We start from the raw sequence: 57,115 nt of genomic DNA on the forward strand, positions 1-57,115 counted from the left end.
CGGCCAGACCGAAAAGCTCACCCGGTAGGTGGCCGTCACAAGATGATCGCGCGTCTTGTACCGCAGCGTCACCCCGTCAACCGCCAGAAGTGGCGCTCCCGTATCCATCCATCCTCCCCGGGCGCCGCGGATCTCGCCGCGTGTCGCTGGCGGCCGGCTCGGGGCCGGCCTTCACGGGAAAGTGTAGGGTCGCCCGGCGGGGGCTGTAAAGAACCGTATTCACGCAGATATAGGATAAAAATCCCGGTTTTCGATCCAACAGATCGGCCAATGAGTCTTATAGTATTGGTATAGTACATTTTTACAGAGGAAAAATCATCCGGATATTTATATATTCAATCCGCAATGTCTATTCCGACCCGGAGGCGCTGTTCAGATCTCCAATCACGAAGATTTGTCCTGCCGGAATCTTGGCGGGCGCAATCTCGTTAAGCCGGAACCGGCAAGGATGTCGGCGGCCGGATTGCGTATGGGACATCATCCACCGGCTGTCTTCCCGACTTCCGGAGCTGTCGAAATGCGGTTGCACCTCTCCATCAAGGCGGCCTTGATCGGTGCGTTCGGCTGCCTCGCCCTGATCGCCGCCGGCCAGGGTGTTCTCTCCATCGCCAAGCTGTCGGGCATCCGCTATTCGGTGGATCAGGTGGCCACGAACTGGCTCCCCTCCGTGGTGATCCTGGACACGCTCCAGGGCGACGTGGCCGAGATCTGCCTCAAGCAGTTCCGCCTGGTCACGCTCTCGGCCACGCCGGAGCAGCGCGCCGAGAACGAGCGGCTCTATGCCGACGCCCGCGCCAGGCTCGCCGAGCACCGGAAGGTCTACGAGCCGATGATCGCCTCGCCGGAGGAACAGGGGCTCTATGACGCCTTCGGCAAGCTCTGGACCACCTACGAGGCGGCCAGCCACGAGGCCGGCGCGCTGGTCGCGGCCGGCAGGACGGCGGACGCCCTCGCGATGATCGGCAACCCCGACGCGCTCATGCTCTACAATCATCTGCGCGACGCCCTGGCCCGCGACGCGGATCTGAACAACCGCTCCGCGCAGAAGGAGGCCGAGTCCACGCAGGCGCTGACGGGCGCGGCCGTGGTGACCAGCTACGCGGCGGTGACCCTGGCGGTCGCGGCGGCGCTGGCGGCCTCCGTGTTCGGGCTCCTGCGGATCTCGCGCCCGATCCAGCAGATGACCACCGCGATGACGGTCCTGGCCGGCGGCGATACCGCGGCCGACGTGCCGTTCCGCCAGCGCCGCGACGAGATCGGCGCGATGGCCGCCGCCGTCCAGGTGTTCAAGGACAACCTGATCCGCAGCCGGGCCCTGGAGGCGGAGACGGCCGCCGCCCGGGCCTCGGCCGAGGCGCAGCGCCGGGCCGGCATGCTCCAGATGGCCGACCGGTTCGAGGCTGCGGTCGGCGGCATCGTCGGGCAGGTCTCGGCCTCCGCCACCGAATTGCAGGCCACCGCGGGCTCCCTGTCGGCCATGGCCGGCCAGACCTCCGCCCAGTCCACCGCGGTGGCGGCGGCCGCCGAGGAGGCGGGCTCCAACGTCAACACCGTGGCGGCGGCCGCCGAGGAGCTGGGCTCGTCGGTGCAGGAGATCGGCCGGCAGGTGGATGGCTCGGCCCAGCTCGCCCAGTTGGCCGTCAACGAGGCCGACCAGACCGGCGCGCTGGTGCAGGAGCTGAGCGGCGCGGTCGCACGCATCGGCGACGTCGTCGGGATGATCTCGACCATCGCCGGCCAGACCAACCTGCTGGCGCTCAACGCCACGATCGAGGCGGCCCGGGCCGGCGCGTCGGGCCGGGGCTTCGCGGTGGTCGCCTCGGAGGTCAAGGCGCTCGCCGAGCAGACCGCCAAGGCCACGGAGGAGATCAGCCAGCAGATCGCCCGGGTGCAGGGGGTGACCGGACAGGCGGTCGGGGCGATCGGCACGATCACGGCGCGCATCCGCGAGATCAACGGGGTGGCGACCTCGATCGCCGCCGCCGTGGAGCAGCAGGGCGCGGCGACCCAGGAGATCGTGCGCAACGTCGGCCAGGCGGCGCAGGGGACCGCCGAGGTGACCAGCAACATCACCGGCGTGGCGGGGGCGGCCGAGGAGACCGGTGCGGCGGCGGGCCAGGTGCTCGGCGCCGCGACCGAGCTATCGCGCCAGTCCGAGCACCTCACCGCCGAGATCGGGCGCTTCCTGGCGACCGTCCGGGCCGCTTAGGCAGGGGCCTGCGGGTCACCGGTAGGCGACCCCGGCTCAGGCCGGGTGCCACCACCGGCCCCGCAGCACCACGCCCTCGGCGGTGATCCGCTGGGCGCCCTGCATGTGCTCGCCCCTTGTGTCGACGTAGTCGAAGTCTCCGTCCCGGACCGCCAGCACGGTGGCATCCCCCAGGGACCCGACCTTCAGGCTGCCGTACTCCATGCGCCTCACCGCCACCGCGGCATTCACCGTGGAGGCCGCGATGACGTCGCGGAGGCTCATGCCGAGGCAGAGCATCTTCGACATCGTGGTGACCTGATCGAAGGCCGGCCCGTCGATGCAGAGCTGGTGCACGTCCGACGAGATCGTGTCCGACAAGAAGCCGCCCGCCAGCATGGCCCGGGCGGTCTTGAACGCGAACGAGCCCTTACCGTGGCCGATGTCGAACAGCACGCCCCGGGCCCGGGCCTCGCGGAGCGCCGGCTTCACCGCGCCTTGAGCGGTCACGGGGGAATTCGGGAACGGCCGGAACGCGTGGGTCAGCACGTCGCCGGGGCGCAGCATGGCGAGCACCTCCTCGTAGCTCGGCGGCGGCTCGTCGATATGGGCCATCAGCGGCAGGCCGGTCTCCTCCGCGACCTGCAGGGCGATGCCCAGCGGCGCGGTGCCCTGGTCCCCGGAGGAGTTGCGCCCGACCCGGACCTTGATGCCGATGATCACGTCCCGGTTGGCCTCGGCGACCTCCACGGCCTCGCGGGGCGCCATGAGCCGCGGATCCTGGCTCTCGCCGACCATGATCGTCTTCGAGAAGGCGAAGATGCCGGCGAACGACACGTGCAGGTAGGCGAGGATCCGCGCCTCCGAACGGTCGATCACGTGCTTGCGAAATCCGGAAAAATTGCCGGGTCCCGCGCTGCCGGTATCCACCGAGGTCGTCACCCCGGAGGTCCGGCAGAAATCGTCGGCGTCGATCCCGATCGAGGTGCCGCCCCAGTAGACGTGGGTGTGCAGGTCGATCAGGCCCGGGGTGACGATCGCCCCGGCCATGGCGCGCACCTGCGTGCCCGGCCCGGCCGGCAGGTCGCGGCCGAAGCCCGAGACCCGTCCGTCCGCGAAGGCGACATCGCAGATCCCGTCATGGTCCTGCGACGGGTCGATGACCCGCGCGCCCTTCAGGATGAGGTCGTGCTGCAAGGCTGTCTCCGGAATCGGTGTCAGGCCGCCTGGGCCGGTGCGGCGGCGTCGTTGAGGTGGCAGGCGGCGAAGTGGCCGGCGCCCACGGAGTCCAGGCCCGGCACCTCGACCCGGCAGCGGTCGAAGACGTACGGGCAGCGGGTGTGGAAGCGGCAGCCCGCCGGCGGGTCGATCGGGCTCGGCACGTCGCCCTTGAGCACGATCCGGGTGCGCCCGGCCCCGGGCTCGGGGATCGGCACCGCCGAGAGCAGCGCCTGGGTGTAGGGGTGCTTGGGCGCCAGGAACAGGTCGCGGCGGGGCCCGATCTCGACGATCTTGCCGAGATACATCACCGCCACCCGGTGGGTCATGTGCTCGACGATGGCGAGGTCGTGCGAGATGAACAGCATCGCGAGGTCGAGCTCGCGCTGGAGGTCCCGCAGCAGGTTGACGATCTGCGCCTTCACCGAGACGTCCAGCGCCGAGACCGCCTCGTCGCAGATGATCAGGTCCGGCTCGGCGGCCAGCGCCCGGGCGATGCCGATGCGCTGGCGCTGGCCCCCCGAGAACTCGTGCGGGAAGCGCCCCAGCGCCTCGCGCGGCAGGCCGACCCGGTCCATCAGGGAGGCGAGCTTCGCGTCGAGATCGGCCGCGTTCCGGGCCAGCCCGAAATTGCGGATCGGCTCGGCCAGGATCCCCCGCACCCGCATCCTCGGGTTGAGCGACGAGAACGGGTCCTGGAACACCATCTGGATGTGGCGCCGCAGGGGCCGGAGCGTGCCGGCCGAGAGGTCGTCGATGCGCCGCCCGTCGAGCACCACCTGGCCGGCGGTGGGGGCGTAGAGGCGCATCAGCGCCTTGGCGACGGTGGACTTGCCGCAGCCGGACTCGCCGACGAGCGACAGGGTCTCGCCCCGGGCCACCGTGAAGGACAGGCCGTCCACCGCCTTGAGCACGCGGGTCGACCGGCCGAACAGGCCGCCGCCGAGGGGAAAGTGCTTCTTGAGGTCGTTGACCTCCAGCAGGGTGCGGGGGGTCACGGGCGGATCTCCCTGTGAGAATGAGACGCGACGGCGCCCGCTTCGTCCCTCCCCCCTCCGCGGGGGAGGGTGGCCCCTGCGTCAGCAGGGGTCGGGAGAGGGGAGCACGGCTTCCGGACTTGGCAAAGCAGACGTGAAGGCCGCAGCCTTGTTCTGCACCGTCGCTCCCCTCTCCCCCCCTGCTGCGCAGGGCACCCTCCCCCGCAGAGGGGGGAGGGAAGGCGCGCGCGGAGGCTGATCTGTCCAAAAAAAATCATGCCGCCAGCGCGTCCTTGGGCGCGTAGTGGCAGGCGGCGAGGTGGCCCGGCGCCTTCGGCTCCAGGGCCGGGGCGTAGGCGCGGCACAGGTCGGTGACGTCCGGGCAGCGCCCGGCGAAGACGCAGCCCTCGATCCGGCCCTTCAGGCTCGGCACCATGCCGGGGATCTCGGCGAGGCGCGCGTCGGCCCCGTGCTCCACGGCGCCGAGCTTGGGCACCGCTCCCATCAGGCCCCGCGTGTAGGGATGGCGGGGCGCCCGGAACAGGTCGCGGACCGACGCCTCCTCGACCTTGCGGCCGGCATACATCACCACCACCCGGTCGGCGACCTCGGCCACCACCCCGAGATCGTGGGTGATCAGCATGATCGCGGCGCCGACCCGGGCCTTCAGGTCGCGCATCAGGTCGAGGATCTGGGCCTGGATGGTCACGTCCAGCGCCGTGGTCGGCTCGTCGGCGATCAGGAGCTTGGGCGAGCAGGCGAGCGCGATGGCGATCATCACCCGCTGGCGCATGCCGCCCGAGAGCTGGTGCGGGTATTCCCGCACCCGGCGCCGGGGCTCGGGGATGCCGACCAGCGTCAGCATCTCCACGGCCCGCTCCTCGGCCTCCCGCCGGCTCAGGCCCTGGTGCAGCCGCAGGGTCTCGCCGATCTGGCGGCCGACCGTCAGGACGGGGTTCAGGGACGTCATCGGCTCCTGGAAGATCACGCTGATGTCGTTGCCGCGGATCTTGCGCATGGCGCTGTTCGGCAGGTCGAGGAGGTTCCTGCCCTCGAACTTGATGGCGCCGGCGATGCGGGCCGGCGGCTCGGGCAGGAGCCGCAGGATCGACATCGAGGTCACCGACTTGCCGCAGCCGGACTCGCCCACGATCGCCAGGGTCTCGCCCGACTGGATCGCGAACGAGACCCCGTCCACCGCCCGGTTCACCCCGTCGGGGGTGCGGAAATGGACCTGCAGGTTCTCGATCGACAGGAGGGGTACGCCGCTCATCACACGTCCCATCTCAGACATCTTTGGCCATGCGGGGGTCGAGGGCGTCGCGCAGGCCGTCGCCGACGAGGTTCACCGCGAGCACGGTGGTCGACAGGAAGATCGCCGGGAACAGGATGATGTAGAACTTCACCTGCCAGAGGGCCCGGCCCTCGGCCATGATGTTGCCCCAGGAGGGCGTCGAGGGCGGCACGCCCGCGCCGATGAACGACAGGATCGCCTCGGTGATCATCGCCGACGCGCAGATGTAGGTCGCCTGCACGGTCATGGGCGCCAGCGTGTTGGGCAGGATGTGGCGCCAGATGATCGCGGGCATCCGCGTGCCGGTGGTCACCGCCGCCTCGACGTAGGGCTGCTCGCGCAGGGACAGCACGACGCCGCGCACGAGGCGGGCGACCCGGGGGATCTCCGCGATGGTGATCGCCACGATGACGTTCTGGATCGAGCCGCGGGTGAGCGCCATCAGCGCGATGGCCAGCAGGATCGGCGGGATCGACATCATGCCGTCGACGATCCGCATGACGATCCCGTCGAGCCAGCGCACCATGCCGGAGACGAGGCCGACCGCGAGCCCGACGATCGAGGCGAGGAACGCCACCGTGAAGCCCACCAGCAGGGAGACCCGGGCGCCGTAGACCACCCGCGAGTAGACGTCGCGGCCGAGCATGTCGGTGCCGAACCAGTAGAGGGCGGAGGGCACCCGGGTGCGCTTGGCCGGCGCCAGGGCGGTGGGGTCGACGGTGCCGAGCCAGGGCGCCAGCACCGCCATCAGGAACACGACGAGGAGCAGGAGGCCGCCGATCACGATGGTCGGATTGCGGCGCGCGTAGGTCCAGACGGGACCCCGGCGCTTGCGCACCGGGATCACGTCCGGCAGCGGCGCCGCTATGGCGAGGCCGGGCGGCGGGGGCGCCTTGGGGGCGGTGCCGTCGGGCGGGGCACCGGCGGGCGGGGCGCGGTCGGGGAAGGGCGCGACGGTCGCGGTCAATAGCGGATCCTCGGGTCGAGCACGGTGTAGAACAGGTCGATGGCGAGGTTCACCAGCACGTAGACGAAGCTGAACAGCAGCACGACGCCCTGGATGACCGGATAGTCGCGCCGCAGGATCGCATCGACGGTGAGGCGCCCGAGGCCCGGGATCGCGAACACCGTCTCGGTCACCACGGCGCCGCCGATCAGCAGGGCGATGCCGATGCCGATGACGGTGACGATCGGCACCGCGGCGTTCTTGAGGGCGTGGACGAACAGGACCGGCCCCTGCGACAGGCCCTTGGCCCGGGCGGTGCGCACGTAATCCTGGCTCAGCACGTCGAGCATGGTCGCCCGGGTCACCCGGGCGATCAGCGCGATGTAGACGAGGCCCAGCGTCACCGCGGGCAGGATCAGGTTGGACAGCCAGGGCCAGAGCCCCTGCTCGATCGGCGTGTAGCCCTGCACGGGCAGCCAGCCGAGTTCGAGGGCGAAGACGTAGGCCAGCACGTAGCCGACCACGAAGACCGGCACCGAGAAGCCCATCACGGCGAGGCCCATGACGAGGCGGTCGATCAGGCTGCCGGCCTTCCAGGCCGCGACGACGCCCAGCGGCACCGCCACCACGATGGCGAAGACCAGGGTGACGAGCATCAGCGAGACGGTGGGCTGCACCCGCTGGCCGATCATCGTGGTGACCGGCAGGTTGGTGAAGATCGAGGTGCCGAGGTCCCCGTGCAGGATCTGCCAGGACCATTCGCCGAACCGCACTAGGAACGGCCGATCGAGGCCGAGCGTGGCGCGGATCCGGGCGACGTCGTCGGGGGTCGCCTGGTCGCCCGCGATGATCGCCGCCGGATCGCCCGGGGCGAAGTAGAGCAGGCTGAAGACGAACAGGCCGACCACCGCCATGACCGGGATGGTGGCCAGGATGCGTCTGCCGATATAGCCGAGCATGGATCCTCCGCTATCGTGCCGGGCCGCGGGCGCGGCGAGCGCCGCTACACCCCCTCCCCCCTTTGCGGGGGAGAGAGGCCCCTGCGTCAGCAGGGGTCGGGAGAGGGGAGCAACGGTGCAGAACGAGGCTTTGGCCTTCATGAAGGCTGCGCCCCTTCCCGAAGCCGCGCTCCCCTCTCCCGACCCGCTTCGCGGGCCACCCTCCCCCTCAGAGGGGGGAGGGAAGGCGCGCGGCTGTTACCGTCATAACCACCCGCCCCCTCACGCCTTCGAAACCCCCCAGGTGAACGGGATCGGCCCCTTCACGATGCCCGAGACACTCTTCCGCCACGCCTGGTAGCCGAGGAAGAACCCGGTCGGCACGTAGACCACGCCCTCGCAGGCGGCGGCGTTGACCTTGTCGATGGCGGCCTTCTCGGCGGCCGGGTCGGCGGCGTCGAACCACTCGGCGATGGCGGTCTCCACCGGCGGGACGTTGGGCCAGCCGAACCACGCCTTGTCGCCGCTCGCCCGCACCGCCGGGTAGCCCGCCGGGTTGATGCAGTCGGCGCCCGCGTGCCAGGTGTGGAACATGTTCCAGCCGCCCTGGGCGGGGGGCGCCTTGGAGGCCCGGCGGGTGCCGGTGGTGCCCCAGTCGGTGGCGACGAAGTCGACGTTGAAGCCCATCTGCTTCAGAAGGTCGGCGGTGATGTCGCCCTGCGCCTTGGTGATCCCCTGGTCCTGGGCGACGATGCACACCACAGGCTCGCCCTTGTAGCCGGCTTCCTTGAGCAGCTTCTGGCCGAGCTTGATGTCGCCCTTGCCGACATTGCCCCCGCCGGCCTCGCTGTAGAGCGGCGTCCCCGGCGTGAAGAAGCCCGGGAGCTTCTTCCACAGGCTGTCGTCGTCGCCGACGATCGAGCGCATGTAATCCTCCTGGCTCATCGCGGTCAGGACGGCCTGGCGGATCTTCGGGTTGTCGAAGGGCGGATACAGGTGGTTCATCCGGAACGACCCGATATTGCCCAGCGGGTCGGCGATATCGACGTTGAGGTTGGCGTTCTTGCGCAGCAGCGGCACGAGGTCGGAGATCGGGTTCTCCCACCAGTCGACCTCGCCGTTCTGCAGGGCCGCCGAGGCGGTGGCGGCGTCCGGCATGATCACCCACTCGACGCGGTCGACCAGCATGCGCTTGCCCCCCGCCAGCCAGGAATTCGGCTCGTCGCGGGGCGTGTAGCCGGCGAATTTCTCGAACACCGCCCGGGCGCCCGGCACCCACTCGTTGCGGACGAAGGTCATCGGGCCCGAGCCGACATACTCGGTGATCTGCGTGAACGGGTCGGTCTTGGCGATCCGCTCCGGCATGATCAGCGCCATCGGGGCGTTGGTCTTGCCGAGCGCGTAGAGCAGCTTCGGGAACGGCCTCTTCAGGCGCCAGCGGAAGGTCTTGTCGTCGGTGGCGGCGAGGTCGTCCTGGATCCCGCGGATCATCAGGCCGATCGGGTCCCGGGCCATCCAGCGGGTGAGGCTCGCCACCACGTCCTTGGCCAGCACCGGCTCGCCGTCGTGGAACTTGAGGCCGGGGCGCAGCCGGAAGGTCCAGGTCAGCTTGTCGCCCGAGATCTCCTCAGACTCGACCATCTGGCGCTGCGGCTTCAGCTCCGCATCGACGCCGTAGAGCATGTCCCAGACCAGGGTGCCGGCGTTGCGCACCACGTACTGGGTGCCCCAGATCGGATCGAAATTGGCGAGGTTGGCCTGGGGCACGAAGCGCAACACCTTGGCGCCCTGCGCCAGGGCCGGCATCGCGACCTGCGGAGCGGCCAGCCCGAGGGCGGCCGAGCCCTTGAGGAAGGTCCTGCGGTCCATGGTGATCTCCCTGGTGGTGCGGGTCTCAGGCCCGGTTCGCCGGCCCACACCTTGTGGGCGAATTTGAACGGTTCTGAAGCAGGGGCGCAATGGCCCGGCGTGACAGTGCGGCTCGAGCAAGCGCCCGCGCGACCGCCGGCTTGAGGGCGGCGGAGGCGGGGCGGACGCGGGCAGGGTCGGCACGGGTCGGGTTCACGGACGCCGTCTCGCAAACCCCGCGCCAGCTGGTCCGATGCTGCGTAATGTATTCAGACGCGGCGGGCGCGACGTGCGCCGTCCGGTGCGGCGCTGCGGTGTCCGCGGGGGCGATCCGGCACGTCCGCCTCCGATCGGGCCCAGGCCCCTACGGATCCGCTCCGGTCTCCGTTCGCGTCGCGGGCCCGGCGGCGGGCCGGCGGCTCACACCCAGCCGATCCGCGCGAAGAACCCGCCGACCGCCGCCGCTGCCGCATCGGGATCCTCCCGGTGCGGGAAGTGCCCGACGCCCGGGAACGGCGCGAGATCCAGATCGGAAAACGTCTCGCCCAGGCGGTCGGTCCAGGCGTAGGGGAAGATCGGGTCGTGCTCGGCCCAGCGCACGCAGGTCGGCACGGCGATCGGCGGCAGGGCCGGGGCCTCGCCCTTGAGCATCGCGATCCGGCCGGCATGGGCGGCCCGGTAATGCGCGAAGCCGCCCGCGAGGTTCCCGGGCTTCAGGAAGGCGTCCACGAAGGCGTCGAGCACCGGGTCGAAGGCGTCCTTGCGGTGCGACCAGTGCCGCAGGAAGTGGCCGATATAGGCGGCGCAGCTCTCCCGGCCGGCGCCGACCAGCGTCACCGCCAGGTTTATCTGGTTGAACGACTGGTACCAGATCTCGGCGAGCCGGTCCGGTGCGCCGAGACGGGGGCCGATGCCGGGATAGACGAAGTCGAACAGGAACAGGCCGGCGCAGCGCTCCGGGTTCGCCCGGGCGAGGGCCTGGATCACCGCCCCGCCGACATCGTGTCCGACGATGCCGGCGCGGTCGATCCCCAGCGCATCCAGCAGGGCGACCATGTCGGCCGCCTGATCCGCGGGCCCGAACGGGCCTTCGGGCTTGTCGCTGTCGCCGAAGCCGCGCAGGTCCGGGGCGATCAGGGTGTGGCGATCCGCGAGCCGCGCCATCACGGGCTCCCAGGTCAGCCAGAATTCCGGCCAGCCGTGGAGCAGCAGCAGCGGCGCGCCCGTGCCGCACCGGGCGACGTGCAGGTCCGCGCCGTTCACGCGGACCGTCAGGTGCTCGAGGCCGTCCATCGTCCCTCCATCTCGGCGCGGCGCGCCAGCATCTTCGCCTGCAGGCGGCTGCGGCGGGCGGCGATCACCGTGCCGTTGATCTCGCCGCCGAACAGGAACATGGCGGCGAGCCAGTAGAGGAACACCAGGAACACCATCGCGGTGGCCAGCCCCCCGTAGGTCGACGCGTAGGCGTTGGAGAACCGGTCGAGGTAATAGCCGAAGCCGAGGCCGGCGAAGAACCACAGCACCAGCGTCACCCCGATCCCCGGCAGCACCGACAGGATCGAGCGCCGCCCGGCCGCGACGAACTTGTGGGCGATCACCAGGACGACGGCGAGCAGCAGCGCCGTGACGGCGATCCGCCCGATCGCCACCGTGAGGCTCAGGGGCTCGAGCCCCGGCGCCACCAGGAGGAGGTTGCGCCAGATCAGCGGGCCCAGCACCACGAGCAGCGCGAAGGCCAGCATGGCGAAGGCGCCGCACACCACGTAGCCGATCGATTCGAGCCGGGTCAGCCACCAGGGCCGGCTCTCCCGCAGGCCGTAGGCCCGGTTGAGCCCGACCCGCAGGCTCTCGACCCCCGAGGACGAGAAGTACAGGGCGAACAGCGCGCCGAGCGTCAGCACGCCGCTGCGCTGCTCGGTGAGCACCCGGTGGACCTCGCCGACGATCGGCTTGGCGATCTCCCGGGGCCACGCGTCGAAGATCAGCACCCCGGCCTCGTCGGCGAGCGACTGGGTGCCGAACAGGCCGGCGAGCGCGGCGAGCAGGATCAGGAACGGGAACAGCGACGTCAGGGTCGAGAGGGCGATGTGGCTCGCGATCGCCCAGCCGTCATGGGCGACGAAGCGCTGCGCGGCGAGGCCCGCGACCTGGAAGCCACTGCGGAGGGGGGTCACGTGTGTCCAACGATCCTCGGAGAGTGCCGCCGCCGATGAAGGGCGCCGGGATGCGCCGGTCAACGCCGCGGGGCCGCCGGGGCTGCGTTCCGCCGCCCGGTGAGGCGCCCGGGCCACGCCGGGCGTCCGCGGGGCGGACGACCGGGCCGGCGACGGAAACGACGTTGCGACTCGCCGACGGGATGCGCCTTAGATACAGCCATGCTGCCGCCCGCACGACCCTCGAGACTCGCGTCCGCCGCCCTCCCGGCGCTGTTCGTCCCGATCTGGGCGACGGGCTTCGTCTCGGCCCGCGCGGTGGTGCCGCACGTGGACCCGCTGGCCTTCACGGCCGTCCGCTTCACCGCCGTCGCCGTGGTGCTGAGCCTGATCGCGGCGGCCTCCCGCGCGCGCTGGCCGGGCAGCCCGGCCGGCTGGCGCGACCCCGTCGTCGCGGGCTTCCTGATGCAGGGGGTCTACCTGTCGGGGGTCTTCTGGGCGGTGAGCCACGGGCTGCCGGCCGGCATCGCGGCGCTGGTCGGCAGCCTTCAGCCGCTGCTGACCGCCCTCCTGGCACGACCGCTGCTGGGCGAGCGCGTCAGCGGGCGGCGGGCGGCGGGCATCCTCATGGGTTTCGCCGGGACGGCCCTCGTGCTTGCCCCGAAGCTCGGCGCCACGGACCCGTCCGGAATCCCGCCGCGGGCCCTCGCCGTCAGCCTCCTGGCGGTCCTGGCGCTGACCCTCGGCACCCTCTGGCAGAAGCGCACCGGCGGCCGGGGCGACCTCCTGGCCGGGGCGACGCTCCAGTTCGTCGGCGGCATGGCCTGCGCGATCCCCCTGGCCCTCGCCCTCGGCGAGGCGGCCTACGACCCGGCGCCCGCCCTGTGGCTCGGGCTCGCCTGGGCGGTCCTGGTCAATTCGGTGGCGGGGATCCTGCTGCTGCTGGTGCTGATCCGGCGGGGCGCGGTGGCGGGGGTGGCCGCCCTGTTCTTCCTGGTCCCGCCGGTCGCGGCGATCCTCGGCTACCTCCTGTTCGGGGAGGTGCTGACCCCGGTGCAGGGCGCCGGGATGGCGCTCGCCGCCCTCGGCGTGGCGGTGGCGAGCCGGGGCTGAGCCGCCCGACCTGCGACCGATGGCCCGGAAACCCTTCGCGGCCTCGCGGTTTGGTGCGCGGGCCGTGACGGCCCGGCACGAGCGAGGCGAGGATGGATCAGGACAAGCCCCGCGAGATCCGCCTCGCCCTCGACGCGATCCCGCTCGGCGGCAAGGCCGAGGGCAAGGCGGGCGAGGACGCCGTGCTGTTCGTGCGCGACGCGGACGGCGTCCGGGCCTTCCAGGCCAAGTGCCCGCATCTCGGGGCGCCGCTCGCGAAGGGCGAGATCTGCGGCGGCCGGCTCTACTGCCCCTGGCACAAGGCGGCCTTCGCCCTCGCCGACGGCGGCCTCGAGGAGCCGCCGGCGCTGGAGGCGCTCACCCGCTATCCGGTCCGGATCGAGGGCGGCGAGGCGGTGGCGACGCTGACCCCGGAGCCCGCCCCGGCCAAGCGTGCCGCGACGTCCATCGCGACGGTCCTGATCGTCGGCACCGGCGCTGCGGCGGTCGCCTGCGTCACCACGCTCCGGCGCGAGGGCTACGGCGGCACGATCACCCTGGTCGGCCGCGAGGCCCATCCGCCCTACGACCGGACCAAGCTGTCCAAGCAGTTCCTGGCCAAGCCGACGCCCGCGGAGAAGACCCTGCTGGAGCCGGATTTCTCCGCGGCCCACCGGGTCGACCGGATCGAGGCCGAGGCCACCCGGATCGATCCGGCCGGCCGCAGCGTCACCCTGGCGGACGGGCGGGTGCTCACCGGCGACGCGCTGCTGATCGCCACCGGCAGCCGCGCCGTCGTGCCGGATTTCGCGGGACGGGACCTCGACGGGGTCATGACCCTGCGCAGCCTCGACGACGCGGTGCGGCTCAGCGACGCGGCGGGGCGCGCCGGGCGCGTGGTCGTGGTCGGCGCCGGCTTCATCGGCCTGGAGGCCGCGGCGTTCCTGACCAAGCGCGGCCTCGCGGTGACGGTGCTGTCCCGGGAGGCGATTCCCTTCGCCAAGCGCTTCGGCGAGGCCGTGGGCGCGGCGCTGAAGCGCTACCATGCCGGCAACGGCGTGACCTTCGTGCAGGGAAGCGTCGCGCGGATCGCCGGCACCGGATCCGTCGCGGCGGTCGAGACCGAGGACGGGACGCGGCTGCCGGCCGACATCGTGCTGATCGGCGCCGGCGCCGCGCCGGAGACCGGGATCGTCGCCGGGGTGGAGCCGGACGCGCAGGGCGGCCTGCCGGTGGGCGCCGACCTGAAGCTCGCCGACGGCGTCTGGGTCGCGGGCGACATCGCGGCCTTCCCGGAGCGCGGCAGCGGGGTCACGGCCCGGATCGAGCACTGGCGCCTGGCGCAGCAGCACGGGACCTTCGCGGCCCGGGCGATGCTGGGGGCGACGGGCGGGTTCTCGGCCGCGCCGTTCTTCTGGAGCAACCAGGGCGACAAGCGCCTGGATTACGGCGGCTACGCGCCGGGCTTCGACCGGATCATCCTGCAGGGCGATCCGGCGGCGCTGGACTTCATCGCCTATTACGTCCGCGCGGACCGGGCCGTGGCCGCCTGCAGCATCGGGCGCAATCCGGCCTTCACGGCGTTCCTGCACCTCCTGGGCGAGGACCGGGTGCCGAGCCCGGAGGCGATCGAGGCCGGCGCGGATCTCCCCGCGCTGGTTTGACGCCGGCCGCGTCCCGGCCGATGGAACTAGGTTGCCTGGCCGATCTTTCGGTAGGCGCCGCCCGCCGTCCGAGAAGCCGGGCCATCCGGGAGGCCGCATGAACTCGATCGTCGTCATCGCCCTGATCTGTGCCGCCTCCGTCCAGGCCCCCGACTGCTCGCGCGAGACCGCCATCGACGTGATCACCGGCCCCGCCCACACCCTCCAGGAATGCCTGGTTCAGGGACCCGTGCTGGCGGCCAATGCCGGTTTCAAGGGCGAGGACGGCGCCTACGTGAAGACCCGGTGCGAGCAGAAGCGCTGAGCCCGATGCGTCGCGGACGAACAGGCCCGCAGTTGATCAGTCTCCGGGCCGCGGGACCGTCTCGGGTTGCGCCGCCCTCGACTGCCAAGCGCCGCGCTCCGGGCCGTGCGCCGCCGTCTTCAACTTGAGTTCAAGACGCGGCAAAGGAAATCTGCTTCGGCTCCGGGCCGGGACAGGTTAAAAGACACGATCCAATAAGACGCCACGCGAGCCAAAAACCATGTCCGCATCCCCCGCCATCCAGACCGAGCCGCAGGATCTCGTGGCCCTGACCAAGGCCGCCGGCGAGAGCGCCAAGGCCCTCGTGGCGGAGGCGACCCGCCGGGTCCGCACGCGGATCCTCGGGACGGACGGACGGATCGACGCGGCCAAGCTCGAGGGGCAGCAGCACGCCGCCCACGGGCTCGCATGGCTCGCCACCTACGCGGAGGCGATCAGCGAACTCGGCGGCTACGCCGAGCGCCTCCAGGCGGAGGGCCGGTTCGGCGAGACCGAGGCGCTCCTCGTCCGGATCGGCGCCGGCGAGTATCTCGACCAGCTCTTCTCCGGCATCCCGATGAGCCAGGGCGAGATGGTCCGCCCGACCGGTTCCCTCGGCCTCACCGCCAAGGAGGTGGCGTCCTACCGCTCCGACGCGGTCGAGACCCTGATCGCCGAGGGCAACACGCCGGAGAACCGCGCCGCCCTGGTGGCGCTGATGCGCGACGGCGGCGGCTCGGCGACCGTGGGCGCCTCGGGCCTCGACGAGGACATGGAGGCGATCCGCTCGGAGATGCGCCGCTTCGGCAAGGCCGAGGTGGTGGATCAGGCCCACGAATGGCACCTGCAGAACGCCTACATCCCCATGGAGATCGTCACCAAGATGGCCGAGCTCGGCGTCTTCGGCCTGACCATCCCCGAGGAGTACGGCGGCATGGGCCTGCCCAAGACCGCCATGTGCGTGGTCTCGGAGGAGCTGTCCCGGGCCTATATCGGCGTCGGCTCGCTCGGCACCCGCTCTGAGATCGCCGCGGAGCTGATCCTGTGCGGCGGCACCGAGGAGCAGAAGAGCCGCTTCCTGCCCAGGATCGCCAGCGGCGACATCCTGCCGACCGCGGTGTTCACCGAGCCGAACACCGGCTCGGACCTCGCCAGCCTGCGCACCAAGGCGGTGAAGGAGGGCGAGACCTGGACGATCACCGGCAACAAGACCTGGATCACTCATCCGGTCCGGGCCGACATCATGACCGTGCTGGTGCGCACCAAGCCCGAGGAGAAGGGCCATCGCGGCCTCTCGATGCTGATCGCCGAGAAGCCCCGCGGCACCGACGCGGATCCCTTCCCGGTCCAGGGCCTGTCGGGCGGCGAGATCGAGGTGCTGGGCTACCGCGGCATGAAGGAGTACGAACTCGCCTTCGAGGGGTTCGAGGTCCCGGCCGCGAACCTGCTGGGCGAGGTCGAGGGCAAGGGCTTCGCCCAGCTGATGCAGACCTTCGAGTCGGCCCGGATCCAGACCGCCGCGCGGGCCATCGGCGTCGCCCAGTCGGCCCTCGACGTCGGGCTCCGCTACGCCGAGGAGCGGGTCCAGTTCGGCAAGCCGCTGGTCAGCTTCCCGCGGGTCGCCGACAAGCTCGCCATGATGGCGGTGGAGATCAACATCGCCCGCCAGCTCACCTACTTCTCGGCCCGCGAGAAGGATGCCGGCAAGCGCTGCGACCTGGAGGCCGGGATGGCCAAGCTGCTCGGCGCCCGCGTCGCCTGGGCGGCGGCCGACAACGCCCTGCAGATCCACGGCGGCAACGGCTTCGCGCTGGAATACCCGGTGAGCCGGATCCTGTGCGACGCCCGCATCCTGTCGATCTTCGAGGGGGCGGCCGAGATCCAGGCCCAGGTCATCGCCCGGAGGCTGCTCGAAGCCGCCTGACGACCGGGCGGCTCCTCGAGCCGCCCGGCCTCATGACGCGCCCCCTTTCCCGTGCCTACTTGGTGATCTTCACCGAGACCGGGTCGCTCGACGGGAAGGTCTCCTCCAGGGCGTCGTCGAGCCGCTCGTCGAGCTTCTCCTGCTTGTTGTCGGGGTTCGTCGCGTCGCCCGGCTTGGCGCTGCCCTGCTGGAAACCCGGCTTGGTCTCGTTCGGCTTGTGATCCTCGGGCATGATTGTCGCTCGTCCGTGACGGGGGCACGCAAGGGTGCCGGTTGCGCGTCAACGCGAGGGAGGGCGGGTGTTTCCGAACTTTCCGGGGCGGCGCGGCGATCCGGCCGCTCCACGGCAAGGCGGTCGAGGCGGCCGTCCGCATCCCCGCGAACGCGGCGAAGCGCCCGGGGCCGCTTCAGGCCGTGGCGAGCGCCGGCCCGGTCGTGGCGCCCGCCCGCCTGCGGGCGGAGGCCTCGCGCATCACCGTCTCGTAGACGCCCTCGAGCCGGTCGAGATGCGCGTCGAGGCTCAGCGGCGCCGCCCAGTAGCGGTCGTGGGCGGCCCGGCCCATCCGGGCGGCGAGCCCGTCCTCCGAGAGGCGGCGCAGATGCGCCGCCAGCGCGTCCGGATCGCCCGAGCGGAACCAGAACCCGGTCTCGCCGTCGACCACCGCCTCGCGGCCCGCGCAGGCATCGCTGACGATCACCGGCGTGCCGCAGGCCAGGGCCTCGTAGACGGTCAGCGGCTGGCCCTCGTACCAGACGCTCGGGAAGACCAGGGCCCGGGCCTGCCGCATCAGCGCCTGCACGGCCGCGGCGTCCCGCCAGCCGAGCATCACCGCCTCGGGATAGCGCGCCGCCAGCTCGGCCCGCTCGGGACCGTCGCCCACGAAGACCGCGCGCCGACCTGCCCGGCGGGCGGCCTCCGCGAAGATCGGCGCCCCCTTCTCGGTGGAGATCCGCCCGACGAACAGGAAGTCGCCGGGGGCGCCGTCATGGACCGGCGCCGGCGCCACCGCGATCGGGTTGTCGATCCGGTGGAACACGGTGCCCCGGGGCATCAGCGGCCGCACGACGCTCTCCTGCAGGTCGCTGATCGTGACGACGTGGCCGAACAGCTCCGGCAGCCTGGCCACGTGCGCGAGCCCGGCATGGCGGATCATCCGGGCGACCTTGCGCGGATAGCTGCGCGCATCGCAGTTCGTCACGATGCAGGCGGCCGACATCGGCCTGCGATGGCAGATCCGCTGCTCCGGGTAGGCGTAGAAGCCGCCGGTGGGGCAGACCAGGAAGAACTCGTGCATCGTGTAGAGACAGGCCAGCCCGGAGGCCCGGAGCGCCGGGCCGATCGCCGGCGACAGCGCCTTGGCGAAGGCGTGGACGTGGACCAGCGTGTCCCGCGGATCGCAGGCGGCCAGTTCCCGCGCGAGGGCGCGGCCCGCCGCCCCGTTCCAGATCGCCTGGGCGGCGAAGGCCAGCTTGCTGCGCGCGGTGGTGACGTCGTCCTGATCGAGGCAGACCACCCGGATGCCGGCCGGCTCCAGCCGCGGATCGACCGGTCCGACGGCGGCGAACAGGGTCACGCGGACCCCGCGTGCGGCGAGGCCCAGGGCCGACTCGATGGCGACCTTGGCCTGGCCGCCGTTGATCGCGGCGTGGTCTGCGACGAGGACGACGTGCACGTCAGGATAATCCGTCGCTGTGATCCGGAACCGACGTCAGTAACCGATTGCGGTTGATCCCCCGTAAACCGGTATCCGCCATCCTCTTCCGCATCGTCCCGAACGGTGGTCGCCGGCTTTCGGACCGGGACGATGCCGAGGGGATCCCATGCACGTCGTGATCCTGGCCGAGTTCGCGGCCGCCAGCGGCGGGGCCGAGAAGGTCGCGCTCGAATCGGCCCGCGGCCTCGCCGAGGCGGGGGTCGCGGTGACCTACATCCAGGCGATCGCCGGCCCCGCCGACCCGCTGCTCGATCACGGGCGGATCCGGCGGATCGTGCTCGGCCTGCCCGACATCTGGTCCCTCGGCGGTGTCCGGGCGGCCGCCGCGGGGATCTGGCACGCGGCCGCTTCGCGCCGGCTCGCCGCGGCGCTCGACGCCCTGCCGGTACGGCCGGACTGCATCCACCTGCACCAGTGGACCCGCGCCCTGTCGCCGGCGGTCTTCCCGGTCCTGTCGGATGCGGGCGCACCGCTGGTCGTCACCCTGCACGACTACGCCATCGCCTGCCCGAACGGCGTCTATTACCGCTTCGACCGGGCCGAGCCCTGCGGGCTCGCGCCGCTCTCGGCGGCCTGCCTCGCGGCGCCCTGCGACCCGCGCAGCCGCGCCCACAAGCTGGTGCGCGTCGCCCGGACGGCCGTTCTGCGCCGCGTCCTGCGGGGCCGACCCCTCCACGTCGTCCACGTCTGCGATGCGAGCCGCCGCCTCCTGGGCGACCGGCTCGGCGGCTTCGCCGCCACTCACCACCGCATCGACAACCCGGTCCGGATCGTCGAGGGGCCGCCCGCCGACCCCGCCCGCGGCGACGCCATCGCGTATGTCGGGCGCCTCACCCGGGAGAAGGGCGCCGACCTCGTGGCCGACGCCGCCCGGGCCGCCGGCCTCCCGGCCCTGTTCATCGGCGCCGGCCCGCTGGAGGCGGAACTGCGCGCCCGGCCCGGCGTCGCGGTGATCGGCTGGCAGGCGCCGGAGGCGGTCTGGGAGATGCTGCGCACCCGTGCCCGGGCGGTGGCGGCACCGTCCCGCTGGTACGAGACCGGCCCGCTCACCGTCTACGAGGCGCTGGCGGCCGGGATCCCGGTGGTCGCCTCCGACCGATCCGGGGCTGCCGAGAAGGTCCGGCACGGGCAGACCGGCTTCGTGGTCGCGCCCGGCATCGCGCCGCTGGCGGCAGCCTTCACGGCCCTGCGGGACGACGCCTGCGCCCGCACGCTCGGGGCCGAAGCGCGCGCTCGCTTCCACGCCGTGCCGATGTCGCTGGCCTCGCACGCGGCCGCGCTGACGTCCCTGTATGCGGGGCTCGCCGGCCCGGTCTTTGGTGCGATGCAACATGGGCGGGACGCCACGGCGTTCTGCGCCCCAGAGATCGGCCCGGTCTGAGGGCACGCTGACAGAATACATTATCCTTTAGCGCCCCCCTGGACAGCCGGTGATAAATTTGTAAACCGGGCGCCCTCGGCGATTGGCAATCGATCCGTTCCGAATATGTGGCGTAGCTTGATCGCAGGGCGGTCATAAGGCGTCCGGTGCGTCGGGGACTATTCGGAATCTTGGCGTTGGCATTTTATCGTTCATACCCGGCCCTGCGAGGGCCGCGAATAGGCACTTGACTTCTTGTTGCAGTGCAACATATAGAGGCGCGTCACCGCGGACGCATCCGGCGTCCCGCTCCAAGAAGACAGTGCTGGAGACATCGATGCAGACCCCGAATTTCGAGATCCCGACCGAGATGCGCGACTTCGCCGAGAAGAGCGTCGACCAGGCCCGCAACGCCGTCGGCACCATGATGGCGAACGCCATCAAGGCCAGCGAGCAGGTCCAGTCGTCCGGTCACACCTTCCAGTCGACCCTCAGCGCGGCCGTCGCGAAGGGGTTCGATCACGCGCAGGCCAACGCCAACGCGACCTTCGACTTCGCGCAGCGCCTGGTGCGCACGCGGGACCTCCGCGAGGCGTTCGAGCTGCAGTCCGAGTTCGTCCGCAGCCAGTTCGCCGCGCTCCAGGCCCAGGCCAAGGATTACGGCGCCCTCGCCCAGAACGTCGCCCGCTGAGGCTGGCCGAGGCGGGCCCGGTCGTCAGGATCGGGTTCGCCGTCCCGGTCCGGTCGGCCGATCCAGGCGGGCCGGGCCTCCGAGATTCGACGCTTGAGCGTCACAGGTCCGGCGCCGACACGGCGACGCGGGCCGGCCGCCGCCCCGTCCGGACGGACCGGGGCGGACAGGAGGAGATCGCGCGATGGGAAAGCCGCGTCGTCCGAGAGGGGACCGCCCCGCCTCGCAGCCGAAACCGCCCCTGCCTGCGAAACCGACCCTGCAGGCCGAGCCGCCTGCGCCGTCCGGGGCCGCCGTCGAAGCGCCGGTGACGGAGAGGGTTGCCGCGCTGGCGGAGGCTCCGCAGGGCGCGGCGTCGCCGCACGCCGGACCGGCGGAGCCGGCGATGCAGGCCGTCGCGGACGCGTTCGAAGTCCTTCCCGAATCTCTTCCCGAACCCGACTTTGAACCCCGTTCCGATCCCGCCCCGGCCGAGATCCCGGACGACGGGCCGCCCCCGGCGACCGGGCCGGAGGGGCAAGCGGGCCCGGCGGTCGCCATCCCGGCGATCCCCTCGGTCCTGGTCGCGTCGCCGGGCGCCGTCGGCGTCCCGGCGCAGCCGGTCATACTCGCACCCGGGCGCTGGGACGTCGTCGAGATCGGTTCCACCATCGCCCGCTACATGCGGGGCGAGGGTGAGGCCGCCATGGCGCATTTCCGGGCCCTGTCGGATGCCCGCACGCCGGCCGACCTGATCCGCCTGCAGGTCGGCGAGGTCCAGCGCGCCGCCGACGCCTCCCTGAGCTGCTGGGTCACGGTGATCAGCAAGGCGAGCCGCGTCGTCGCGTTCCGCTGACGGACCGGGCGGCGCCCCAGGGCTTGTCGCCGGGATCGACGCCGCGTGGTAACGAGGGCCGCCGAATCGAACCGCCACCAGCAACCGGCCGTTAACCATGCCGGTCCCATGCCTTGTCGAAGGGTACGGGAGACGACACCGGACCGATGCCGAGCCGCACGCGCCTGATCCGCTTCGCCTGTCTGAGCCTCCTCGTCGCGCTTCTCCCGACGCTGGCGGGGGCGCCCGTCGCCGCGCAGAACGGCGAGAAGCCCGCCATCGCCATCGGGGCGGATCTGACGAGCCAGGGGGGGACGACGCGCCTCACCCTGACCCTGTCCCGGGCCGTCGAGGCCCGCGGCTTCGTGATGGAGCGACCGGACCGGGCGGTGATCGACCTGCCGGAGGTCAATTTCCAGCTCGAATCCGGGACCGGCAGCCGCCGCGACGGACTCGTGCAATCCTTCCGCTACGGCCTGTTCGCGCCCGGCCGCTCCCGCATGGTGATCGACCTCGCGGCGCCCGCCACGGTGGGCCGCATCGAGACGGTGACGCGCCCCCGGGACGGCGCCGTGCTGCTCACGATCCCGCTCCAGCGGGCGGAGCGCGAGGCGTTCCGCAAGGCCGCCGCCGCCGCCGATCCCGCCCCCGCCCAGGCGCGCAGCGCCGCCCCCGAACCCGCCGATCAGCGCCCGCTGATCATGGTCGATGCCGGCCATGGCGGCACCGATCCTGGGGCGATCGCGGTGGGCGGCGTGTTCGAGAAGGACATCGTGTTCGGCTTCGCCCAGGCGCTGGTGGAGAAGCTGGAGGCGGGCGGCCGCTACCGGGTCCGGATGACCCGCGACCGGGACGTGTTCGTGCCGCTGGCCGACCGCGTGCGCCTCGCCCGCGAGGCCAAGGCCGACCTGTTCGTGTCGATCCACGCGGATTCGATCTCGGCGGCCCCCCAGGTGCGCGGGGCCACGATCTATACCAATTCCGAGAAGGCCACCGACGCCGAATCCGCCAAGCTTGCCGAGCGCGAGAACCGGGCCGATGCCGCCGCGGGCGTCGACGCCGCCGAGGCCCCGCCGGACATCGCCGACATCCTGCAGGAGCTGACCCTGCGGGAGACCCGGGGCTTCTCGTCGGGCTTCGCCCGCACGCTGATGGGCCAGCTCGCCCCCGTGATGGAGATGAGCGCGAAGCCGCATCGCGAGGCGCGCTTCATGGTGCTGCGCTCCCCGGACGTGCCGAGCGTGCTGGTGGAACTGGGCTACCTGTCGAGCAAGCGCGACCTGGAGATGCTGCAGGCGCCGGAGTGGCGCGCCGACGTCACCGGCTCCATGGCCAAGGCCATCGACCTGTTCTTCACCAACCGCGCCACGCTGTCTCGGCCGGCCCCGACGCGGCGCTCCGCGGCCGCCGCCCCAGTTTTACCATAGATAGAGTGTCGATACGGGGTGTCCGAACGCCCCGTCGCACCGCCGTCGCACCGGCATTCCGAGGGGGCCTCACGGGAACATCCGGGGGCTGACCGCATCGAGGCGGACGCACGCGCCGGGTGAGCCGATTCCGGCTTGCGGCCGGGCCAGCGACGAGCGGAACACCGGATGCGTCTGATCCTTCGTTTCTTCGGGATCCTGTTCAGCGCCGCCGCGGTGCTGTTCGTGATCGGCGCGGCGGTGGGCGGTTACTTCTACTGGAAGTACAGCCAGGACCTCCCCGACCACGCCGCGCTCGCCAATTACGAGCCGCCGGTGATGACCCGCGTCCACGCCTCGGACGGCTCGCTGCTGGCCGAATACGCCCGGGAGCGCCGGCTCTACCTGCCGATCCAGGCGATGCCGAAGATCGTGGTCGCGGCCTTCCTGTCGGCCGAGGACAAGAACTTCTACAAGCACGGCGGCATCGACCCCGAGGGGATCGTACGCGCCTTCCTGACCAACGCCAAGTCGGGCAAGCGCCAGGGCGCCTCGACCATCACCCAGCAGGTCGCCAAGAACTTCCTGCTGTCCGCCGAGCAGACCTACGACCGCAAGATCAAGGAGGCGCTGCTGGCGCTGCGGATCGAGGCGGCCTACTCCAAGGACAAGATCCTGGAGCTCTACCTCAACGAGATCTTCCTGGGCACCATCGTCCCGGGCCGCAACCTGCACGGCGTGGCGGCGGCGGCGCTCGACTATTTCGGCAAGTCGGTCCACGAGCTGACCATCAACGAGGCGGCCTACCTCGCCGCCCTGCCGAAGGGGCCGAACAACTACCACCCCTACCGCAAGACGCAGGCGGCCCTCGACCGCCGCAACGAGATCATCCGCCTGATGGCGGAGAACAACTACATCACCAAGGACGAGGCGGAGGCCGCCAAGAAGATGCCGCTCGGGGTCAACCCGCGGGTCGCCTTCCCGAACGCCGCCAACGCCAACTACTTCACCGAAGAGGTCCGCCGCGAGATCTCCGAGCGCTACGGCGAGAAGAAGCTCTACGAGGGCGGCCTCTCGGTGCGCGCCACCCTCGATCCGAAGATGCAGGCCCTCGCCCGCAAGGCGCTGGTCGACGGCCTCGTGCGCTACGACCAGGCCCATGGCTGGCGCGGTCCGGTCTCCAGGGTCGACCTGACCGGGCGCGACTGGGGGATGGCGGCGGCGGAGGTCCCGGCCCTCGGCGACGTGGCGCCCTGGCGGCTCGCCGTGGTGCTGAGCAATGGCGCCGGCGGCCTCCAGGTCGGCCTCCAGCCCAGGCGCGAGGCGTCGGGCCAGGTGGCCAAGGACCGCGAGACCGGCGTGATCACCGCCGACGGCATGCGCTGGGCGGGACGTGCGAACCTCCAGGCCGGCGACATGGTCTATGTCGAGGCGATCGAGGGGGGCCGCGGCCAGTTCCGCCTGCGCCAGAAGCCCGAGGTCTCCGGCGCCATCGTGGCCATGGACCCGAACACGGGCCGCGTCCACGCGATGGTGGGCGGCTTCTCGTACGACGAATCCGAGTTCAACCGGGCCACCCAGGCGATGCGCCAGCCCGGCTCCTCGTTCAAGCCGATCGTCTATTCGGCGGCGCTCGACAACGGCTACACGCCCGCCTCGATCGTGCAGGATTCGCCGATCACCATCGAGGCGGGGCCCGGCCAGGAGGCCTGGACGCCCTCGAACTACGACGGCAAGTCCGGCGGTCCGCACACCCTGCGGTACGGGATCGAGCACTCGAAGAACCTGATGACGGTGCGGCTCGCCAAGGATGTCGGCATGCCGCTCATCGCCGAGTACGCCCGCCGCTTCGGCGTCTACGACGACCTGCTGCCGGTGCTGCCGATGTCGCTCGGCGCCGGCGAGACCACGGTGATGCGCATGGTCACCGCCTACTCGATGCTGGCCAACGGCGGCCGCCGCATCCGGCCGACCCTGATCGACCGGATCCAGGATCGCGTCGGCGAGACGATCTACCGGCACGACAACCGCAAGTGCATCGGCTGCGACGCCGAGAAGTGGTCGGGCCAGGACGAGCCGAAGCTGGTGGACGATTCCGAGCAGGTGCTCGATCCGCTCACCGCCTACCAGATGGTCTCGATCATGGAGGGCGTGGTCCAGCGCGGCACGGCCACCATCCTGAAGCAGATCGGCAAGCCGCTCGCCGGCAAGACCGGCACGACCAACGACGCCAAGGACGCGTGGTTCGTGGGCTTCTCGCCGGACCTCGCGGTGGGCATCTATATCGGCTTCGACAAGCCGCGCTCGCTGGGCGACCGCGCCACCGGCGGCGGGCTGGCGGCGCCGATCGCCCTCGAGTTCCTGAAGACGGCCCTCAAGGACAAGCCGCCGACGCCGTTCCGGGTGCCCCCGGGGATCAAGCTGATCCGGGTCAACCTCGCCAGCGGCACCCGCGCCGGCTCGGGCGAGGGGGCCGGGACCATCCTGGAGGCGTTCAAGCCCGGCACCGCCCCGCCGGATTCCTACGTGGCGCCGCCCTCCGGCGGCCAGGGCGCGGCGCCCGCGGCCGCTTCGGTGCCGCCGGACGCCGACCGGGCCGCGCAGGCCGGCGGGTTGTACTGAGGGGGGATCGACGGCGGTCTGGGCACACGCCGTCGATCCTCTGCTCCGCGCGGCAACCGGATCAATAAATCTCCGCTGAAGAGAAGACAGGGAGGACGCCGCGGCTCTCCCTCCCCCCTCTGCGGGGGAGGGTGGCCCCCGAAGGGGGGCGGGAGAGGGGCAGCGCGACGATGCAGGATGTATTGGGCGCGTCGCGACCTTTCCGGCCCCATCGCTCCCCTCTCCCGACCCCTGCTGACGCAGGGGCCACCCTCCCCCGCAAAGGAGGGAGGGAGGGCGCGTGTCAGATCGGGTGTGCTCGTCCACCGACGGCAGGAGCGCGCCTCGGGCAGTCAGGCATGACAATCGTCGCATCCCCCCGCCACCCGCACAGAAAAAAGCCGCCCCGGAGGGAGCGGCTTGGAGGAGTCTTCAGGGAGGCATCAAGCAGAGCGGACGAGACAATCCAACTCGACATCCAGATCTCTGGATACCTCTTTATGGTTCCGAAACCCTAACGATCGGTTAATACCGATCTTCGCCGGAGCCCTCAGGCCGCGAGACTGTCGAAGAGCCCGCGCCCGTCCGTCCCGCCGATCAGATCCTCCACGAAGTTCTCCGGGTGGGGCATCATGCCGAGCACGGTGCGGTTCTCCGACAGGACGCCCGCGATCGCGTTGAGGGAGCCGTTGCGGTTGGCCTCCACGGTGATGGCGCCCTGCGCATCGCAGTACCGGAACGCCACCCGGCCCTCCCCCTCGATCCGCGTCAGGGTCTCGGGATCGGCGAAGTAGTTGCCCTCCCCGTGGGCGACGCAGACGTCGATGACCTGACCGGCCCTGTAGGCGCTGGTGAAGCGGGTGTCGGTGCGCTCGACCCGGAGCGTCTGCCGGTGGCAGATGAAGCGCCTGTTGACGTTGCGCATCAGCACCCCGGGCAGGAGCCCGGATTCGCACAGGATCTGGAAGCCGTTGCAGATGCCGAGGACGAGGCCGCCCCGCGCCGCATGGGCGCGCACCGCGTCCATCGCGGCCGCCCGCCCGGCGATCGCGCCGCAGCGGAGATAGTCGCCGTACGAGAAGCCCCCCGGGAGGACCGCGAGATCGGTTCCGGCCGGGAGTTCGTGATCCGCGTGCCAGACGAGGCTCACCTGCGCCCCGGACCGGCGCAGCGCACGGACGACGTCCGTCTCGCGGTTGGAGCCAGGGAAGACGACCACCGCCGCGTGCATCAGAGGATCTCGATCGCGTAGTTCTCGACCACCGTGTTGGCCAGGAGCTTCTCGCAGGCCGTGCGCAGCGTCGCCTCGGCGGCGGCGGAGTCGGTCGCCGCGACCTCGATGTCGAAGACCTTGCCCTGCCGCACGCCCTCGACGCCCTCGATGGCGAGGGACTTGAGGGCGGCCTCGATCGCCTTGCCCTGCGGGTCCAGGACGCCGGTCTTCAAGGTGACGATAATGCGGGCTTTCATGGATTTTCGGGTCTCACGCGTAGCCGGGAACGGGGGTGTGACCTGCGGCATCGTTACGCATTATGCCGGGGACCGCAACTAGCAGCATGGCCGACGCCCTGTCGACCGGGTGCGCGCCGGGATGCCCGGCTTGCGACGGCGGGCTTATCGCCGGGGCGCGACCGTGCCGGTCCGCAGCGGCTCGATGCTGGTCGCCCGCCGCCACAGCTGGAGCATGATCCAGGCGGCGAACAGGCTGAAGACGCCCATCAGGACGTGGCCGACGCGATCCCCGAGATCGAACAGGCCCGCGATGGCCCAGCCGGCCGCGATGGCCACGGCGAACACCTCGGTGCCCACGAGGACCATCATGCTGACGATGGTGATGGCGTTGCGCCCGTTCACGGTATGCGCCCTCAAAAGCAGTGCGGGTCCCGGACGGTATCGCCCGGAACCCGCGCAGCTAGCCCACCGAGGCGGGACGACGCAACCGACCGTGCCGCCTACCGGCTCAGCGCGGCGCGCGCTTGGCCAGGATCCGCTGCAGCGTCCGCCGGTGCATGTTCAGGCGCCGGGCGGTCTCGCTGACGTTGCGGCTGCACAGCTCGTAGACGCGCTGGATGTGCTCCCAGCGGACCCGGTCCGCCGACATCGGGTTCTCCGGAGGGTCGGCCCGCTCGCCGGGCTGCGCCATCAGCGTGCCGTGGATCTCGTCGGCATCGGCGGGCTTGGCGAGGTAGTCGAACGCGCCGAGCTTCACCGCGGTGACCGCGGTGGCGATGTTGCCGTAGCCGGTCAGGATCACCCCCCGGGCTTCCGGGCGGCGCTCCTTCAGGCGGGCGATCACGTCGAGGCCGTTGCCGTCCCCGAGGCGCATGTCGATCACCGCGAAGGCGGGGGCCCGGGCCTCGACCGCCGACACGCCGTCGGCCACGCTGTCGGCGACCTGGACGTGGTAGCCGCGGCTCTCCATGGCGCGCGCGAGCCGCGTCGAGAACGGCTTGTCGTCGTCCACGATCAGCAGACTGCGGTCGGAGAAGGCGGCCAGCGGATCGGCATCGTTGAACACGGCAGCGTCCGGCGCCACCGAGGTCCCGGGCTGCGTGAGCATCCGGCACTCCTTTCGGGTTTTCGTCGTTAGATTCTGCGTCTGTCCCTCATATAGGGAGCGCATCTCCCGGGGGCAGGGGGGAGCGGATACTGAATTCCGGAGAATGTCGCGGCACCGCGCCGCGCTCGAAGATGTGGCGGGCCCAGGAGACCCGCACGACGGCGCCGTGCGCGTTCGGGGCCGAGACGTTCATCAGGGTCAGCTGAGCGCCCGAGCGCTCGATCAGCGTCTTGGCGATGAACAGCCCGAGGCCGAGCCCGGCCCCCACGGTCCCGCCGGATTGCGGCCGGTCGTGGCTGCGGGTCGTGACGTAGGGCTCCCCCGCCCGCAGCAGCACCTCGCTGGAGAAGCCGGGGCCGTCGTCGCGGATCTCGATCCAGACCCGCTCCTGGGTCCAGCGCCCCTCGACGGAGACCCGGGCCTCCGCGAAGTCGACGGCGTTGTCGAGGATGTTGGCGAGCCCGAACATGACCCCCGGGTTGCGCCGGCAGGCCGGCTCCGGCCCGTCGCCGACGCTGGTGATGTCGAGCCCAGCCCCCAGCGCCCGCTGCGGCGCGACCAGCTCCTCCACGAGGTGGCTGAACGTCACCGTCTCCAGGAACCCCGCCCCGTCCCCGTCGAGCGAGGTGAGCTTGCCGAGGATGCCGCGGCAGCGGTCGACCTGCTCGCGCAGCAGGCTGAGATCCTCCGCTACGGACGGGGACGCGGTGGGCCCGAGCTGGCGAATCAGCTCCTTGGTCACCACCATGATGGTGCCGAGGGGCGTGCCGAGTTCGTGGGCCGCCGCGGCCGCCAGCCCGTCGAGTTGGGAGAGATGCTGCTCGCGGGCGAGAACCAGCTCGGTGGCGGCGAGGGCCTGGGCGAGGAGCCGCGTCTCCTCCGCCACTCGCCACGCGTAGACCCCCGTGAACGCGGTGCCGAGCAGGATCGCGGTCCAGACCCCCGAGACGTACAGGAACGGCAGCTCGATCCGCCCGTCGGCGAACCAGGGCAGCGGCCGGTGCACCAGGGCGAGCAGGGTCGCGAGCCCGACCGCCAGGAGGCCCAGCGCGAGCGTCCGCTCCGGCGGTAGCGCGGTGGCGGAGATCAGGACGGGCGCGAGGAACAGCAGGGAGAACGGGTTCTGGAGGCCGCCCGTGAGGAACAGCAGCGCCGCGAGCTGCACGATGTCGAAGGCGAGCAGCAGGGCCGCGGAATCGTCGCTGAGCCGGTAGCTCGCCGGGAAGCGGATGCGGAGCGCGAGGTTCAGCCAGGACGAGGTGGCGATCACCAGGAAGCACCAGCCGAACGGCAGGGGCAGGCCGAGGCCGAACTGCGCCCCGACCACGGCGGCGCTCTGACCGGTGATGGCGAGCCAGCGCAGGCGGACGAACGTGTCGAGCCGCAGGTGTCGCGCGTCGCGGCCGAGGCCGCTGAGATCGGTGTCGGGCATGCGCTGCTTCGGTGCGTCGCCGGACGGGCCGCCTCGATCCGTCCGCTTGGCGGATCGTCTCCGCATGGCGCAGGAGCCCGGTCCCCGGCAAGCCGACCCGGACGAATCGTCGCTGTCTAGGGACCCTGGGTGTGGTCCGCGCGCTCTCCGCCAAACCGGGACTCGCTTCGGCGGAGAGCGCGCGGACGTCGTCCCGGCTAAGTCGCCGCGGCCGCGGGATGTTCCACCCCCGTCCAAGGTGGAGCATTATCGGCGCGATTCGGGTTGCAGGGAGCATGAGCCGCGCGGCGGGATGCCGGCGGCCGGACCGGACCGCGAGGTGACGATGCTGCTGGCCTACTCGATGTACGAGGGTGCCCGCGCCCTGATGGCGCCGGCCCGGGTCGCCGCCGATCTGACGCGCTACGGGCTGCAGATGCCCGGCAATCCCCTCGCCTACGGACCCTACGCCCGCGCGGTGAGCGCCGGCTGCGAGATGTTCGAGCGCGTCACCCGCCAGTACGGCAAGCCCGCCTTCGGGTTCGCCGAGACCCTGGTCGACGGCAACCCGGTCCCGGTCACCGAGCGGGTGGTCTGGGAGCGGCCGTTCTGCCGCCTGATCGCCTTCGACCGCGCCTTCCCGACACCCCCCGCGGAGGCGCAGCCGAAGCTGCTGATCGTCGCGCCGATGTCGGGGCACTACGCGACGCTGCTGCGCGGCACCGTGGAGGCGATGCTGCCGAACCACCGGGTGTTCGTCACCGACTGGACCGACGCCCGGATGGTGCCGCTGCTCGCCGGGCACTTCGACCTCCACGACTACGTCGACTATCTGCAGGAGATGTTCGCGGTCCTGGGGCCGGACCTGCACGTCATGGCCGTGTGCCAGCCGGCGGTGCCGGTGATCGCCGCGGTGGCGCTGATGGAGGCCGCCGACGAGCCCGCGGTGCCGACCTCGATGACCCTGATGGGCGGCCCGATCGACACGCGCCGCTCGCCCACCGCGGTGAACTGCCTCGCGCAGGAGCGCGGCCAGACCTGGTTCGAGCGCAACACGATCAGCCTCGTCCCGCCGATCTACCCGGGGGCGTGGCGCCGGGTCTATCCGGGCTTCCTGCAGCTGTCGGGCTTCATGGCGATGAACCTCGACCGCCACGTCACCGCCCATTCGGACATGTTCGATCATCTGGTGAAGGGCGACGGGGACTCTGCCGAGAAGCACCGGGAGTTCTACGACGAGTACCTCGCGGTGATGGATCTGACCGCCGAGTACTACCTGCAGACCGTGCAGACCGTGTTCGTGGACCACGCCCTGCCGAAGGGCCGCATGACCCACCGGGGCCTGCCGGTCGACCTGGGGGCGATCCGCCGCTGCGCGATCCTGGCGGTCGAGGGCGAGAACGACGACATCTCGGGCGTCGGCCAGACCAAGGCGGCGCTGGACCTGACGCCGAACCTGCCGGAGGCGCGCAAGGCCTACCACCTCCAGGCCGGCGTCGGCCATTACGGCGTGTTCAACGGCTCCCGCTACCGGTCGGTGATCGCCCCCCGCATCGCCGCCTTCATCCGCACCATGCAGGCGGCCCCGGGGGCCCGGGGCGGCCACCTGCGCCAAGTGAGCTGAGACGGCTTCCGGTCGAGGATCCCGGCACCGCCGTCCCGGCGGGCGGAGCGCGGCAATCCCGGGGCGCCGCCTCCGCCGAAGGGGCCCGGCCCGGGGTCGCCGCGCCCGTGACGACGGCGCGGGGCGCGTCGACCGGAGCCCCCGGACGGAACCGCCTCACGCCGCCAGGGCCAGCCCCTCGTCCTCGTCGGATTCCGCCGCCATGAACTGGGCCCGGGCGAGCTCGGCGAAGCGGCCGCCCTCGGCCACCAGCTGGTCGAAGGTGCCGGCCTCCACGATCCGGCCCTCGTCGAACACCAGGATGCGGTCGGCGTCGCGGATCGTGGCGAGGCGGTGGGCGATCACGAAGGTGGTCCGCCCCTCCATCACGGTCTCCAGCGCGCCCTGGAGCTTGCGCTCGGTGGCGGCGTCCAGCGCCGAGGTCGCCTCGTCGAGGATCAGGATCGGCGGGTTCTTCAGGAGCGCCCGGGCGATCGAGAGCCGCTGGCGCTCGCCCCCCGACAGGGACCGGCCGCGCTCGCCGATCACCGTGTCGAGCCCGTCGGGCTGGCGCGCCATGAAGGCGCTGGCCTGGGCGCGCTCCAGCGCGTCGAGCATCTCGGCATCGGTGGCGTCGGGGCAGCCGACCTGGAGGTTCTCGCGGATCGAGCGGGCGAACAGCATCGGCTCCTGGAACACCACGCCGATGTTGTGGCGCAGGCTCGAGAGGCCGACGTCGCGGATGTCCATCCCGTCGATGCGGATCGACCCGGAGGCCGGATCGAAGCTGCGGTGCAGCAGGCCGAGCGTCGTCGACTTGCCCGAGCCGGTGGTGCCGACCAGCGCGATCGTCTCGCCGGGCCGCGCCGAGAACGAGACGCCGTCGAGCGCCCGCCGGCGGCCATCGTACGAGAAGGCGACGTCCTCGAAGGTGACCTCGCCCTCGAAGCGCGCGACCTGCCGGGCATGCGGCCGGTCGGCCACCGCCGGGACGGTGTCGTAGATCTCGAAGAACTCGGCGATCTTGGGCGCCTGCTGGAACAGGCCGTTGACGAAGCCGACCACGTGGTCGAGGCGCGCCACGAAGGCGGTGGCGAGGCTCATGAAGGCCACGACCTCGCCCACCGTGGTGGTGCCGGCCTGGTAGAGCCAGATGCCGGTGACGAAGATCGCCGTCATCGTGATGGTCGCCGACGCCCGGGTCGCCACGTTGGCGAGCGCCCACCAGGACAGGACCGGGATCTGCGCGGCGAGCAGGTTGGTGATAATGCCGCGCATCGCGTCCTTCTCGGCCTTGGCGCGGGTGAAGGACTGGATCACCGCGACGTTGCCGAGGGCGTCGGACGCATGGGCGGCGAGCCCCGAATTGAACTCCTCGACCTGCCCCTGGAGGGTCTCGGTCCGGCGCATCACGAAGATGGTGAGCGCCGTGAAGGCCAGCACCAGCACCACCAGGATCGAGCCGAGCTGCCAGTTGATGAACAGCGTCATCGGCAGGAGCACGCCGAGCGACACCAGCGCCACGAGGTGGTCGCGGAAGAAGCCGAGCCACAGCCAGGCCATGCCGTTGGTGCCCTCCAGCATCGCCTTCAGGACCCGGCCCGAATGGTTGGCCGAGTGGAAGGCCAGCGGCAGGTCGAGCACGTGCTCGAAGTAGCTCGCCATCGACGACAGGCGGTTGCGGTGGGCCAGCCGGTCGGCGTGGAGCGCGATGAACACGCCCGCCGCGATGGTGAAGAAGCCGAACGCCACCCAGGCGGCGAGCAGGGGCAGCATGGTGCCCATGGCGTCGCCGCCGCGCTTGAGGTGGGTCAGCTGGTCGATGATGCGGCCCATCAGCAGCGGCTCGGCGAAGGCCGCCACCGCCAGCACGAGGTTGGTGGCGGCCAGACCGATGGCCAGCCGCCGTTCCGCCTTCAGGAAACCCAGGACCCGCCCGTACAGACGAACCATCACCACCGCTCCGCCACCCTCGCGCGGCCCGTGTGACCCGGGTCCTGCGCCTCGACCTGAGGGTTCCGCGCGGCCGGCACCCGCGCCGATTCCCCGCAAACCCCTCGTACGACAGGGCTATGCCAGGCTTTGCCTGAACGCGCGATGACGGGCCGACACAGGGTCGAAATGACCTTCTTTACCGTTCGTTCAGCAAGGTTTCCTAACCCTGTGGACTACCCGGCCGTTTTCCATCCCGGGTTCCGGTTTTCCTGAACGATTCGGCATCGGGCCCCCGCCTCATGGATCTCGCAACCGCACTCGGCCTGCTCTCGGGCCTCGGCGTCGTGGTCGGGCTGATCATGCTCGACGGCGGTCATTTCGGCGCCTACCTGTCCGAGCACGCCGTGGTGGTGGTGTTCGGCGGTGCCACCGCGGCCACGATGATCCGCTTCCCGTTCTCGGTGATCATGCACGGCCTGCCCATGGGCCTGCGCTTCGCCTTCATGATGCGCTCGGTGAAGCCCCAGGAGCTGATCGAGGAGATCACCAAGATCGCCGACGTGGTCCGCAAGTCGGGCCCGATGGCGCTGGAGAACATGGAGATCTCCGACCCGTTCCTGGCCCAGGGCGCGCGCTACATCGCCGACGGCTACGACCGCGAGTTCATCCGCGACACGATGGAGCGGGACCGCGATAACTTCCTGATGCATCTCGACGAGGGCTCGAAGGTCTACCGGGCCTACGGCGACTGCGCCCCGGCCTGGGGCATGATCGGCACCATCCTCGGCATGGTGGCGATGTTCGCCAACATGTCCGACCCCTCGAAGCTCGGCCCCGCCATGGCGACCGCCCTGCTCGCCACCCTGTACGGCGCCGTGATCGCCAACCTGATCACCCTGCCGCTCGCCGACAAGCTGCACGTCAAGCTCGAGGAGGAGGACGTCTCGCGCTCGCTGATCATCGACGGCATCCTGATGATCCGGGACCAGAAGAGCCCGACCCTCGTGCGCGAGATGCTGGTCGCCTACCTGCCGCACAACCACCGCGAGGCGCTGCTGGAACAGGCCGCCTGAGATGGCCAAGAAGAAGCGCGGCGGCGCGCATGGCGGCCACGGCTGGTTCGTCACCTTCGCCGACCTGATGGCCCTGCTGATGAGCTTCTTCGTGATGGTCGCGGCGTATTCGACGCAGGATCAGAAGAAGATGCAGATGGTGGCGGGCTCCATGCGCGACGCCTTCGGCGTCAACAAGGAGTCGAAGTTCGCCGGCATCATCGAGACCGATGGTCTGCCGGCGGCCGACCACGTCAAGTACCTGCGCGACATCCCCCCCGAGCAGGCCACCGACCGCACCACGCCGCCGCGGCTCAACAAGAGCAGCGAGTTCGGCCTGACCGACACCGGCGAGCCGGAGAATTTCGGCCTCGCGGCGGCCTCCCTGCGGCAGGCGCTGCAGAGCCTGCCGGATTTCGCCGAATTGTCGAAGAACGTGGTGATCGCCCGGACCGAGCAGGGTCTCGACGTGTCGATCGTCGATCAGGACGGGCGCTCGATGTTCCCGGAGGGCTCGACCCGACCCAACGAGCGCACGCGGCGGCTCCTGGAGAAGCTCGGCCCGGCGCTCCGCCAGATGCCGAACCGCATCGCCATCACGGGCTACACCGCGACGGACCGGCCCGGGCAGCGCCCGGCGGCGCCCCCCTGGGAACTCTCCGCGGGACGCGCCGTCACCGTCCGGGAGGTCCTGGCCGGCTCGGGCGTGCCCGACGACCGGTTCGCCTCGGTCTCCGGGAAGGCCGATACCGAGCCGATGTTCCCCGACAACCCCTACATGCCGGCCAATCGGCGCGTGACGGTGACGCTGCTCAAGGAGGCGCCGCCGGTGCCGAACGTGAAGGGCCTGCCGTGAGGGCACGCGCCCTGCGCCTCACCCGACCGCCTGCAGCCCCCCCTCGAAATCCTTCCGCCGGGCGTCGGTGACCTTGCCGTCGGTGAGCTTGCCGTCGATGCCCTTGCCGTCGACCTCCTCGGCCGGCCCGGAGACCGCGACGACATCCCCGTGGGCGTTCCGGTCGTTCAAGCGGCAATTGATGACGTCCCAGATCTGCCGCAGCCGGCGGACATGGAGATCGTCCCGGATGTAGCTCAGCATGGCGTCGAGCTCGAAGCGCTCGTCCAGCCGCACCTCGCTGTTGCCGTCCGCCCTGTCCACGCTCTCCGACGAGACGCGGATGTCGCCCTCGAAGCTTCCGGCGTCCTCCAGCAAGACGGCCGTGACCCTTTGGGCGACATAGGGATTCCGGATGCACCGCTCGAGATCGAATATGGTGCGGATGCTCAGTCTCCTCAGCGCCAGGACCTTGGACGGCCCGACCGCGAGGATCAGCTGCGCCTGGGCGACCCAGTCGATCACCTCGTAGAGGCCGTAGGGAGTCTCGACGAAGATCTGGATGGGGTTCATCGTCGCGAGATTCTGCACATCCTGAATCTCGAACTCCCCGAGCCGCAGCTTCATGAACGGGTCGATGCCCAGGATCATGTCGAGGGGCAGTTCCTCCTGCAGCCTCTTGCTCTCCTCCGCGACCCGCCGCAGCCGGATCCAGGGGAATTTCGCCACCAGCGCCCGGATGAACAGATCGGGGACGAGGCCGATCACGAATGCCATCGCGATGGCGAGATTCGCCCCCAGTTCGCCCAAGCGCTTGAGATCGAACAGATGCGCGTGCCACACGGCCGCGCTCACCGACAGCGCCAGGAGGAGATGGAACACGGCATGGAAGAACGAGATCGGCGAGAGATCGAAATTCGAGATCCGCCGGATGAGATACTGGATGGTATAAATATAACCGGCAATGAAACTGTACGCTAACGATCCGATGATCGTATTCTGGGGATCGGTGAAATAATTTTCCCGCAGGCTGAGCGAGCTGCCGTCCCGCTGGTGGAACCCCATGCTGAAGCAGATGCAACAGATCAGCACGTAGGTCACCACCGGAAACAGGTAGAAGATGAACGATTGCGGATTCTCGTCGCCATCCTCTCGCTTGGGCTTGGCTTCCGGGTCGTATTTGTATTTCACCAGCTCGAAAGACGGAAGTATGATCTTCCGACCGTCGACCGTGGCGAAGCTGAAGAGCCGCTCCAGATCGACCACGATCTCCCGTCGACTGAGCCTGATGTTCCTGCGGCCGACGAAGATCCCGATCGGGACCATGAGACTCAGCAGGAAAATGACGATGAGAAGGAATTCAAGTTCTGCGTGCTGAGAAATCAGATCACCGAACATCGGCAGGGATTCCTCGATGGGTGGATCGTTGTACTGATTCCACCGGCCCCGAGGCGGGTCAACATCCCTTTGGAGGATGCCAATATGGACTTTTGACGTTTGGATCTTTCGATCGCCTGCGATGGACTTCCCCGCGCGTGACGACGCGGCGCGTGTCCGGCGCAGGGGCCGGTCGGTTCGGCGTCGGACCAGCCGGCCTCGGCGGGGAGAGTGCGCGGCGTCGATGATCCGACCCGCGGCCTCGACCCTCGGGCGTCATCGCCGGGTCGTCGAGACGCCCTCGCCCGCCCGGCCGCGAACCCCGTTCACCCGCGACCGGATCGAACCGTTCTGCCCGGCGCGCCCCGTGCCGGACATCGCGCGGGGTTCCGATCGCCCCCTGTCGGCGCGAGGGCGCCGGCAGGGGGCGAGGCCGGTTTCAGAAGGTGACGCCGCTCTTCACGCCGAAGACGACCACGTCCTCGCGCCGGTTGATGCCGCCGGGGCGGTTCACGAACTGGATGTTCGGACGGATCACCACGTCCGGCGTCAGAGCGAGGCTGTAGAACACCTCCAGCACGCGCTCGTAGCCGGGGATCGGCTGGTAGGTGCCGCCGAAGGCGTTCGCCGCCGCAATGCCCCGCGCGGCCGCGGAACTGGCATGCGACTGGCCGATCGCGACGCCGATCCAATCGGAGGGGCGGGCATCCCAGAAGCCCTTGTAGACGAGGCCCAGCGTCTCCTGCTCGTCGAGGGGCGACGTGCGCGGATCCGCGAAGGTCACCCGGAGGAAGGCGGACAGGTTGCGGGTGGGCTCGTCGGGGTTCGGCCGGTAGAGTTCCTGCACCGCCACGCCGTAGACGCCGCTGCGCTCCTGATGGCCGAGGGGGAGCCCGCCGTACAGGCTGAGGGGGAGCCGCGCGGTGTTGTAGTAGAGGTCGGGTCCGCCCGCCGTCTGGTACCAGCCGCCGACCGTGTAGCTGCCCCGGTAGTTGAACGGGCCGAAGGTCGGGAACACGGCGCCTTCGAGGATCGCCAGGGCGCCGGTCGCCCCGGTCGGGTCGAAGTTGAACCCGTCATCGAGATCGCGCCGGTTCACTTGGTAGACGCCGGCCTGGATGTATCCGGTCTCCAAGTTTCCGAGCCGCAGACGCGCCGCATATTGTGAGATCGGCCAGTTGTACCAGTAGTTCCCGACGAGGTTGCCCGGCTGGTTGCCGCAGAAGGTCAGGTTCTGGAACTCGCAGGCGAAGCCGGCGAAATCGGACCCGACCGGCATGCGTCCGAACTTGAGATCGACGTACCGGCCGAATTGCTGGTCGTACGACAGCGTGGTCAGGCGGGGAATGTTGCCCCGGCCGTAGACTTCCTCCGTCTGCTGAAGGAGGCCGAGATGCGCGTCGATCGGCAGGCTGCGCCCGAAGCGCTGGGTGAAGACGAAGTTCATGGTGCCGCCTTCGACACCCGCGAGCTGATCCATGTCGGCCGCGCCCTTGAGGACGAACTGCCCGCTGCCCCGCAGCTGCTGGCGCGTTCCACCCTGGAGATTGGTGCCGACCTCGTAATCGACGCCGGCATCGACACGGATGCCGGCCCGGAAGAGGTCGTCGCGCAGGCCGCCGAGATTGCCGAACAGCCCCCATTTCGGCGCGGCGGCGCGGGTGTCGAGGCTGCCGCCGGGGGCGAGGTTGGGGTTGGTCGCCGTCGCCGGCCGGGCCAGCGGGAGCCCCGCGACGGGCGGGCGGCGCGCGGGCCGGGCACGGCGCGCGCGGACCGGCCGTGCCAGTCCCTCGGGCACGTTCGTCACGGCGGCGGGACCGGTGGGCTGCACCTCCTGCGCATGAAGGCCGGGCGTCCAGAGGAGCCCGTGCGCGACGACGGCGCCGAGCATCAGCGCCCTGCCTCTGCCGAACGTAAGAGTTTCATTGATCATGGTCTTCCCCCAGCCTCTGAAATGCAATTTTGGCTTTTATTCTTTGTCTTCGTCTGACATTGTTATTATTATAGGTATAAATTCAGACACGAGGCCGAGAATGGCCTACGCTCCCGATCTTTAGACCGGTCACGTCGTGCTTGACGGAATCAATGCCTCAGATTGTCTTAGCGTATGCTGCGACGTCGAGCCAAACAGCTAGAAGAAGAATCGTTCCTTTGACGATCATCTGCCAGTAACTGTCGAGGCTGAGCATCGACATGCCGTTGTCAAGGCTCGCCATCAGGAGGGCGCCGACCAGGGCCCCCACGACGGTGCCCGCCCCGCCCCGCATGGGGGTGCCGCCGATCACGCAGGACGCGATGGCGTCGAGTTCCTGCAGGCTGCCGGCCGAGGGGGATCCGGCCGCGAGACGCGCGGTCGTGGCGGCGCGGTCGGCCTCCGACAGGCCCTTGCGGGCCGAGGTCGCCGCCGCCGAACAGACCCGTCCAGACGCAGCCCTCCGCGTCGACCGTCAGGCCGTCCGGGTATCCGGCGCCGTCCTCGATCCGGGCGAAGGGGGTCGGTTCCCCGGCCGGCTCTCCGCCGGCCAGGGGAACCCGCCAGATCGTGCGGCCGAGGGTGTCGGCGTGGTGGAGGATCGCCCCGTCCGGCGAGAAGGCCGGGCCGTTGGTGATCGTCACCGCCGGCAGGCCGCTGTCGGCGGCGCCCGCCCCGCCGAACCGGTAGAGGCGGCCGGTCGGGGCGCGTTCGGCATCGTCCATGGTGCCGAACCACAGGCTGCCGTCCGGGTGGACGGCCGCGTCGTTCAGGCGGTTCCCGGGCAGGTGCGGCTCGGGGTCGTGCAGGGCGGCGAACAGGCCGCCCTCCGGGTCGAAGCGGTGCAGGCCGGACTGGAGGCCCGCCACCAGCGAGCGGTCATGGGCGGGCAGTACCCATCCGGGCTGGTCCGGCGCGTCCCAGCTCCGCAGCGCCCCGGCCTCGGGATCGTAGCGGTGCAGGCGCCGCGCCTTGATGTCGGTGAACCACAGGGCGCGCGCGTGCGGCAGCCAGACCGGTCCCTCCCCGAGGATCGCCTGCACGGCGTGGACGTGATCGGGCCGGATCGCCAGGGTTGGGATCGCCAGGTTTGGGATCGCCAGGGCTCAGCGCCAGCCCGCATCGATGAAGTAGCTGTGCCCGGTGCACATCCGGGCGTCGTCCGAGGCCAGGAACAGGACCAGGGCGGCGACGTCCGCCGGCTGGATCCGCCCGTCGAGGCACTGGGCCGCCACGATCTCGGCCGCCCCCTCCGGGGTGTACCAGCGCTCCTGCCGCGGCGTCTGGACGTTGCCCGGAACGACCGTGGCGACGCGGATGCCGTCCCGGCCGAGGTCCCGGGCGAGCGCCCGCGTCAGACCCTCGATCCCGGCCTTGGCCACTTGGTAGATCGGCATGTCCCGCGAGCCGAGATGCCAGCTGATCGATCCGAAATTGAGGATCACCCCGCCGCCGGCCCGCCGCATGGACGGCACCGCCGCCTGCGCGGCGAAGAACATGTGGCGCAGGTTCACCGCCATGCGCGCGTCCCAATAGGCCGGCGTCACCTCGTCGATCCTGTGGCGGTCGTCGTTGCCGGCATTGTTGACGAGGACGTCGATGCCCCCCAGCGCCGCCTCGGTCTCGGCCACCAGGGCGCGGACGGCCTCCACGTCGGTCAGGTCGCAGCGCCGGTAGAGCGGCGGATGCACCGCGTCGCCTTCGAGCCGCGCGACCAGCTCGGCGGCCGCGTCGTCGGCGATGTCGCAGAACGCGACCCGCGCCCCCTGGGCGACGAAGGCCTCGACCAAGCCCTCGCCGATGCCGGAGGCACCGCCGGTCACCAGCACCCGCCGGGACCGGAGGCTCGGGTAGATCGCACGCGTGGAGGGGGACGACGACACGGATACGGGCTCCGGGACTCAGGATCAGCGGGTGGCGGCGCGGGCGAGCAGCGGCACGATCTCCGGCTCGGGGCTGTCCCCGGTTTTAGCCGAGCGGATGCCGATCCGGGTGCCTCGGCCGACGGGCGAGGGCACGGGCGACGTGCTGAAGATCACCGCGTCCGGCCCGATGGCGGCCTCGATGTCCCGGGACCGCAGGCCGTCCTCCATGAGGCCGCGCTCCGGCGCGGCGGCCTCCCCTGTGCCCGGGACGACCGCCCGCCGGCTCGCCCCGATCCGCGCCCGGACAGTGGCCGCCGGATCGCCGTTCGCGCGCTGCTGGTTGACACGCGCGCGGGCGTAGGCCGCGAAGGTCACGCCGGAGGCCGTCACCGGGGCCGAAGGCGGTGGGCCCCGCCGCGGCTTCGTCGTGGACGCGGCCGAGGAACAAGCCCGCGCGCCGGTCCGTCGGCAATGCGTGCGCCGCCGCGAAAGCCATGCGCGCCGCTCCCCTCGGTCCCGGCGGAGACTCAGCGGCCCCCACTCGTCTGATAGCGCTAACATAAACCGGCGTTCCAAGATCTTGTCAAGATCCGGCGCGGGAGGAAGGCCGCACGCCGAAGTGAAGCGAAGCAAGCCCGCGCGGACGCCCAGTCAGCGCGGCGGCGCGTCCGAGAAGCGGCGGACCAGCGCGTGGTCGAGGACAATATGCGCGCGGTCCGGATCCTGTCCGGCGCGACGGGCGCGGGCTGCTTTCATGAGCAGGACCATCGCCGCGTGGGACATCTCACGGATGGGCTGGCGGATCGTCGTGAGTTCCGGCCAGATGGTGGTGGCGATGGCCGTGTCGTCGAAGCCGCAGACCGTGAGATCCTCCGGGACGGCGAGCCCCCGGCGCAAAGCCACGGCGACGGTGGCGGCGGCCATGTCGTCGTTGCTCGCGAAGATGGCGGTGGGCGGTGCGGGGCCGGTCAGCAGCCGTTCCGCCGCCTCCAGCCCCGAGCGGTAGGTGAACAGGCCCGGCGCGACGAGGCCGGGATCGAAGGTGAGGGCCGCCCGCTCCAGCCCGTCGCGGTAGCCGAGGAAGCGGCGCTCGCTCGCGGTCTGGTCGGGATTGCCCCGGATGAAGCCGATGCGCCGATGGCCCAGCGCCGCGATATGCGCCGTCATGGTGAGGGCCGCCGCGTATCCGTCGATGCTGACCGCCCCGATCGCGGTCTCGGCCTCCCAGGTGCCGACACGGACCGCCGGCAGGCCCGTGGCGACCACCGCGGCGAGCACCGATTCCGAATCGCAGAGGGGCGGCGGCAGGAGCAGCCCGTCGATCCCGCTCGCGAGGAAGCGGGCCGCGACGTCGCCCTCCTTCTGTCCAAGCTCGCAGATCTCGACCAGAAGCTGCGCCTGCGCCTGGCTCGCCGCCCCGAGGCATCCGACCAGGAACTCGCTGAGGTAGGCGGCACTCGGGTTGCTGTAGAGCAGGCCGATGCGGATCTGGCTGACGCCCGCCAGGATCTGGGCGGAGATGTTCGGCTTGTAGTTCAGGGCGGCGATGGCCCGCTCCACCGCCTCGCGGGTGCCGGCGCGGACCTTCTCGTCCCCGTTGACGACCCGGGACACCGTCATCGCCGAGACGCCGGCCTCGCGCGCCACGTCGCTGACTGTCGGGACCCCGGTGTGCCGCCGCGTCGAACCCTTTCCGGCTCTGCTATCGGGGGGCGACAAAACCGGTTTCAATCCTTGTCCCTGCCCCAGGCCGGTCCGGAGGGGCGCCCGCCGAAGCCGACACGGCGCCGGTTTCATCTGAGCACGAACGGAGTCTCGAGGCGAGGGCGTGCCGCGCCCGCACGGCATCGGCACGACGCCGGTCGGACAGGTCTGCGCACCGTCGCAGCCGCGTGACCGCGCCGGCCGCGTGACGGCGCTCGACTGGTCCGGGCATGTCTCTAGCGGGCCGTCAGCAGCGCCCAGTAGACCTTGTACTTCGTGCCCGGCGCGTAGGCCGTGGCGATGCCCATCTTCGTCGCCCGGGGATCGGTCATCGTGGCGTCGTGCGGCGGGCTCTCCCGCCAGCCGGAGAACGCCTCGGCCAGGGTGTGGTAGCCGGCCGACAGGTTGGCGTTCACCTCCGCGTAGCCGAGCCGCGCCACCGCGGCCTTCACGGTCTGGGCCCGGCTCGGCCGGTCGGCCAGCGCCATCGCGGCGGCCTCGGCCTCCGCGAGCCGCTGCAATTCGGGATCGACCGCGAGGGGCGCGGCGCCGCGGTTGCGGCGATAGGCCGAGATCATGTCGCGGGCCGCGTCCACGTCGATATGGGCGCTGTTGCTGGCGAGCGGCAGGTAGATGCTCGGCAGCGCGGCGGTCGTCGGCGCCTCGGCGGCGCAGGATCCGAGAAGGGCCAGCGCGGGGAGCCAGGCCGTCCGCCGGAGAAGCCGTCTCGTGTGTCGTGCGCCCACGTGATCCTGGTCCCCGCCTCCGCAACCGGCTCGGATGCCGGAGCCATATAGGCGCGCTCCGGCCAAACCACATCGGGCCCTCAGCCGCCCGCGCTCCGTAGGCCGCGGTCGCGCGGCGCCGGGGCCGTGTCTGCGCCCTCCGGGGCCGGCGCCGCCAGCCCGAACCGGCTGGCGATCTCGCCCATGGCGCTCTGCATCGCGTCGAGCCCCTGCACGGTCACGATGCTGGCGCCGGGCCCGAGGGGCGGGATGAAGCCCGCCTCCGACAGGGTCGAGAACACGGAGAAGTTCAGGTCGGTCAGCACCTTCTGGCCGAGGCTCACGTCCACGATCCAGACCAGCAGCTCGAATTCCAGGAACGGGTCGCCGATCTTCTTGAACACCACCCGGGGTGCGGGATCCTTGAGCACGTCGGCATGGCCCTGCGCGCAGGCCGTGATCATCTCGGCGGCCCGCACGGGGTCCTGGTTGCGCAGCACGCTGACCGTGATGCTGACCCGCCCCGAGCGGTCGCCCCGCACGCGGTTCTTCACCACGCCGGAGATCAGGTTCGAGTTCGGCACGATCACCGCCGAGCGGTCGAAGGTCTGGATCTCCGTGGAGCGCACCGAGATCCGCTTCACGATCCCCTCGGAATCGCCGATCACCACCTGGTCGCCGACCCGGATCGGGCGCTCCCACAGGAGCAGCAGGCCGGAGACGAAGTTGTTGACGATCGACTGCAGGCCGAAGCCGATGCCCACCGACAGGGCGCCGGCCACCAGGGTGAGCTTCTCGAGGCTCAGGCCGAGATACGAGAAGGCCAGCGCGAGCGCGAGCAGGAAGCCGCAATAGCCCGCCACCGTGGTGATCGAGTTGCGCAGGCCCGCGTCGAGGTCGGTGGCCGGCAGGTAGGTGTTCTCCAGCCAGCGCTGCACGCCGCGGGTGATGAACACGCCGAGCACCAGGATGCCGATCCCGAAGGCGATGCTCGAGAGGGAGATCGTGACGTCGCCGACCTTGAAGCCGAAGAAGGCCTGCCGGACCGAGGAGACGATGTCGGTGGAGTCGAGGCCCCAGGGCGCCAGCACGAGGAGCGCGGCCACCAGGAACAGGACGACCCGGGTGCCGCCGGTCGCCAGGACCGAGATCTGGTTCAGCGAGCGCTTGCGCAGGCCGGTATTGGCCTGGAGCGTCGTGGCCAGCCGCGTCTCGTCGCTGAGCGCCCGGCCGATGAAGATGTCGACGCTCTGGACCAGCAGGTAGAGCAGCACCAGGACGCAGGCGGCCCAGATCAGCTGGTCGGTCAGGAAGGCCGCGAAGGCGACATAGCCCACGAGCGCGCCGAGGCCGATCACCGCCACCGCGGCCCAGCCGAGGAGCCGGGCCGGCCCTCCGATGCCCGTGGTGGTCTTGGTGGGCACGTAGGGGCCGAAGCAGGCCTCCTCCTCCTGCTCGGTATCGGCGAAGCGGTGGAGGCCGACCGCCAGGATCAGGGCGGTCGCCACGGCGCCGAGGCCCCGCGTGGCGATGGAGATCGGCAGGGCCGCCGAGATCCCGGAATTCAGCGCCTCCACGGACTTCACCACGGTGACCACCGTGGCGATGCCGACCGCGAGCCGCGTCAGGCGCGTGGCCGCCGCGTCGCTCACGGGGGCGGGGCGCCAGGCCGGCTTCTCGGGGCTGAGCAGACCGTCGCAGAGGGCCTCCACGAAGGCGATGAAGGCGAGCCCCCCGAGGATCGCGGCGGCCACCGGCAGGAGCCGGGACGGCAGGAGGTCGGTGGCGTCCAGCGCGTAGTAGACCGCGTAGGATCCGGCCACCGCCGGCACGGTGCCGAGCAGGATCACCCGCCAGGCGGCGAGCAGCATGGCCCGGCGCGACGGATCGGTCTTGGCGGCATCCCGGCGGGCCCCCCGGGGGGCGATGTTGCGCCGCCCGAAATACAGCGCGATCGAGATCCCGAAGGCGAGGCCCAGGAGCAGCAGGTTGGTGAGGCTGCCGTTGCGGGAGAACAGCAGGCCGATATCGGAGACCGCGCTCTGCAGGGCGCGCGTATCCCGCGGCACGTCGGCCATCACCTTGGTCCAGAGACCGGGCCCGGCCAGGGGCTGGGAGCGCTGGAACAGGTCGCGGGTGAAGGATTCGCGCCGACGGTTCGAGACCCGGTCGACGATCTGGTCGCCCTGGACCACCAGGGAGCGGGCGAGGCGCTGGGTCTCGTCGATCCGGGTGACGGCGGCCTCGCGCTCGACGCGCTGTTCGGCGACGTCGGCGCTCTCCTGGGCCTCCTTCGGCTTCGGCCCGAGCTGGGCCAGCCGCTCGCGCGCGGCCTCGAGGGGCGCGTCGAGACGCGTGACCAGGGCCCGGATCTCCTCGGTGACCGTGGCGGCGCTGTCGCGGATGGCGGTGAGGTCGGCCACCGTGAGGTCCGTGTGACCGAGCTGCTTCTCCCGGGCATCGAGCTCGGCCTTGGCGGCCTCGATCTTGGCCCGGACCTCCTTGAACTGCTCGGGGACGTCGGCCTGCGCCGGCGCCGGCTTGGTCGCCGCGGGCGCGTTCCCGGTCGGCTTGATCTCGGTCGGCTTGATCTCCGGGGCCTTCGCCTCCGCGGGCTTCCCGGCGCCGGGTTCGGGCTGTGCCTGGGCGAAGGCCGGCGCGGGTGCGGCCGCAGGGATTCCGAGCCCGAGCGCGGCGAGAACCGGCAGGAGAACCGGCATGAGAACCGGCAGGGGGAGCGGCAGGCGCGGACGGAGTCGCGCGGGCGTACGGGTCATGGGCAACCTTCTCGTCGGGTGCGCCGGAGGCACGGTCGACGTCCAGCATCGGCGAATCGGCGACGGCAGGGGACCGGGCGGGCCTCCCGGCGGCCGGGCGCTCTGGGCGAGCTTTAGGGCGAAACCGTGCTGCTGCCCACCCGTCGGCGGATTCCCGGGGCCGCCGGCCGGTCTGTGGGTGCGTCCCCGACGCCGGCGGGAAAAGCTTCACAAGGGTGTCACGCTGGGATTAGATGAACACCTGATGGACAGGGCCTTTTCGTCATTACGCGAAAGGGCACGGCCGGCGATCGTGCCGGCCCGGCCCGGCCGCGTTCCGGATGCTTCCGCCCCGACCGGCGCCCCTGCGCGCCGGCCCGCAGCTCTGTTGCTCTCTCCGCCTCTCCCCCCAGGCCGGCGTCCCGCACGCGGGCCCGCTCCGCATCGGCCCTCGGCCGGTTCGGGCGGGCCCGTGGGGCGTCCGCGTGGTCCCGCGCGTTATCCGCGTCAGAGTCAGTCCGAAGAGTCGCGCCGATGATGGATCTCCAAACCCTCGTCCTGAACGCGGATTATCGGCCGCTCTCGTATAATCCGCTCTCCCTCTGGTCCTGGAAGGACGCGTTCACCGCCCTGTTCCTCGACCGGGTCACCCTGGTGGCGAGCTACGACGTCGAGGCGCGCTCCCCGTCCCGGTCCCTGCGGGTGCCGAGCGTGGTGGCGCTGAAGAACTACGTGGCGCTGGCCCGCAGCCCGGCCTTCACGCGCTACAACATCTACCTGCGCGACGGGTTCAGCTGCCAGTATTGCGGCCTGCGGCTGCCCTCGGGCGGCCTGACCTTCGACCACGTGGTGCCGCGCTCCCGGGGCGGCCTGTCGAGCTGGGAGAACGTCGTGGCGGCCTGCTCGCCCTGCAACCTGCGCAAGGCCAACCGGACCCCGGACGAGGCCGACATGCCGCTGATGAACGCGCCCCGGCGGCCGACCCGCTACGAGCTGCACCACCGGCAGCCCGAGTTCGACCACCGCCAGTATCACCACACCTGGCTCGACTACCTGTACTGGGACAGCGAGCTGGAGAGCTGAGGACGGCGCGGGCGTCTCACCACGCCGGCTCGCGCCGGGGCGGCTCGTTGTACATCGGGACGTTGTGGTTGCGCGGCAGGTAGTCCCGGACGAGGATCGGTGGGGGGACGACGGGGACCGACCGCACCCGCACGATGCGGCGCACATGCGGATGACGGGCACCGCGCGTCTCGAAACCGGCGGCTGCCGGCCCGGAGACGAGGGTGAGACCGACGAGAAGGGCCGTGCGTGCCGTCAGGGACCACGGCGCTGTGAGACGGTCTGTCATGTCAGGGTCCGGCCGGCGCGGGAAAAAGGATCAGAACTTGACGGCCGCGCCACCGCGGATGGTGTTCAACTCGGCGCTGTGGCCGTTGAAGTCCTGGAACCGCACGTACTGATACTCGCCGCGCACCAGGATGTTGGACGTGATGGCGTATTCCAGGCCGAAGCCGAGCGCCGCGCCGCCGATGGTCTTGGTCCGGGCGTTGGCGGTCAGCAGGGTCGGGGCGTACGGGACGGTCTGGGCACCCTGACCGGCCGGGGTCGAGCGGACGAGCGGGAAGTTCTGATTGAAGCTCGCGTAGCCGTGATTGTAGACCGCCGCGGGCAGGCCGGTGGTCAGAGACTGGTTCGCCGTGTAGGTGGTGGCGCTGTAGCCGTAATTCTGGACCGCCACGGTGTCGTTGATCGTCGCGCGACCGATCGCGGCACCGGCGGTGACGTACGGAAGCAGGTTGCCGAACGCGTAGCCGGCCCGGGCTCTGATGCTGCCGTAATCGTCGATCCGCGTGTTTGACGAACCGCTCAGGCTCACCACCTCGGAGTTGCCTGCGGCGGTCGTCAAAATGCGGTTGATGCTGTTGGTCGACCAGCTGTTCTGAGTCGTGTGCGTGTAGTCGGCCTCGACGCCGAGGACGATATCGTCGAACTGGACATTGTACCCGGCAAAGGCACCGAAGCTTGCGTCGTGCGTGCGGGTACCGGGAAGCGACAGGAATTTCGAGACGCTGAACTCGTTCTCGATATCCCGGTAGCTGAAGTAGTTCGCGAGCGAGGATTGCATCGCGTCGCGTTGCGACAGGCCGCCGGACGTGTAGCCGCCGTGGCCGCCGACATACACGCCGCTCCAGTCGACCGTCGGGGTGGGGAGCGGATCGTAGTCGGCGCCGCGCAGGTAATCGTAGTCCAGGTCGGCGGCCCGCGCGGTGTTGGCGCCGCAGAAGCCGAGGAGGGCCAAGATCGGGAAGGTGACGGTACGCATCGGGATCGTCCTGGCACTGAGAAGCGGACGGCGGATCAAGCCTCGCTACAGTGATGGACCAGTAACCTTAATTGTCCGTTGCTGAAGGGCCATTTCCGCATTCCGGCCGCAACATTCCGGTTTCGGTGCGGATATTCCGGCAGGAAGACTGCTCTACGCCGCGCGTCCGGCAGCCCCGGAACGGGTCCACCGGAACGCGAAACGGCGCGGAGAAACTCCGCGCCGTCAGCCTCCGGGGTTGAACCCGATGGGTTTCGATCAGTACTTGCGCACCAGCGGGCCGGGGACCGGCTCGGGCATCAGCGGCGGCAGCGGGGCCGCGATCACGCCGCCGAGGTAGTAGCGCAGGCCGATCTTCACGTCGTGCGCCTCGATGTCCTTCACCTTGATCGCCTGCAGCGTCCCGGTGCAGCACGGCACGTAGCCGGTGCCGGTCTCGGCCTTGCCGAGGTTCAGGTAGCGGTAGGCCAGCTCGATCTTCAGCGCGTCGGTCACGTTGTAGGCGAGACCGGCATGGAGCGCCCAGGCGAAGCTGCCGCTGCTCTTGTCCTTGTAGAACTTGCTGCCGCTGTTGGTGTTGTAGACCGGGTTGCCGTTGGCGTCGTAGACGGGCGCGTAGTTGTAGGAGGGCGCGCCGCAGCCGCAGCCGTAGTTCGGGTTGCCGTAATCGTAGCCGTAGGTCGGGCTGGTGAACTGCTGATTGGTCGAGAAGGACGAGATGTGGTTGAAGGCGTAGCCGACGCCGCCGCCGATGAACGGCGTGATGCCGTACCACGTGCCGAGGTCGAAATACGCGTTGGCCAGCACCACCGCGGAGTCGAACTGGCCGCTCGACTTGTTGACCCCGTACGAGCCGAGGCCGTTGTCGAAGTCGGGACCGCGATAGTACTCGCTGCCGCGCAGGCCGGTGGAGTAGCGGTACTCACCGGTGATGTCGCCGCGGAAGAAGGGGGTGAACTGGTAGCCGACACCGACGCCCGCGAAGCCGCCGCCGCCCACGACGTTCCCGAAGGAGCGGTTGGCGTCCGGGTAACCGGTGTAGTCGTACGCCTCGCTGAACTTCGGACGGGTGTAGACGCTGGCGCCGACGTCGCCGCGCAGATACCAGCCGCCGCCGACCTCGATCGGGGGGGGCGGGGGCGGAGGGGGCGGCGGCAGCAGATCTGCGGCGGCGGCGAGGCAGGGCGCGCCGACGCTCGCCACGAGCGTCAGGCTACGCACCAAAGCGTTCAGCTTCGAGCGGGCCATAGGATTTCCTTTTGGACTCGTGAGCCGGACACGCCACGTGCGGGCTCGGGGGTACATGGTGAAGAATGGATGGAAGGTCTTAAATCCGACTTAACGTTAAATGTTATGCTTGCGCGTTTTCCGATTGACCGCAGAGACTGGCAAATAGCAAATATTTGCTTGTTTCCGTCGAACCGTGTTGTCACATTCCGGCACAACAACAGCAACGCGGGAGGCGCCTGCATGGACGGCCGGATCTCCACCCCGCCGACGGCCGGGCGCGGCGCGGCGGCATGAGGCGGATGCGGGCCATCCGGTCGTCCGGGATCATCGTGCGCGCACGGGGCCTCGGTCCGCCGGATGGATCGGGCTGAGGTTCCCGGTGCTCCCCGAGGACGTGCGCATCCTGGCGCTGATGCTGCCCGAGACGGTGGCGGGCGCCCACAGCGGCAACCCGGATTTCCGCGTCGGCGGCCGGGTGCTGGCGACCCTGTGGGTCGAGGAGGCGCGCGTGGTGCTGCGCCTCACGCCGGAGGATCAGGCGGCCCTGTGCGAGGCCGAGCCGGACCTGTTCACGCCCCTCGACGGGGCCTGGGGCCGGCGCGGCTGGACGAACCTCGACCTCGACAAGTGCGCGGAGGAGACCCTGCGGACCGCCCTGCTGGCGGCGTGGCGGACGACCGCGCCGCCGGAGCTGCGCGGCGCCTACGACGACAGGGCCTGAGCCCGCTCGCCGGGGGGCTGCGCGCCCCGGACCGCCTCAAGGTGTGGCGCGGGGCGTCCTCGAAAAGGCGCGCCCGCAGGCCGTCGGGGAGCCCGGCTTCAGGCCGCGGCTCGGGTCACCGCGTCGACGACGTCGTCCACCACCGCGTTGACGAGGCCGCGATCGTCGCCCTCGGCCATCACGCGGATCACCGGCTCGGTGCCGGACGGGCGGATCACCAGGCGGCCGGCATTGCCCAGCCGCTGGCGGGCGTGCTCGATGGCGCTGACGACGCTGTCCTGGCGGAGCGGCTCGCCGGTCCGGTAGCGGACGTTCTTGAGGATCTGCGGCAGCGGGTCGAAGCAGTGGCAGACCTCGCTCACCGGCCGCTCCTGGCGCTGCACCACGCTCAGGAGCTGGAGCGCCGCCACGAGGCCGTCGCCCGTGGTGGTGTAGTCCGACATGATGATGTGGCCGGACTGCTCGCCGCCGAGGTTGTAGCCGTGCTCGCGCATGTGCTCGAGGACGTAGCGGTCGCCCACCGCCGTGCGGGCCAGCGTCAGGCCGAGGCCGCCGAGATAGCGCTCCAGGCCGAGATTGGACATGATCGTGGCGACCAGTCCCGGCTGGGTGAGGCGCTCGTCCTCCTGCCAGGAGCGCGCCACCACCGCCATGAGCTGGTCGCCGTCGACCACGTGGCCCTTCTCGTCGACGATCAGCACCCGGTCGGCGTCGCCGTCCAGCGCGATGCCGATATCGGCCCGGCGCTCGCGCACCTTGGCGACCAGGGCCGCCGGGGCGGTGGAGCCGACGTCGCGGTTGATGTTGAACCCGTCCGGCTCGGTGCCGATGGCGATCACCTCGGCGCCGAGTTCCCACAGGGTCTCGGGGGCGACCTTGTAGGCGGCGCCGTTGGCGCAGTCGACGACGACCCGCAGGCCGTCGAGGGTCACGTGCCGCGGCAGGGTGCGCTTGGCGAACTCGATGTAGCGGGCATGCACGCTCTCGATGCGCTTGGCCCGGCCGAGGTCGTTCGACGCGGACAGGCGCTTGTGCATGTCGGCGTCGATCAGGCCCTCGATCTCGTGCTCGATCGCGTCGTTGAGCTTGAAGCCGTCGGGCCCGAACAGCTTGATGCCGTTGTCCTCGAACGGGTTGTGCGAGGCCGAGATCATCACGCCGAGATCGGCCCGCATGGAGCGGGTGAGCATCGCCACGGCGGGCGTCGGCACCGGGCCGAGCAGCAGCACGTCCATGCCCACCGAGGTGAAGCCCGCCACCAGGGCGGTCTCGATCATGTAGCCGGACAGCCGCGTGTCCTTGCCGATCACCACCCGGTGGCGGTGGTCGCCGCGCTGGAACACGAGGCCGGCGGCCTGCCCGACCTTGAGGGCGAGTTCGGGGGTGATCACCCCGTTGGCCCGGCCGCGGATGCCGTCGGTTCCGAAATACTTGCGCGCCATGACGTCTCCGATGCCGGGCCGCGGACCCGCTACAGCCTAGCAGAGAACCGGTTAGCAGATTGTCGAACCCGCCGGATGCTCACGGGCCGGCAGGATGGATCGGGTGCTCCGTGACAAAGGCGGTCGAAATGGGGCGTCCGGCGCGTTCCAGGAGCCGCGGCACCGCGGCCGAGACCAGCGCGAGGCCCGAGAGGGTCAGGAGGCCGAGGACGAGCCGGCGGAACGCCGCCTCGCTGACGCCCAGGTAGATCCGGGCGCCGAGGAAGGTCGGGACCAGCATCGCCGGCAGCACCACCGCCAGCATCGGCAGCGCGGCCCGGGTGACGAGCCCGGAGGCGAGATAGGTCACCATGGTCACGCTGAGCATCGCGAGGTTGAAGTTCTGGATCACCGACCGCTGCACGTCGCGCTCGTAGCGGCGCAGGGTGCACCAGAGGGTCGGCAGCACGCCGGTGAAGCCGCCGAGCCCGCCCATCAGGCCGCCGCCGAGTCCCACCGCGGCATCGGCGAGACGGCCTCCGGCCGTGATCCGCGGCAGGTTCCGGGCGAACAGCATGGCCGGGCACCAGACCATCAGCAGGAGGCCGAGGAGCGCCTTGAACGCGTCGGCGTCGAGCCGCGGCAGCAGGAGGATGCCGAGGGGGATGCCGGCGAGGCCGCCGAGCACGAAGGGCGCGAGGCGCGCCGGCTCGAACCCGCGCCGGACCGAGACCACCGCGACGAGCTGGCCCGTGAAGGCCCCGGAGACGGCCAGCACGGCCGCGAGCTGCGGATCGAGCACCCAGGCCCAGAACGACAGGGAGACGAGCCCGAAGGCGAAGCCCGACAGACCCTGCACGAAGCCGGCGACGACGGCGCCGAGGGCGACGACGAGATAGGTCGAGACCGGCATCGGGGCTTTTGGGTGCGCTGCGGCGATGGACCCTGTGTTTCCGATTCGGGCCGGCAGGCCGAGGTTCCGGCCGAGCTGCCGGCATCGGTTTGCCGACAGGGAGACAGGTTTGTCACAGGAGGCGCGACGCACGCCCTCCCCCTCTGCCGGGGAGGGGGAGCCACGTCGAACCCTGCAAATAGTATCGAGGCCTTTCGCGCATCCACCCACGAAAAAGGGCGCCTCGCGGCGCCCTTCTCATCGCATCGACCCGGGCTCACGCCTGCGGCTGCGGCTCCAGGCCGCCGTCGCTCTCCTTCGGGCGGCCGCGGCCCGCCGAGGGGACCGAGGAGCCCCGGGCCGGGGTCGGCGGCACGTCGCCGCCGTCGCGGATCGGGGGCTGGCCGCGCAGGAGGTTGCGGATCTCCTCGCCCGAGAGGGTCTCGTATTCCAGGAGACCCTGAGCGAGGGCCTCCAGGTCGTCCTTGTGCTCGGCCAGGATGCGGCGCGCCTCCTCCAGGCCGGTCTCGACCAAGCGGCGCACCTCGGCGTCGATCTTCTGGGCGGTCGACTCGGAGACCGATTGCTGCCGGCCCATCGACATGCCGAGGAAGACCTCGTCGTTGTTGTCGCCATACGCGACGGTGCCGAGTTCCGGCGAGAAGCCCCAGCGGGTCACCATCATCTTGGCCAGCCGCGTCGCCTGCTCGATGTCCGACTGGGCGCCCGAGGTCACCTTGTCCCGGCCGAAGGTCATCTCCTCGGCGATGCGGCCGCCCATCATGATCGCCAGCCGCGAGGTCATCTGCTCGAAGCTCATGGAGAGCTTGTCGCGCTCGGGCAGCTGCATGACCATGCCGAGCGCCCGGCCGCGGGGGATGATGGTCGCCTTGTGCACCGGGTCGGTGGCCGGGACGTTGAAGGCCACGATGGCGTGGCCGCCCTCGTGATAGGCGGTGAGCCGCTTCTCGTCCTCGGTCATCACCAGGGTGCGCCGCTCGGCGCCCATCATGACCTTGTCCTTGGCGTCCTCGAACTCGTGCATCGTGACGATGCGCTTGCCCCGGCGGGCCGCCAGCAGCGCCGACTCGTTGACGAGGTTCATCAGGTCGGCGCCCGAGAAGCCCGGGGTGCCGCGTGCGATCACCTTGAGGTCGACATCCGGAGCCAGCGGCACCTTGCGGACGTGGACCCGCAGGATGCGCTCGCGGCCGGTGACGTCCGGGTTCGGCACCATGATCTGGCGGTCGAACCGGCCCGGCCGCAGCAGCGCCGGGTCGAGCACGTCGGGGCGGTTGGTCGCCGCGATGATGATGACGCCCTCGTTGGCCTCGAACCCGTCCATCTCCACGAGGAGCTGGTTCAGGGTCTGCTCGCGCTCGTCGTTGCCGCCGCCGAGGCCGGCGCCGCGGTGGCGGCCGACCGCGTCGATCTCGTCGATGAAGATGATGCAGGGCGCGTTCTTCTTGGCCTGCTCGAACATGTCGCGCACGCGGCTGGCGCCGACGCCCACGAACATCTCGACGAAGTCGGAGCCCGAGATCGTGAAGAACGGCACGTTGGCCTCGCCGGCCACCGCCCGGGCGATCAGGGTCTTACCGGTGCCGGGGGGGCCGACGAGCAGCACGCCGCGGGGGATCCGGCCGCCGAGGCGCTGGAATTTCTGCGGGTCGCGCAGGAATTCCACGATCTCCTGGAGATCTTCCTTGGCTTCCTCCACGCCCGCGACGTCGTCGAACGACACGCGCCCGTGGGCCTCGTTCAGGAGCTTCGCCTTCGACTTGCCGAAGCCCATGGCGCGGCCGGCGCCGGACTGCATCTGGCGCGAGAGGAAGATCCAGGCGCCGATGAAGACCAGGATCGGCAGCCAGCTCACGAGCAGCTGGATGAACCAGGGGGTGTTGTCGGACGGCGGCCGGGCGGTGATCTGCACGCCCTTGCCCTGGAGCTTGGAGACCAGGCTCGGATCGTTGGGCGCGTAGCTGGTGAAGTTGCCGCCGCCCACATAGGTGCCGGACACGTCCTGCCCGGAGATCACCACCGACTGGATCTTGCCGGCATCGGCGTCGTTGAGGAGCTGGCTGTAGGCGATCTCGCTGCCGCCGCCCCGGTGACCCGGGTTCTGGAACAGGGTGACGAGGGCCAGCACCAGCAGGAAGATGACGACCCACAAGGCAAAGTTGCGAAAATTCGGGTTCATCGATCAATCCCTGGCGTGTGCGACCCCCTGACGGACGCGTCGCTCGGCTCGTCCGGTCCATCCGTGCACACCTCGCCAATGTAAGCGGGGGGCCCTGCCTTGCCAAGTAATCGACGGCCCCCTGCGGCGAGGCGAGCATCCGCCGGCTGCCGCCGCGGCGGCGCCGGGGCGAAACTGACCCTGGCTGCGGCGTCGGTCGCCACCAGCATGCCGGCCAGCGTGCGCCGGATCGGCCGCCCCGTCCGCAGGGCCGGCAGCAGTGATTCGATCACCAGCGCCTCGAGCCGCTCCAGCCGACGCGGCGCGGCACCGGCCCGCGCCAGGGCGCGGTCGACGCAGCGCAGGGCCACGGCGTCCGGCAGGGCCGCGAGGGCACCGCCGTCGAGACGCAGGCCCCCGCCCCGCCCCGGCCCGGGCAGCAGCGCGGCCTCCAGGGCGTGCTCAGCGGCGGCCGCGAGCGCGGCCTCGTCGCGGGCCGCGCGCTCGGCGAGCCGCGCGAGGCGCGCGGGGGTCAGGCCCTCGCGCTCCAGGGCCGGCCAGGCCGCGCGCAGGCGGCCGCGGGCGAAGCGCGGGTCGGCGTTGCTGGGGTCGCGCAGGTACGGGATGCCGCGGGCCTCGCACCAGGCCGTCAGGATCGCCTTCGGCAGGTGCAGGAACGGCCGTCCGAGCACGATCCCGGGGGCGAGCACCCGCTCGGCCCGCATGCCGGCGAGCCCCGCGGTGCCGCTCCCGGCGGCGAGGCGCATCAGCACCGTCTCGGCCTGGTCGTCCCGGGTGTGCCCGGTGAGCACGAGGCCGGCGCCGATCGCCTCGGCGTGGGCGCAGAGCAGCGCGTAGCGGGCGGTGCGGGCGGCCTCCTGCAGGCCGCGGCCCGGCTTCGATCCCACCCAGCGTAGGGTCGCGTGCGGCAGGCCGAGGCGTGCGGCGGCGCGCCCGACGGCATCCGCCTCGGCGCCGGAGCCCGGCCGCAGGCCGTGATCGACGGTGGCGACCTGCGCCGTGCCGCCGAGGGCCGCGGCGGCCTGCATCAGGGCGCTCGAATCGGGACCGCCCGAGACGGCGAGCAGCACGGGGCCGGCGGAGCGGCCGAGCCAGGGGGCGAGGATAGGCAGGACCGGATCGTCCGGCGGCCCCGTCATGGCGTCGAGGGGCCCGCGGCCCTCCGCGGGTCCGGCGCGAAGCGCCGGGACTCCGGATCGTCCGGTCCGCTCAAGCGGCGCAGCGGGCGCGCTTCTGTTCGCGCGCCACGCCCTGGCGGACGCCCGCGCCGGCATTCGGGAACTTCCGGTCGAGTTCGGCGAGCGTGGCGCAGGCCTGCTCGCGGGCGCCCAGCGCGTTGAGGGTGACGCCGAGCTTCAGCATGGCGTCGGGCGCCTGGGCGGAGCGCGCGTAGTCGGTGGAGACCTTCAGGAACTGCTCGGCGGCCTCGCGGTTGCGGCCGCGGGCGAGGTAGCTCTCGCCCAGCCAGTAGGTCGCGCCGGCGACCCGGTTGTCGCGGGGATGCGACTGGATGAACTGGCGCAGGCCCATCTCGGCCTGCTCGTACTGCTTACCGCGGACCAGCTCCACGGCGGCGTCGTAATCCGCCGCGGGGTCGCCGGTCCGGGTGGCGGCGACGCTCTCGGACGGGCGCGCCGCCGGGATCGCCCCGGTTCGCGCCGGCGGCCGCAGGTCCACCGGCTCGTCGTAGCCGGGCGCGCCGGCATCCGCGTCCTCGTCGTCGATCGCGCCCCGGGGCAGGGTCTGCGGCCGGGCAGCGGCCTCGGCGGCGTCCCCGGCCTCGCCGGGGGGCACCGCCTCCCGGGGCGGCAGGGGCGCGGAGGGCTGCGTGCTGCCGAGCTGCATCGGCGCGCCGGGGGCGCCGGGGGCCTGCGACGGATCGAAGGCATCGCCGCGCTTGCCGGGGCGCCCGGCACCCGGATTGCCGCCGTTGACGGTGCCGGCCGGGCCCGGGGACGGAGCGGCCGAGGGCTTGCCGCCCTTGCCCTCGTTCAGCCGGAACTCGACGTCCTCCTGGAACTTGCGCAGCTGCTCCTTGAGCTGGCGGTTCTCGTACTGGAGGGTCTCGATCTGCCCGGCCATCGTCCGGGACTGGTTCTCGAGGCGCCCGAGGCGCACCACCAGTTCGGAGGCGTCCTGCGCGGCGGCCGGAGTGCCGAGGAGCGCGACGCCGAGGGCGGTGGCGAGCGCGAAGCGGGTGCGAAGGCGGGCGGTCATGAGGCGGCTGCGATCCGGTGTCGGCGCGAGGCCCTATCAGATGCGCCGATCAGCGGCAAAACTGCGGCGCGGTTCGCTCGGCCGGCTGCCCGGACCCGGCACGCCCCGCCCCTGCGGAGGGGAAGGGGCGCGGAGCCCGATGCGCGTGCCCTTCGACGGACGGGAGGCCGTTACGCCCCGGCGCCGCGATCGAGGACGATCACCGCCCGGCGGTTCTGCGACCAGCAGGAGATGTCGTTGCACACGGCCACCGGCCGCTCCTTGCCGTACGAGACGGTGCGCATCCGGCCCGCCGTGATGCCGCGGGTGGCGAGGTAGTCGTTCACCGCCTGGGCCCGGCGGGCGCCGAGGGAGAAGTTGTACTCGCGGGTGCCGCGCTCGTCGGCATGGCCCTCGATGATGAAGGTGTAGCGCGGATAGCGCTGCAGCCATGCGGCCTGCTTGTCGAGGGTCGCCGTCGCGGTGGGCGTCAGGTCGGTGGAGTCCGACTCGAAGAAGACCCGGTCGCCGATATTGACGACGAAGTCCTGGGCGCTGCCGGGGGTCGCGGCGCCGGCTCCGAACGCGGAGGCGTCGGCGAGGTCCTTGTCGTTGCTGCAGGCGCCGAGGCCGACGGCGGCGACGAGGGCGAGGCCGAGGGCGGCGGCGCGGAAGGGATGGGGCATGATCTTGAAAACTCCTCGCGCGGTGCCGAAGGCCGGCTGCGGGTCTTCGAGGCGGGTCCGCGAACTCCTGAACGCCGTCTGTAGGCGCGGATGGTTAAGCGACGGTTCCGCCGGGCGGTGCCGGGGCGTGGTGGCGGCCCGCCCTGGTCGATGGCGTGTGCTGTCGCACTCTGAATGCGGCGGCGGCGGGGCAGGGGCGGCCGGAGCGGCGATTTCGGCGACGCGGGTTGCGGCGCGGTCACACGGCCGCCCTGGGCGCGGTAACCGGTCGGGACGGATTTTAACGGTTCCTCAACCCTGACGACTTGTCATTCGCGGGCCGAAAGCCCGGATCCCCGTCATGCGCCCCGCCCAGAGCGTCCTCATCGTCGAGGACAGCTACCTGCTCCTCGAGATCATCGCGAGCCTGTGCGAGACGCACGGGATCCGGGTGATCGAGGCCTCCACGGGCGAGGCGGCGCTCACCCTCCTGCGCCTCCGGGGCGGCGAGATCGACTGGCTCTTCACCGACATCCATCTGCCCGGGCTGATCGACG

The 57,115-nt window shown here is 71.0% G+C and carries 48 protein-coding genes and 2 pseudogenes (1 of these 50 cut by a window edge); 16 read left to right on the top strand and 34 right to left on the bottom strand.

What is annotated here, in order from left to right; translation table 11 throughout:
- The first annotated feature begins 517 nt into the window (after nt 1–517).
- Nucleotides 518–2,209: a methyl-accepting chemotaxis protein gene (locus tag MKL01_RS18030; protein ID WP_243906586.1), complete on the top strand. Its 1,692-nt coding sequence runs from the start codon at nt 518–520 to the stop codon at nt 2,207–2,209.
- Between the two features lie 36 nt (nt 2,210–2,245).
- On the opposite strand, the gene MKL01_RS18035 is transcribed toward MKL01_RS18030, so the two are convergent.
- From MKL01_RS18035 to MKL01_RS18070, 8 genes are all read right to left on the bottom strand, one after another.
- Nucleotides 2,246–3,385 carry an amidohydrolase/deacetylase family metallohydrolase gene (locus MKL01_RS18035; RefSeq protein ID WP_243906587.1) on the bottom strand — a complete coding sequence of 380 codons (1,140 nt, stop codon included), beginning with the start codon at nt 3,383–3,385 and terminating at the stop codon, nt 2,246–2,248.
- A gap of 20 nt (nt 3,386–3,405) precedes the next feature.
- Complete coding sequence (locus MKL01_RS18040) at nt 3,406–4,404, bottom strand: ABC transporter ATP-binding protein (RefSeq protein WP_243906588.1); 999 nt, start codon at nt 4,402–4,404, stop codon at nt 3,406–3,408.
- A gap of 253 nt (nt 4,405–4,657) precedes the next feature.
- Nucleotides 4,658–5,656, bottom strand: coding sequence for an ABC transporter ATP-binding protein (locus MKL01_RS18045; RefSeq protein WP_409566272.1), 999 nt, complete (start codon nt 5,654–5,656; stop codon nt 4,658–4,660).
- A gap of 13 nt (nt 5,657–5,669) precedes the next feature.
- Complete coding sequence (locus MKL01_RS18050) at nt 5,670–6,644, bottom strand: ABC transporter permease (RefSeq protein WP_409566273.1); 975 nt, start codon at nt 6,642–6,644, stop codon at nt 5,670–5,672.
- Nucleotides 6,641–7,582 carry an ABC transporter permease gene (locus MKL01_RS18055; RefSeq protein WP_243906590.1) on the bottom strand — a complete coding sequence of 314 codons (942 nt, stop codon included), beginning with the start codon at nt 7,580–7,582 and terminating at the stop codon, nt 6,641–6,643. The genes MKL01_RS18050 and MKL01_RS18055 overlap by 4 nt, the downstream gene beginning before the upstream one ends.
- Before the next feature lie 261 nt (nt 7,583–7,843).
- Nucleotides 7,844–9,430: an ABC transporter substrate-binding protein gene (locus MKL01_RS18060; RefSeq protein WP_243906591.1), complete on the bottom strand. Its 1,587-nt coding sequence runs from the start codon at nt 9,428–9,430 to the stop codon at nt 7,844–7,846.
- A 399-nt stretch (nt 9,431–9,829) separates the two neighbouring features.
- Entirely contained in the window at nt 9,830–10,702 is an 873-nt protein-coding gene (locus MKL01_RS18065) for an alpha/beta fold hydrolase (protein WP_243906592.1), read from the bottom strand.
- A complete protein-coding gene (locus MKL01_RS18070; RefSeq protein WP_243906593.1) occupies nt 10,681–11,583 on the bottom strand; it encodes a YihY/virulence factor BrkB family protein in 903 nt (300 codons plus the stop codon). The genes MKL01_RS18065 and MKL01_RS18070 overlap by 22 nt, the downstream gene beginning before the upstream one ends.
- Nucleotides 11,584–11,784: 201 nt before the next feature.
- On the opposite strand from MKL01_RS18070, the gene MKL01_RS18075 reads away from it, so the two are divergent.
- The 4 genes from MKL01_RS18075 to MKL01_RS18090 all read left to right on the top strand — a co-directional run bounded on the left by MKL01_RS18075 (nt 11,785) and on the right by MKL01_RS18090 (nt 16,525).
- Complete coding sequence (locus tag MKL01_RS18075) at nt 11,785–12,675, top strand: DMT family transporter (protein ID WP_243906594.1); 891 nt, start codon at nt 11,785–11,787, stop codon at nt 12,673–12,675.
- A gap of 92 nt (nt 12,676–12,767) precedes the next feature.
- The gene (locus tag MKL01_RS18080) at nt 12,768–14,318 is read left to right on the top strand and encodes an FAD-dependent oxidoreductase (RefSeq protein WP_243906595.1); all 1,551 of its coding nucleotides are present in this window, start codon (nt 12,768–12,770) and stop codon (nt 14,316–14,318) included.
- A gap of 97 nt (nt 14,319–14,415) precedes the next feature.
- Nucleotides 14,416–14,622 (top strand): hypothetical protein, encoded by a 207-nt coding sequence (locus MKL01_RS18085; protein WP_243906596.1) that lies wholly within the window; start codon nt 14,416–14,418, stop codon nt 14,620–14,622.
- A gap of 220 nt (nt 14,623–14,842) precedes the next feature.
- Entirely contained in the window at nt 14,843–16,525 is a 1,683-nt protein-coding gene (locus tag MKL01_RS18090; protein WP_243906597.1) for an acyl-CoA dehydrogenase family protein, read from the top strand.
- 55 nt (nt 16,526–16,580) lie between these two features.
- On the opposite strand, the gene MKL01_RS18095 is transcribed toward MKL01_RS18090, so the two are convergent.
- Together MKL01_RS18095 and MKL01_RS18100 are read right to left on the bottom strand one after the other, a co-directional pair.
- Nucleotides 16,581–16,757: a hypothetical protein gene (locus MKL01_RS18095; protein WP_243906598.1), complete on the bottom strand. Its 177-nt coding sequence runs from the start codon at nt 16,755–16,757 to the stop codon at nt 16,581–16,583.
- 175 nt (nt 16,758–16,932) lie between these two features.
- Complete coding sequence (locus tag MKL01_RS18100; RefSeq protein WP_243906599.1) at nt 16,933–18,198, bottom strand: glycosyltransferase family 4 protein; 1,266 nt, start codon at nt 18,196–18,198, stop codon at nt 16,933–16,935.
- A gap of 148 nt (nt 18,199–18,346) precedes the next feature.
- On the opposite strand from MKL01_RS18100, the gene MKL01_RS18105 reads away from it, so the two are divergent.
- From MKL01_RS18105 to MKL01_RS18125, 5 genes are all read left to right on the top strand, one after another.
- Complete coding sequence (locus tag MKL01_RS18105) at nt 18,347–19,621, top strand: glycosyltransferase (protein WP_243906600.1); 1,275 nt, start codon at nt 18,347–18,349, stop codon at nt 19,619–19,621.
- Between the two features lie 316 nt (nt 19,622–19,937).
- The gene (locus tag MKL01_RS18110; protein ID WP_243906601.1) at nt 19,938–20,291 is read left to right on the top strand and encodes a phasin; all 354 of its coding nucleotides are present in this window, start codon (nt 19,938–19,940) and stop codon (nt 20,289–20,291) included.
- A 307-nt stretch (nt 20,292–20,598) separates the two neighbouring features.
- A complete protein-coding gene (locus MKL01_RS18115) occupies nt 20,599–21,126 on the top strand; it encodes a hypothetical protein (RefSeq protein ID WP_243906602.1) in 528 nt (175 codons plus the stop codon).
- A 146-nt stretch (nt 21,127–21,272) separates the two neighbouring features.
- Nucleotides 21,273–22,532, top strand: a complete 1,260-nt coding sequence (locus MKL01_RS18120) for an N-acetylmuramoyl-L-alanine amidase (RefSeq protein ID WP_243906603.1) — start codon at nt 21,273–21,275, stop codon at nt 22,530–22,532.
- Nucleotides 22,533–22,700: 168 nt separating this feature from the next.
- Complete coding sequence (locus MKL01_RS18125; protein ID WP_243906604.1) at nt 22,701–25,133, top strand: penicillin-binding protein 1A; 2,433 nt, start codon at nt 22,701–22,703, stop codon at nt 25,131–25,133.
- A 529-nt stretch (nt 25,134–25,662) separates the two neighbouring features.
- Here the strand turns inward: MKL01_RS18125 and purQ are convergent.
- The 5 genes from purQ to MKL01_RS18150 all read right to left on the bottom strand — a co-directional run bounded on the left by purQ (nt 25,663) and on the right by MKL01_RS18150 (nt 29,104).
- A complete protein-coding gene (gene purQ / locus MKL01_RS18130; RefSeq protein WP_243906605.1) occupies nt 25,663–26,343 on the bottom strand; it encodes a phosphoribosylformylglycinamidine synthase subunit PurQ in 681 nt (226 codons plus the stop codon).
- Complete coding sequence (gene purS, locus MKL01_RS18135; protein ID WP_243906606.1) at nt 26,343–26,582, bottom strand: phosphoribosylformylglycinamidine synthase subunit PurS; 240 nt, start codon at nt 26,580–26,582, stop codon at nt 26,343–26,345. Before purS ends, purQ begins: the two co-directional genes overlap by 1 nt.
- A 144-nt stretch (nt 26,583–26,726) precedes the next feature.
- Nucleotides 26,727–26,966, bottom strand: a complete 240-nt coding sequence (locus tag MKL01_RS18140) for a hypothetical protein (RefSeq protein ID WP_243906607.1) — start codon at nt 26,964–26,966, stop codon at nt 26,727–26,729.
- A 106-nt stretch (nt 26,967–27,072) separates the two neighbouring features.
- A complete protein-coding gene (locus tag MKL01_RS18145; RefSeq protein WP_243906608.1) occupies nt 27,073–27,672 on the bottom strand; it encodes an ActR/PrrA/RegA family redox response regulator transcription factor in 600 nt (199 codons plus the stop codon).
- A gap of 46 nt (nt 27,673–27,718) precedes the next feature.
- Complete coding sequence (locus MKL01_RS18150; RefSeq protein ID WP_243906609.1) at nt 27,719–29,104, bottom strand: ActS/PrrB/RegB family redox-sensitive histidine kinase; 1,386 nt, start codon at nt 29,102–29,104, stop codon at nt 27,719–27,721.
- 325 nt (nt 29,105–29,429) lie between these two features.
- Between MKL01_RS18150 and MKL01_RS18155 the strand changes: the two genes are divergently transcribed.
- Nucleotides 29,430–30,707 (top strand): polyhydroxyalkanoate depolymerase, encoded by a 1,278-nt coding sequence (locus tag MKL01_RS18155; RefSeq protein ID WP_279604717.1) that lies wholly within the window; start codon nt 29,430–29,432, stop codon nt 30,705–30,707.
- A 156-nt stretch (nt 30,708–30,863) separates the two neighbouring features.
- On the opposite strand, the gene MKL01_RS18160 is transcribed toward MKL01_RS18155, so the two are convergent.
- Nucleotides 30,864–32,645: a glucan ABC transporter ATP-binding protein/ permease gene (locus MKL01_RS18160; RefSeq protein ID WP_243906610.1), complete on the bottom strand. Its 1,782-nt coding sequence runs from the start codon at nt 32,643–32,645 to the stop codon at nt 30,864–30,866.
- Between the two features lie 275 nt (nt 32,646–32,920).
- Between MKL01_RS18160 and MKL01_RS18165 the strand changes: the two genes are divergently transcribed.
- On the top strand, nt 32,921–33,694 hold the full coding sequence (locus tag MKL01_RS18165; RefSeq protein WP_243906611.1) for a motility protein A: 774 nt from the start codon (nt 32,921–32,923) through the stop codon (nt 33,692–33,694).
- Nucleotide 33,695: 1 nt separating this feature from the next.
- Nucleotides 33,696–34,529, top strand: a complete 834-nt coding sequence (locus MKL01_RS18170) for a flagellar motor protein MotB (protein WP_243906612.1) — start codon at nt 33,696–33,698, stop codon at nt 34,527–34,529.
- An 18-nt stretch (nt 34,530–34,547) separates the two neighbouring features.
- On the opposite strand, the gene MKL01_RS18175 is transcribed toward MKL01_RS18170, so the two are convergent.
- The 9 genes and pseudogenes from MKL01_RS18175 to MKL01_RS18215 form a co-directional block, all read right to left on the bottom strand.
- A complete protein-coding gene (locus MKL01_RS18175) occupies nt 34,548–35,834 on the bottom strand; it encodes a hypothetical protein (protein WP_243906613.1) in 1,287 nt (428 codons plus the stop codon).
- Between the two features lie 490 nt (nt 35,835–36,324).
- Nucleotides 36,325–37,776: a carbohydrate porin gene (locus MKL01_RS18180; RefSeq protein ID WP_243906614.1), complete on the bottom strand. Its 1,452-nt coding sequence runs from the start codon at nt 37,774–37,776 to the stop codon at nt 36,325–36,327.
- A gap of 199 nt (nt 37,777–37,975) precedes the next feature.
- Nucleotides 37,976–38,242: pseudogene (locus MKL01_RS18185) on the bottom strand (ABC transporter permease subunit); the annotation flags it as partial.
- Nucleotides 38,243–38,294: 52 nt separating this feature from the next.
- Nucleotides 38,295–38,900 (bottom strand): annotated as a pseudogene (locus MKL01_RS18190) (SMP-30/gluconolactonase/LRE family protein); the annotation flags it as partial.
- A 63-nt stretch (nt 38,901–38,963) separates the two neighbouring features.
- Nucleotides 38,964–39,740 carry an SDR family NAD(P)-dependent oxidoreductase gene (locus MKL01_RS18195; protein ID WP_243906615.1) on the bottom strand — a complete coding sequence of 259 codons (777 nt, stop codon included), beginning with the start codon at nt 39,738–39,740 and terminating at the stop codon, nt 38,964–38,966.
- A 24-nt stretch (nt 39,741–39,764) separates the two neighbouring features.
- Nucleotides 39,765–40,112, bottom strand: coding sequence for a hypothetical protein (locus MKL01_RS18200; protein WP_243906616.1), 348 nt, complete (start codon nt 40,110–40,112; stop codon nt 39,765–39,767).
- Nucleotides 40,113–40,373: 261 nt separating this feature from the next.
- Nucleotides 40,374–41,369 carry a LacI family DNA-binding transcriptional regulator gene (locus MKL01_RS18205; RefSeq protein ID WP_243906617.1) on the bottom strand — a complete coding sequence of 332 codons (996 nt, stop codon included), beginning with the start codon at nt 41,367–41,369 and terminating at the stop codon, nt 40,374–40,376.
- Between the two features lie 293 nt (nt 41,370–41,662).
- Nucleotides 41,663–42,172 carry a CAP domain-containing protein gene (locus MKL01_RS18210; RefSeq protein ID WP_409566275.1) on the bottom strand — a complete coding sequence of 170 codons (510 nt, stop codon included), beginning with the start codon at nt 42,170–42,172 and terminating at the stop codon, nt 41,663–41,665.
- Nucleotides 42,173–42,252: 80 nt separating this feature from the next.
- Nucleotides 42,253–44,928: a DUF3772 domain-containing protein gene (locus MKL01_RS18215; protein WP_243906618.1), complete on the bottom strand. Its 2,676-nt coding sequence runs from the start codon at nt 44,926–44,928 to the stop codon at nt 42,253–42,255.
- A 513-nt stretch (nt 44,929–45,441) separates the two neighbouring features.
- On the opposite strand from MKL01_RS18215, the gene MKL01_RS18220 reads away from it, so the two are divergent.
- Complete coding sequence (locus MKL01_RS18220; protein ID WP_160536565.1) at nt 45,442–45,990, top strand: HNH endonuclease; 549 nt, start codon at nt 45,442–45,444, stop codon at nt 45,988–45,990.
- 16 nt (nt 45,991–46,006) lie between these two features.
- On the opposite strand, the gene MKL01_RS18225 is transcribed toward MKL01_RS18220, so the two are convergent.
- From MKL01_RS18225 to MKL01_RS18235, 3 genes are all read right to left on the bottom strand, one after another.
- A complete protein-coding gene (locus MKL01_RS18225) occupies nt 46,007–46,258 on the bottom strand; it encodes a hypothetical protein (protein WP_243906619.1) in 252 nt (83 codons plus the stop codon).
- A gap of 30 nt (nt 46,259–46,288) precedes the next feature.
- The gene (locus tag MKL01_RS18230; protein WP_243906620.1) at nt 46,289–47,233 is read right to left on the bottom strand and encodes an outer membrane protein; all 945 of its coding nucleotides are present in this window, start codon (nt 47,231–47,233) and stop codon (nt 46,289–46,291) included.
- A 258-nt stretch (nt 47,234–47,491) separates the two neighbouring features.
- Entirely contained in the window at nt 47,492–48,481 is a 990-nt protein-coding gene (locus MKL01_RS18235) for an outer membrane protein (RefSeq protein ID WP_243906621.1), read from the bottom strand.
- A gap of 394 nt (nt 48,482–48,875) precedes the next feature.
- Between MKL01_RS18235 and MKL01_RS18240 the strand changes: the two genes are divergently transcribed.
- Nucleotides 48,876–49,184 (top strand): MmcQ/YjbR family DNA-binding protein, encoded by a 309-nt coding sequence (locus MKL01_RS18240; RefSeq protein ID WP_279604719.1) that lies wholly within the window; start codon nt 48,876–48,878, stop codon nt 49,182–49,184.
- 98 nt (nt 49,185–49,282) lie between these two features.
- Here the strand turns inward: MKL01_RS18240 and glmM are convergent, their stop codons facing one another.
- The 6 genes from glmM to pal all read right to left on the bottom strand — a co-directional run bounded on the left by glmM (nt 49,283) and on the right by pal (nt 56,579).
- Nucleotides 49,283–50,626, bottom strand: a complete 1,344-nt coding sequence (gene glmM, locus MKL01_RS18245) for a phosphoglucosamine mutase (RefSeq protein ID WP_243906623.1) — start codon at nt 50,624–50,626, stop codon at nt 49,283–49,285.
- 79 nt (nt 50,627–50,705) lie between these two features.
- A complete protein-coding gene (locus MKL01_RS18250) occupies nt 50,706–51,518 on the bottom strand; it encodes a sulfite exporter TauE/SafE family protein (RefSeq protein ID WP_243906624.1) in 813 nt (270 codons plus the stop codon).
- A 256-nt stretch (nt 51,519–51,774) separates the two neighbouring features.
- The gene (ftsH, locus tag MKL01_RS18255; protein WP_243906625.1) at nt 51,775–53,697 is read right to left on the bottom strand and encodes an ATP-dependent zinc metalloprotease FtsH; all 1,923 of its coding nucleotides are present in this window, start codon (nt 53,695–53,697) and stop codon (nt 51,775–51,777) included.
- A complete protein-coding gene (gene tilS, locus MKL01_RS18260; protein WP_243906626.1) occupies nt 53,694–54,836 on the bottom strand; it encodes a tRNA lysidine(34) synthetase TilS in 1,143 nt (380 codons plus the stop codon). The genes ftsH and tilS overlap by 4 nt, the downstream gene beginning before the upstream one ends.
- Nucleotides 54,837–54,906: 70 nt before the next feature.
- Nucleotides 54,907–55,914 carry a tol-pal system protein YbgF gene (gene ybgF, locus MKL01_RS18265; RefSeq protein WP_243906627.1) on the bottom strand — a complete coding sequence of 336 codons (1,008 nt, stop codon included), beginning with the start codon at nt 55,912–55,914 and terminating at the stop codon, nt 54,907–54,909.
- A 170-nt stretch (nt 55,915–56,084) separates the two neighbouring features.
- Entirely contained in the window at nt 56,085–56,579 is a 495-nt protein-coding gene (pal, locus tag MKL01_RS18270) for a peptidoglycan-associated lipoprotein Pal (RefSeq protein ID WP_243906628.1), read from the bottom strand.
- A 340-nt stretch (nt 56,580–56,919) separates the two neighbouring features.
- On the opposite strand from pal, the gene MKL01_RS18275 reads away from it, so the two are divergent.
- Nucleotides 56,920–57,115 carry the beginning of a response regulator gene (locus MKL01_RS18275; RefSeq protein ID WP_243906629.1) on the top strand. 203 nt of this gene lie beyond the right edge of the window, so only the first 196 of its 399 coding nucleotides appear in the window; its start codon is at nt 56,920–56,922; the stop codon falls past the right edge of the window.

It is taken from the genome of Methylobacterium sp. J-070, from assembly GCF_022829385.1.
Classification (GTDB): Bacteria; Pseudomonadota; Alphaproteobacteria; order Rhizobiales; family Beijerinckiaceae; genus Methylobacterium.

Bases quoted from the DNA above. Each gene is read 5' to 3' on its own strand.
- MKL01_RS18030 (WP_243906586.1), top strand. From the start codon at position 518: ATGCGGTTGCACCTCTCCATCAAGGCGGCCTTGATCGGTGCGTTCGGC.
- MKL01_RS18045 (WP_409566272.1), bottom strand. From the start codon at position 5,656: ATGAGCGGCGTACCCCTCCTGTCGATCGAGAACCTGCAGGTCCATTTC.
- MKL01_RS18055 (WP_243906590.1), bottom strand. From the start codon at position 7,582: ATGCTCGGCTATATCGGCAGACGCATCCTGGCCACCATCCCGGTCATG.
- MKL01_RS18060 (WP_243906591.1), bottom strand. From the start codon at position 9,430: ATGGACCGCAGGACCTTCCTCAAGGGCTCGGCCGCCCTCGGGCTGGCC.
- MKL01_RS18065 (WP_243906592.1), bottom strand. From the start codon at position 10,702: ATGGACGGCCTCGAGCACCTGACGGTCCGCGTGAACGGCGCGGACCTG.
- MKL01_RS18075 (WP_243906594.1), top strand. From the start codon at position 11,785: ATGCTGCCGCCCGCACGACCCTCGAGACTCGCGTCCGCCGCCCTCCCG.
- MKL01_RS18080 (WP_243906595.1), top strand. From the start codon at position 12,768: ATGGATCAGGACAAGCCCCGCGAGATCCGCCTCGCCCTCGACGCGATC.
- MKL01_RS18085 (WP_243906596.1), top strand. From the start codon at position 14,416: ATGAACTCGATCGTCGTCATCGCCCTGATCTGTGCCGCCTCCGTCCAG.
- MKL01_RS18090 (WP_243906597.1), top strand. From the start codon at position 14,843: ATGTCCGCATCCCCCGCCATCCAGACCGAGCCGCAGGATCTCGTGGCC.
- MKL01_RS18095 (WP_243906598.1), bottom strand. From the start codon at position 16,757: ATGCCCGAGGATCACAAGCCGAACGAGACCAAGCCGGGTTTCCAGCAG.
- MKL01_RS18105 (WP_243906600.1), top strand. From the start codon at position 18,347: ATGCACGTCGTGATCCTGGCCGAGTTCGCGGCCGCCAGCGGCGGGGCC.
- MKL01_RS18110 (WP_243906601.1), top strand. From the start codon at position 19,938: ATGCAGACCCCGAATTTCGAGATCCCGACCGAGATGCGCGACTTCGCC.
- MKL01_RS18120 (WP_243906603.1), top strand. From the start codon at position 21,273: ATGCCGAGCCGCACGCGCCTGATCCGCTTCGCCTGTCTGAGCCTCCTC.
- MKL01_RS18125 (WP_243906604.1), top strand. From the start codon at position 22,701: ATGCGTCTGATCCTTCGTTTCTTCGGGATCCTGTTCAGCGCCGCCGCG.
- purQ (WP_243906605.1), bottom strand. From the start codon at position 26,343: ATGCACGCGGCGGTGGTCGTCTTCCCTGGCTCCAACCGCGAGACGGAC.
- purS (WP_243906606.1), bottom strand. From the start codon at position 26,582: ATGAAAGCCCGCATTATCGTCACCTTGAAGACCGGCGTCCTGGACCCG.
- MKL01_RS18145 (WP_243906608.1), bottom strand. From the start codon at position 27,672: ATGCTCACGCAGCCCGGGACCTCGGTGGCGCCGGACGCTGCCGTGTTC.
- MKL01_RS18150 (WP_243906609.1), bottom strand. From the start codon at position 29,104: ATGCCCGACACCGATCTCAGCGGCCTCGGCCGCGACGCGCGACACCTG.
- MKL01_RS18155 (WP_279604717.1), top strand. From the start codon at position 29,430: ATGCTGCTGGCCTACTCGATGTACGAGGGTGCCCGCGCCCTGATGGCG.
- MKL01_RS18165 (WP_243906611.1), top strand. From the start codon at position 32,921: ATGGATCTCGCAACCGCACTCGGCCTGCTCTCGGGCCTCGGCGTCGTG.
- MKL01_RS18170 (WP_243906612.1), top strand. From the start codon at position 33,696: ATGGCCAAGAAGAAGCGCGGCGGCGCGCATGGCGGCCACGGCTGGTTC.
- MKL01_RS18175 (WP_243906613.1), bottom strand. From the start codon at position 35,834: ATGGTCCCGATCGGGATCTTCGTCGGCCGCAGGAACATCAGGCTCAGT.
- MKL01_RS18180 (WP_243906614.1), bottom strand. From the start codon at position 37,776: ATGCTCGGCGCCGTCGTCGCGCACGGGCTCCTCTGGACGCCCGGCCTT.
- MKL01_RS18215 (WP_243906618.1), bottom strand. From the start codon at position 44,928: ATGACCCGTACGCCCGCGCGACTCCGTCCGCGCCTGCCGCTCCCCCTG.
- MKL01_RS18220 (WP_160536565.1), top strand. From the start codon at position 45,442: ATGATGGATCTCCAAACCCTCGTCCTGAACGCGGATTATCGGCCGCTC.
- MKL01_RS18225 (WP_243906619.1), bottom strand. From the start codon at position 46,258: ATGACAGACCGTCTCACAGCGCCGTGGTCCCTGACGGCACGCACGGCC.
- MKL01_RS18230 (WP_243906620.1), bottom strand. From the start codon at position 47,233: ATGCGTACCGTCACCTTCCCGATCTTGGCCCTCCTCGGCTTCTGCGGC.
- MKL01_RS18235 (WP_243906621.1), bottom strand. From the start codon at position 48,481: ATGGCCCGCTCGAAGCTGAACGCTTTGGTGCGTAGCCTGACGCTCGTG.
- MKL01_RS18240 (WP_279604719.1), top strand. From the start codon at position 48,876: ATGCTGCCCGAGACGGTGGCGGGCGCCCACAGCGGCAACCCGGATTTC.
- glmM (WP_243906623.1), bottom strand. From the start codon at position 50,626: ATGGCGCGCAAGTATTTCGGAACCGACGGCATCCGCGGCCGGGCCAAC.
- MKL01_RS18250 (WP_243906624.1), bottom strand. From the start codon at position 51,518: ATGCCGGTCTCGACCTATCTCGTCGTCGCCCTCGGCGCCGTCGTCGCC.
- ftsH (WP_243906625.1), bottom strand. From the start codon at position 53,697: ATGAACCCGAATTTTCGCAACTTTGCCTTGTGGGTCGTCATCTTCCTG.
- tilS (WP_243906626.1), bottom strand. From the start codon at position 54,836: ATGACGGGGCCGCCGGACGATCCGGTCCTGCCTATCCTCGCCCCCTGG.
- ybgF (WP_243906627.1), bottom strand. From the start codon at position 55,914: ATGACCGCCCGCCTTCGCACCCGCTTCGCGCTCGCCACCGCCCTCGGC.
- pal (WP_243906628.1), bottom strand. From the start codon at position 56,579: ATGCCCCATCCCTTCCGCGCCGCCGCCCTCGGCCTCGCCCTCGTCGCC.